Annotated in this window: 31 protein-coding genes and 2 pseudogenes; 13 read left to right on the forward strand and 20 right to left on the reverse strand. The window is 71.8% G+C overall.

All coding sequences use genetic code 11. From position 1 onward, the window contains the following. Together FHS39_RS10610 and FHS39_RS10615 are read left to right on the forward strand one after the other, a co-directional pair. Nucleotides 1–730 (forward strand): annotated as a pseudogene (locus tag FHS39_RS10610) (IS701 family transposase); the annotation flags it as partial. Between the two features lie 140 nt (nucleotides 731–870). Then, nucleotides 871–1,506, forward strand: a complete 636-nt coding sequence (locus FHS39_RS10615) for an NADH oxidase (RefSeq protein ID WP_184348883.1) — start codon at nucleotides 871–873, stop codon at nucleotides 1,504–1,506. A gap of 25 nt (nucleotides 1,507–1,531) precedes the next feature. Here FHS39_RS10615 and FHS39_RS10620 read toward each other — a convergent pair whose 3' ends face one another. From FHS39_RS10620 to FHS39_RS10645, 6 genes are all read right to left on the reverse strand, one after another. Further along, nucleotides 1,532–2,140 carry a response regulator gene (locus FHS39_RS10620; RefSeq protein ID WP_184348885.1) on the reverse strand — a complete coding sequence of 203 codons (609 nt, stop codon included), beginning with the start codon at nucleotides 2,138–2,140 and terminating at the stop codon, nucleotides 1,532–1,534. Between the two features lie 130 nt (nucleotides 2,141–2,270). Then, nucleotides 2,271–3,365 (reverse strand): sensor histidine kinase, encoded by a 1,095-nt coding sequence (locus FHS39_RS10625; protein WP_184348887.1) that lies wholly within the window; start codon nucleotides 3,363–3,365, stop codon nucleotides 2,271–2,273. Between the two features lie 279 nt (nucleotides 3,366–3,644). Further along, nucleotides 3,645–4,727, reverse strand: a complete 1,083-nt coding sequence (locus tag FHS39_RS10630; protein ID WP_246470128.1) for a sensor histidine kinase — start codon at nucleotides 4,725–4,727, stop codon at nucleotides 3,645–3,647. 228 nt (nucleotides 4,728–4,955) lie between these two features. Continuing rightward, entirely contained in the window at nucleotides 4,956–7,286 is a 2,331-nt protein-coding gene (locus tag FHS39_RS10635) for a TOMM precursor leader peptide-binding protein (protein ID WP_184348889.1), read from the reverse strand. Next, nucleotides 7,283–7,480 carry a hypothetical protein gene (locus FHS39_RS10640; RefSeq protein ID WP_184348891.1) on the reverse strand — a complete coding sequence of 66 codons (198 nt, stop codon included), beginning with the start codon at nucleotides 7,478–7,480 and terminating at the stop codon, nucleotides 7,283–7,285. Before FHS39_RS10640 ends, FHS39_RS10635 begins: the two co-directional genes overlap by 4 nt. A gap of 287 nt (nucleotides 7,481–7,767) precedes the next feature. Next, nucleotides 7,768–10,065: a heavy metal translocating P-type ATPase gene (locus FHS39_RS10645; protein WP_184348893.1), complete on the reverse strand. Its 2,298-nt coding sequence runs from the start codon at nucleotides 10,063–10,065 to the stop codon at nucleotides 7,768–7,770. Nucleotides 10,066–10,457: 392 nt separating this feature from the next. Between FHS39_RS10645 and FHS39_RS10650 the strand changes: the two genes are divergently transcribed. Then, a complete protein-coding gene (locus FHS39_RS10650; protein WP_184348895.1) occupies nucleotides 10,458–12,101 on the forward strand; it encodes an amino acid permease in 1,644 nt (547 codons plus the stop codon). A 90-nt stretch (nucleotides 12,102–12,191) separates the two neighbouring features. Further along, nucleotides 12,192–14,411, forward strand: coding sequence for an NADP-dependent isocitrate dehydrogenase (locus FHS39_RS10655; protein WP_184348897.1), 2,220 nt, complete (start codon nucleotides 12,192–12,194; stop codon nucleotides 14,409–14,411). A gap of 101 nt (nucleotides 14,412–14,512) precedes the next feature. Here the strand turns inward: FHS39_RS10655 and FHS39_RS10660 are convergent, their stop codons facing one another. From FHS39_RS10660 to FHS39_RS10680, 6 genes and pseudogenes are all read right to left on the reverse strand, one after another. Then, a complete protein-coding gene (locus FHS39_RS10660; protein ID WP_184348899.1) occupies nucleotides 14,513–16,000 on the reverse strand; it encodes a UbiD family decarboxylase in 1,488 nt (495 codons plus the stop codon). A gap of 14 nt (nucleotides 16,001–16,014) precedes the next feature. After that, nucleotides 16,015–16,665: pseudogene (locus tag FHS39_RS10665) on the reverse strand (non-oxidative hydroxyarylic acid decarboxylases subunit B); the annotation flags it as partial. After that, nucleotides 16,623–36,260 carry an SDR family NAD(P)-dependent oxidoreductase gene (locus FHS39_RS10670; RefSeq protein WP_343069493.1) on the reverse strand — a complete coding sequence of 6,546 codons (19,638 nt, stop codon included), beginning with the start codon at nucleotides 36,258–36,260 and terminating at the stop codon, nucleotides 16,623–16,625. The gene FHS39_RS10670 and the pseudogene FHS39_RS10665, both read right to left, overlap by 43 nt. Further along, the gene (gene asnB / locus FHS39_RS25375) at nucleotides 36,257–38,257 is read right to left on the reverse strand and encodes an asparagine synthase (glutamine-hydrolyzing) (protein WP_343069494.1); all 2,001 of its coding nucleotides are present in this window, start codon (nucleotides 38,255–38,257) and stop codon (nucleotides 36,257–36,259) included. The genes FHS39_RS10670 and asnB overlap by 4 nt, the downstream gene beginning before the upstream one ends. Further along, nucleotides 38,245–38,511 (reverse strand): acyl carrier protein, encoded by a 267-nt coding sequence (locus FHS39_RS10675; protein WP_184348910.1) that lies wholly within the window; start codon nucleotides 38,509–38,511, stop codon nucleotides 38,245–38,247. Before FHS39_RS10675 ends, asnB begins: the two co-directional genes overlap by 13 nt. A gap of 17 nt (nucleotides 38,512–38,528) precedes the next feature. Further along, nucleotides 38,529–39,398 (reverse strand): acyltransferase domain-containing protein, encoded by an 870-nt coding sequence (locus FHS39_RS10680; RefSeq protein WP_184348912.1) that lies wholly within the window; start codon nucleotides 39,396–39,398, stop codon nucleotides 38,529–38,531. A 277-nt stretch (nucleotides 39,399–39,675) separates the two neighbouring features. On the opposite strand from FHS39_RS10680, the gene FHS39_RS10685 reads away from it, so the two are divergent. Further along, the gene (locus FHS39_RS10685) at nucleotides 39,676–42,912 is read left to right on the forward strand and encodes an ATP-binding protein (protein ID WP_184348914.1); all 3,237 of its coding nucleotides are present in this window, start codon (nucleotides 39,676–39,678) and stop codon (nucleotides 42,910–42,912) included. Nucleotides 42,913–42,914: 2 nt separating this feature from the next. On the opposite strand, the gene FHS39_RS10690 is transcribed toward FHS39_RS10685, so the two are convergent. The 5 genes from FHS39_RS10690 to FHS39_RS10710 form a co-directional block, all read right to left on the reverse strand. Beyond that, nucleotides 42,915–43,442, reverse strand: coding sequence for a DinB family protein (locus FHS39_RS10690; protein WP_184348916.1), 528 nt, complete (start codon nucleotides 43,440–43,442; stop codon nucleotides 42,915–42,917). Between the two features lie 94 nt (nucleotides 43,443–43,536). Continuing rightward, nucleotides 43,537–43,902 (reverse strand): DUF488 domain-containing protein, encoded by a 366-nt coding sequence (locus FHS39_RS10695; protein WP_184348918.1) that lies wholly within the window; start codon nucleotides 43,900–43,902, stop codon nucleotides 43,537–43,539. A gap of 79 nt (nucleotides 43,903–43,981) precedes the next feature. Further along, nucleotides 43,982–45,148, reverse strand: a complete 1,167-nt coding sequence (locus FHS39_RS10700) for an MAB_1171c family putative transporter (protein WP_184348920.1) — start codon at nucleotides 45,146–45,148, stop codon at nucleotides 43,982–43,984. After that, the gene (locus FHS39_RS10705; RefSeq protein WP_184348922.1) at nucleotides 45,138–45,653 is read right to left on the reverse strand and encodes a zinc metalloprotease; all 516 of its coding nucleotides are present in this window, start codon (nucleotides 45,651–45,653) and stop codon (nucleotides 45,138–45,140) included. The genes FHS39_RS10700 and FHS39_RS10705 overlap by 11 nt, the downstream gene beginning before the upstream one ends. Before the next feature lie 196 nt (nucleotides 45,654–45,849). Beyond that, on the reverse strand, nucleotides 45,850–46,305 hold the full coding sequence (locus tag FHS39_RS10710) for a hypothetical protein (protein WP_184348924.1): 456 nt from the start codon (nucleotides 46,303–46,305) through the stop codon (nucleotides 45,850–45,852). Between the two features lie 305 nt (nucleotides 46,306–46,610). Between FHS39_RS10710 and FHS39_RS10715 the strand changes: the two genes are divergently transcribed. Then, on the forward strand, nucleotides 46,611–47,171 hold the full coding sequence (locus FHS39_RS10715; protein WP_184348926.1) for an NADPH-dependent FMN reductase: 561 nt from the start codon (nucleotides 46,611–46,613) through the stop codon (nucleotides 47,169–47,171). Nucleotides 47,172–47,282: 111 nt separating this feature from the next. Here FHS39_RS10715 and FHS39_RS10720 read toward each other — a convergent pair whose 3' ends face one another. Further along, nucleotides 47,283–47,888 carry a dTDP-4-dehydrorhamnose 3,5-epimerase family protein gene (locus tag FHS39_RS10720; RefSeq protein ID WP_184349657.1) on the reverse strand — a complete coding sequence of 202 codons (606 nt, stop codon included), beginning with the start codon at nucleotides 47,886–47,888 and terminating at the stop codon, nucleotides 47,283–47,285. 354 nt (nucleotides 47,889–48,242) lie between these two features. Between FHS39_RS10720 and FHS39_RS10725 the strand changes: the two genes are divergently transcribed. From FHS39_RS10725 to FHS39_RS10740, 4 genes are all read left to right on the forward strand, one after another. Further along, the gene (locus FHS39_RS10725; protein WP_184348928.1) at nucleotides 48,243–49,307 is read left to right on the forward strand and encodes a glucose-1-phosphate thymidylyltransferase; all 1,065 of its coding nucleotides are present in this window, start codon (nucleotides 48,243–48,245) and stop codon (nucleotides 49,305–49,307) included. Further along, nucleotides 49,304–50,293: a dTDP-glucose 4,6-dehydratase gene (rfbB, locus tag FHS39_RS10730; RefSeq protein ID WP_184348930.1), complete on the forward strand. Its 990-nt coding sequence runs from the start codon at nucleotides 49,304–49,306 to the stop codon at nucleotides 50,291–50,293. The genes FHS39_RS10725 and rfbB overlap by 4 nt, the downstream gene beginning before the upstream one ends. Further along, on the forward strand, nucleotides 50,281–51,465 hold the full coding sequence (locus tag FHS39_RS10735; RefSeq protein ID WP_184348932.1) for a nucleotide disphospho-sugar-binding domain-containing protein: 1,185 nt from the start codon (nucleotides 50,281–50,283) through the stop codon (nucleotides 51,463–51,465). Before rfbB ends, FHS39_RS10735 begins: the two co-directional genes overlap by 13 nt. Before the next feature lie 245 nt (nucleotides 51,466–51,710). After that, a complete protein-coding gene (locus tag FHS39_RS10740) occupies nucleotides 51,711–52,505 on the forward strand; it encodes a hypothetical protein (protein ID WP_184348934.1) in 795 nt (264 codons plus the stop codon). Between the two features lie 2 nt (nucleotides 52,506–52,507). On the opposite strand, the gene FHS39_RS10745 is transcribed toward FHS39_RS10740, so the two are convergent. Further along, complete coding sequence (locus tag FHS39_RS10745) at nucleotides 52,508–52,855, reverse strand: helix-turn-helix domain-containing protein (protein ID WP_184348936.1); 348 nt, start codon at nucleotides 52,853–52,855, stop codon at nucleotides 52,508–52,510. Between the two features lie 464 nt (nucleotides 52,856–53,319). Between FHS39_RS10745 and FHS39_RS10750 the strand changes: the two genes are divergently transcribed. The 3 genes from FHS39_RS10750 to FHS39_RS10760 all read left to right on the forward strand — a co-directional run bounded on the left by FHS39_RS10750 (nucleotide 53,320) and on the right by FHS39_RS10760 (nucleotide 57,021). Then, the gene (locus tag FHS39_RS10750) at nucleotides 53,320–53,973 is read left to right on the forward strand and encodes a DUF4360 domain-containing protein (protein ID WP_184348938.1); all 654 of its coding nucleotides are present in this window, start codon (nucleotides 53,320–53,322) and stop codon (nucleotides 53,971–53,973) included. Nucleotides 53,974–54,241: 268 nt separating this feature from the next. Beyond that, nucleotides 54,242–54,730: an ATP-binding protein gene (locus tag FHS39_RS10755; protein ID WP_184348940.1), complete on the forward strand. Its 489-nt coding sequence runs from the start codon at nucleotides 54,242–54,244 to the stop codon at nucleotides 54,728–54,730. 209 nt (nucleotides 54,731–54,939) lie between these two features. Then, nucleotides 54,940–57,021 carry a SpoIIE family protein phosphatase gene (locus FHS39_RS10760; RefSeq protein ID WP_184348942.1) on the forward strand — a complete coding sequence of 694 codons (2,082 nt, stop codon included), beginning with the start codon at nucleotides 54,940–54,942 and terminating at the stop codon, nucleotides 57,019–57,021. Here the strand turns inward: FHS39_RS10760 and FHS39_RS10765 are convergent. Continuing rightward, complete coding sequence (locus tag FHS39_RS10765; RefSeq protein ID WP_184348944.1) at nucleotides 57,013–57,633, reverse strand: TetR/AcrR family transcriptional regulator; 621 nt, start codon at nucleotides 57,631–57,633, stop codon at nucleotides 57,013–57,015. The two genes, FHS39_RS10760 and FHS39_RS10765, sit on opposite strands and share 9 nt — an antisense overlap. Nucleotides 57,634–57,671 lie beyond the last annotated feature (38 nt).

The following is a 57,671-nucleotide window of genomic DNA, read 5'->3' on the forward strand; positions in this document are numbered from 1 at the left end:
GGATGAGTTGCGGCGTGCGCAGGCGTGTATTCCGGCGTCGGTTCCGGTGGAGTCGTTGGGGGAGTGCGGGGTGCAGGCGTATGCGGGGATGATGCGGGGGTGGGGGGTGCCGGTGCGGCCGGTGGTTTTGGATGCGCAGGATGGGGATGCGCTGTCGGCGGTGTTGCGGTTGCGGGCGGCGGGTGTGCCGGTGTTGGCGCGGGTGAGCAGTTCTTTGCGGTTGTCGGTGGCGGAGTCGTCGTTGCCGGGGCGGGGTGGGGAGTCGTTGCCTGCGCATCAGATCATGGGGGCTGCGCGGGATATGCGGCGGCCGGTGTTGTGGCGTGATCATGGTCCTGCGCGGGTGGTGCGGACGTCGTTGTCGGCGGCGGTGCGGGTGGGGTTGCCGGTGCGGGGTTCGGGTGGTGGGCGTGTGGTGCGGGGGCGGGAGTTGTTGTTGTTGGGGGTGGGGGAGAACGGGCGTCGTTGGCCGCAGGAGTTGTGGTTGACGGATTTGTTGAATGTGCCGCCTGCTGCGTTGGTGCGGTTGAGTACGTTGGTGCAGCGGGTGGACCGGGATTTCCTGGAGATAGCGGATCGGGTGGGGATGCGGGATTTCGCGGGGCGTTCGTTCAGTGGCTGGCACCGGCACGTGACACTGGCCTCCGCCGCCCATGCCGTGGCGGCGCTCAGCACCCGACACGACAACACCCGACACGAAGACGACAGGCGGCTCGAATCCGTGCTGTGACTCCCGGCAGGCCCCGGCGGCGTCCGAACGAGTGGTCGGCGATATGACATTTTCATACCCGGTGCATGACTGAGTGGATGTCATCGGGACGACGAGGGTCGCATACTCGACCACGTCCCAGTGCCAGAGGAAGAGGGGCCATGTCGATAAGCACCGGACACCGAGTGCTGCACCTGTGGTCACTGTGCGAAGACGTGGTCGTCGAACACGGAGATAACGGCAACGCGATCCTGCTGAAAGGCCGTTGGGGGGCGGAGCGGATCGACCGCCCCGCCCCGGTGGTCCGCGAGGCGCTGCGCCGGATGGAGCTCGGCCCGGTCCTGCTGGCGAACGCCGAGGCGAAGCCGGACGACGCCGAGACCTGTCTGGTGCTGATGCACGTGGTGAGCCGGTTATCGCATCTGGTGGTCCGCACGCTCAGCGTCGACGACCTCAGGGGACCGCTGCTGTCGGTCTCGCCGGCTTCCCCGCAGGCATCGTTCGCGCCGGAACCCCTGCCCCCGCGGCTTCCCGTACGGCTGCCGCGGGACATCTCGCTGACGGCCCGGGAAGCCGGTTTCGCCCTGGAGTGTTCCAAGTCCCCGCACCAAGTGGTGCTGCACCGGCCGGAAGCCTTCTGGGTGGTCGGAATGCTGGCTTGGTCCGTCACTCCGGACGTGGCGTTAGCCGAACTGCCGCTGCCGCCGGAGGTGACCGAGGGGATCCTGGCCTATCTGGCCGCCGCGGGGATGGTGGCTCCGGCGGGTGCGGACGAGTGCCGTACGGTCCGGGCGTGAGGCGAGGGGGAGCACCGGGCTCGCCTCAGAGCAGCCAGCCCGACTCCCGTGCGATCCGTATCGCGTCGACCCGGTTGCGGGCGCTGAGTTTGGTGACGATCGTGGTGAGGTAATTGCGCACGGTGCCGGCCGACAGGTGGAGCCGGGAGGCGATCTCCGTGGCCTCCGCGCCCTCCGCGGCGAGCCGCAGCACCTCGGTCTCCCGGGTCGTCAGCGGGCTCTCGGTGCCGCCCCATGCGGCCAGGGCGAGCTTCGGATCGATGGACCGCTGGCCGGCGGCCACCCGGCGGATGGCGGTGGCCAGTTCGTCCGGCGGCGCGTCCTTGAGGAGATAGCCGGACACATTGGCGGCCAGGGCCCGGCGCAGGGTGCCGGGGCGACCGAGGTTGGTGAGCATCAGCGTCCGGCACTCCGGCATCCGGTCCCGCAGCTCGGCGGCGGCGCTGAGCCCGTCCAGCCCCGGCAGGTCGATATCGATGATCGCCACATCGGGCCGGTGGCTGAGCGCCGCGTCCACGATCTCGTCGCCGCGCTCCAGTTCGCACACGACCTCGATGTCCTGCTCGAGATTGAGTAGCGCCACCAACGCTCCGCGGACCATGTTCATGTCCTCGGCCAGAAGTATCCGTATCACCGAGCTGCCCTCATCTTTAGCCGTCTGCGGGTCGGGTGTGGGGGTGCGTGCGGGAGTTCTGTGGGGGGACGTGGATCTTACCAATGCTTGATCACGCGGTCGCGAGAGGGATGCGGAGAGTGGCGGAGGCCTACGCGCCGAGCCCCCCGGTCGCCAACTCCTTGGCAGCCGTTGCCGGTTCGGCGGTCTGCTCCGCGGGTGCCTCGGCCACCAACCGGAACATGCCATTGTCGGTACGGACGAAGGTCAGCCGGCCGCCGACGGCCTGCAGCCGTGCGGCCAGGTTGCCCAGCCCGCTGCCGCTGTCCGGGGACGCATCACGGTGGGTGGGGCAGGCGCCGTCGTTGAGCACCGTCAGCCGGACGCGGGCGCTGTGGTCCCGGCTCACGATGATGGAACAGCGCGAGGCCCTGCTGTGCCGCAGGAGGTTGGTGATCGCCTCGCGCAGCACCGTCGCGAGGACGGTGTCCACCTGCCGGCTGACGACCCCCAGCCGGAACTCGGTCCGTACGTCGACTTCGGCGGCGGTCAGTACCGACCGGGCCGAGGCGATTTCCTGTTCCAGGGACATGTCGCGGTAGCCGCTGGCGACGGTGCGGACGTCGGCGAGGGACTGGCGGGAAATGGTCAGGACTTCGGCGACCTCTTCGACGGCCTGTTGGGGCTGGGTGGGGATGAGGCGTCGGATGAGTTCGCTTTTGAGGGTGATGGAGGAGAGGCTGTAGCCGAGGAGGTCGTGCAGGTCGCGGGCGAAGCGCAGGCGTTCTTGGCTGACGGCGGTGCGGGCGAGTTCGTCCCGGGTGTCGTGGAGTTCACGGATCACGCGGGAGAGGTGAGAGAGGCCGTAGACGACGATGCCGCAGAGGAGAGAGGACTGGCAGTAGTAGAAGCTCTTCTGCCAGGCGTTGCCGCCGAGGAGCGGGATGACGAACATGCTGACGCCCACTGCCCCGTACAGCGCCCAGGCTGGCCGCGGCCGCAAGAGCAGGAGGAGCGAGCCGGCGAGGAAACCGGCCATGGATCCCCACCACTGTCCGTGGACAACGATCGGCAGGTACGTGAACACGGCCTGAAAGCCGAGGGTCAGGTACTTGAGTCCTCCCAGTCGGAGTCGTGCCTTCGGTGTGGAATGGACGAACTGGACTGCGGAGGTCACCGCGACACCGGCGAGAGAGAAGTACAGCACCTCCCCTCGCAGACCGTTGCGCAGGAGATTGAGCGTCATGATGTGCACGTAACTCAGCAACACCGCGATGAGAATGCCCCGGGCCAGCCTGGGCGCGAGCAGGCGGAGACTGCCTGGGCGGCTGTTCTTGTCTCCTGCGCCGGCTCCCGGACGGGTGGTGCTATCGGGCCGCTTGCGAACGTCCATCCTGCGGTGCCGCCCCCTTCTTCATGACGTGCCTCGTGGCACCGGCAGCAGCATATGCGCGGTATATGTACAGGACAGGAAAGATTCCCGGCCGCACGCCCGGTAACTGTCCGGATTCAGACGGCGAGAGCCTTACGTCGCGAACTCCTCGGTGCGCGTGGCGGCTGTGCCGGTGTGCTCCGCCGGGGCTTCGGCCTCGAGGCGGAACGTGCAGCTGTCGGTGTGGTGGAAGGTCAGCCGGCCGCCGACGGCCTGCAGCCGTGCGGCCAGGTTGCCCAGGCCGCTGCCGCTGTCCAGGGAAGCGTCCCGGTGGGCGGGATCGGCGCCGTCGTTGACCACCGACAGCCGGACCCGGCCGTGGTCAGCCCTTGCCACGGTGATGACACAGCGGTCGGCCCTGCTGTGCCGCAGCACATTGGTGACGGCTTCCCGCAGCACGGTCGCGAGCACGGTGTCGACCTCGGAACTCACCGGATGCAACGTCACTTCGGCTCGTACGTCGACTTCGGCGGCGGTCAGTACCGACCGGGCCGAGGCGATTTCCTGTTCCAGGGACATCTCGCGGTAGCCGCTGGCGACGGTGCGGACGTCGGCGAGGGACTGGCGGGAAATGGTCAGGACTTCGGCGACCTCTTCGACGGCCTGTTGGGGCTGGGTGGGGATGAGGCGTCGGATGAGTTCGCTTTTGAGGGTGATGGAGGAGAGGCTGTAGCCGAGGAGGTCGTGCAGATCGCGGGCGAAGCGCAAGCGCTCCTGAGCCACGGCCATGCGGGCGAGTTCGCTGCGGGTGTCGTGGAGTTCACGGATCACCTGGGAGAGGAGCGAGAGGCCGTAGACGACGAGGCCGCAGAGCACCGGTGTCAGGCAGAAGTAGAGGCTTTGTTCCCAGGTGTAGCCGCTGAGCAGCGAGCCGGCGAACATCTCGGCGCCTATTGCACCGTAGAGCGCCCAGGCCGGCCGCGGCGGCAGCAGCAGGAGAACGGAGCCGGCGAGGAAGCCGGTCATGCCTCCCCACATGTATCCGTAGGCCGCTGACGGCAGGTAGGTGAACACAGCCTGTGCGCCCAGGGTCAGGTACTTGCGTCGTCCCAGGCGCCGTTGGGCTTCGGGCGTGGAGTGGATGTACTGAAGAAGGGAAATGACGGCCAGCCCCATGAGGGCGACAGACAGCGCACTCGCGGGTAACTGCTCTTCCAGCAGGTTGAGCAAGGTCATGCTTGCGAAGGACAGCAGCGAGGCGATGAGGATGCCCCGGGCCAGCCGGGGGGCGAGGGGATCGGGGCCCTCTGGACAGTCGGCCCCTCCTGCTTCGCCCCCTGGCTGGATCGCTTCCTCGGACTGATCGCGAGGTTTCATCCTGCGCCGCCGCCCCCCTATGTCACACGCTCCCCACGGTGGGGGCAGCATAAGGGAAGTATGTGCAGGCTGCAGGAAGGTTGGTCGCTACACGAACAGAGGGATCGGGTTGAGATCCTCGTAGGGCGTCGGCTCCGAAAGCCGTCCGAGGGCGACGGGCACGTCGTACAGCCGCCCCGGAGCCAGCCGGGCCCAGAAGTGCCGCATCCCGGGCACGATCACCTTCACGACGGGAAGTTCCAGATCCGGCCGGGTCTGGTTCAGCACCAGCAGTTCCATGCCATGAGCGCTGACGAGCCGGGTGATGGCGGTGACGTCGTCGCGCAGATCCGCGCGGGGCGTATAGGTCCAGCTCGTCGGCGTGCGCGTGCACTGCGCCGGGTCGGCTTTCAGGTAGGGCTGGCCCGCGACGGTCGCCCGGCTCCACCAGTGCAGGGGCTCCGGATCGCTGATCGCGTAACCCGTCCCGTCCGGGCGGACGTTGCGGACCGCCGGCAGCAACTGGCCCATTTCCGTCAGCGCCCTGCGCAAGGCCAGCCGAGGGTCGAAGTGGGCGCCGAAGCCGAAGATGATGTCCTCGGCCTTCTTGTCGGTGCGCCGGGACAGCGCTGCCAAGACAGGGATGCCGAAGTCGGAGGTGAGGTCGAGCACCCAGAGTTCGCGATTCAGCCGTCGGTAGCCGTCCCGAAGCCGCTCGATGTACGGATCGGCGAACGAGTCGAGGTCGACGGCGGCTTGCCAGGTGCGGTTGTACCACCACAGAGCGACCGCGTCCCGCTCGACGAGTTCCAGGAACCCCTGCACCAGGGCGTCTTCAAGGCTGCTGCCGGCAGCGTTGCCGTTGGAGTCCGCGCGGAGGCTGTCCGGTTGGCTCTCGGCGCTCGCGTAGTAGAGCATCGACGTCGGCAGCAGCCGCTGTTTGTTGTCGGTGAGGGACCACACGGGAGTCCACTCCGCCGGCTTCGTCTCGTCGAAGGGCTCGCTGACATACTGGAAGTGGGACCCCCGGGCGTTCCACAGCTTTCGGTCGCGGAACTGCCGATCGTGGTAGAGCTGGCAGGAGTTTGGGTGCAGCGCCGCCGTGCCCAGACCGCGGTAGGTGTCCCATACCACCGGCTCGTCGCCGTGCCGGGTGCCGCTGTAGCGTTCCACCGCCTCGCACAGGGCTCCGGTCCGTGCCTCCGTTTCCGTCAGGCCCTTTCCGCCGCTCAGCGAGCGCAGTCCGGCGCGCAGTCCGGCCAGCGTGTGCGGTGCGACGGCCAGGTTGTGTCCCGAGACATAGGTCTCGACGAACTCGGGGCTGTGGGGCGAGCGCCGGATCTCCTTGACGATGCCGGTGACCGGATCGACGAGGTGGCTGTACCGCTGCAGCGTCTGCTCGGCGGTCAGCGCCCGGTGGCCGCCGAGGACTTGAGGGGACTTGGGCCGCGAACGGACCTCGAAGGGCGCGCGGACGCGACCGGCGACCAGTCCGGGGTCACCGCATGCGGTGCACTGCGGCAGCCGCGAGACCGGGTGGGCGCTGACCTGCAGCAGGAGCGTGTCCAGTGTGTGCACTGCGCTCTGTGCTGAATACCGCATGCCCGCAAGCCACTTGGCCGCCTCCAGCGCGGCGGACTGCGCGGCCATCGAGCGGCCGACCGCTAAGGCGGTGGCCGGCTTGGTGACCGGCCCGCTGAGGCCGAGGGCGCGTTCCACCAGCCGCTCCGAGCGCCGGTGGCCGCGCAACCGGACGGCCAGGCAGGACCAGCACGGGCCTTCGTCCGGCCGGAACAGCGGGCCGATCCACGGGTCGACGCCGCCGACCTTGGCGAGCAGCCATGCCTTGCCCTGTGCGCGGTGCGCGGCGTCCACGTCACGCAGTTGTGGTGACAGGTAGTCGTCGCACAGGACCAGAGTCAGGTCCGCGTCCTCGCCCTGGTCCACGACGCGTATGCCGCACTCGCGGCATGCGGCGAGCACCGGCTCGGCGTCGACCCCGCCCAGCGCCTCGATCCGGACGGCGGCCGCCGCCAGCGCGGCCGCCGCCTGCCTTCCGTCCAGGCCTGCGAGGTCCCAATAGGCCTCGGCGGCACGGTCGACGGGCACGCTTCGCCCGGCGTCCGAGGCCGACGGTGCCACAGCACGGTCGAAGCGCAGCAGGCCGGCCTCGTCCAGCGTGCGCAGGGCCTCCTCGGCCTCCTGCGCGGTGAGGGCGGGAGCGGCCGCACTGAGAACGTCCTGCACGCTCCGGGTGCCGTCCAGCAGGGGCACCAGTACACCGGCGTGCTCCCCGTGCAGTGCCGTCACCCCCCGGTGCGACACCAGATAGACCGCTTCACCCGGTACGACGGTCGGGCGCAGATGGCGCTTGAAGCCCACCAGCAGGCTTGCATCCAATCCCGGCGACCGCACGTCCTGTCCCCCGTGACCGGTCATGCCGCGAGCTGCCCATGGGCGTCGAACGCGCCGACGGGGAGAAGGGAGACAAGGGAAAGATCGCAAGACGGAACGTAACCCTGCTCCGGCGCCGCATCCAGGTGCTCGATCACCAGGCGCGGGCCGGCGGTGCGAGTGGGCGGCTGGGCATTGGTACCGGTGAGTCTGGTTCCGTTTCGAAACACGTGGTTCATGACGTTCCTCCCCCGTAATGTCATGCTCGTGAATATCGTGTGCCCGTTCGCCATTGATTCTCTGGGGGCCCGCGAACGGCGGAAAGTGCTCCGTTCATCAGCGGAGGATGAAGCTTTCACACCCGGCACCGGGAACTGCCGCGGGGGTCGGTGCGTACCCCTTTCCCGCTGTGGCGGGACTCAAGCATGGTGAAGATCATGAAGTCGGTCCCTGCGAAGACGCGCGAACGCGCGGGCCGGATCGGGGATCCGGCCCGCGCGTTGGGCGGTCTTGGGGCTAGACGGTGTCAGGACTCGGCGCGGAAGGTGCGCAGGCGCAGGCTGTTGCCGACGACGAAGACGGAGGAGAAGGCCATCGCGGCCCCGGCGATCATGGGGTTGAGGAGGCCGCTGGCGGCGAGGGGGAGGGCGGCGACGTTGTAGGCGAAGGCCCAGAAGAGGTTGGACTTGATGGTGCCGAGTGTCTTGCGGGAGAGCCGGATGGCGTCGGCTGCGGCGCGCAGGTCGCCCCGGACGAGGGTGAGGTCGCCGGCTTCGATGGCTGCGTCGGTGCCGGTGCCCATCGCGAGGCCGAGGTCGGCCTGGGCGAGGGCGGCGGCGTCGTTGACACCGTCCCCGACCATGGCCACCGAACGGCCCTCGGCCTGCAGCCGCTTGACGACGTCCACCTTGTCCTGCGGCATGACCTCCGCGATCACCTCGTCGATGCCGACCTCGCGGGCCACGGAGTGGGCGACGGCCGTGTTGTCACCGGTCAGCAGGATGGGGGTCAGGCCCAGGGCGCGCAGCCGCCGGACGGCTTCGGGGCTGGTCTCCTTGACCGCGTCGGCGACCTCCAGGATGGCGCGTGCCTTGCCGTCCCAGGCCACCGCGATGGCGGTGCGGCCCGCCGCCTCGGCCTCGGCCTTGGCCCGCTCCAGGCCGGCCGGCAGGTGGATGGCCCTCCCCCAAGGACCTCCGACAAGCTCCGGTCCCGGGGGTGCCCCCATGGCGAGGAGCTTCTCGCGGCCGACGATCACGGCGTGGCCGTCGACGACGCCCTGCACGCCGAGGCCGGGGATGTTCGCGAAGTCCTCGGGCGTGGGCAGGGCGCCCACCTTGTCGGCCGCGCCGCTCGCGACGGCCTGGGCGATCGGGTGCTCGGAGGCGTGCTCCAGGGCCCCGGCCAGCCGCAGCACCTCGGCCGGGTCCTCGCCGTCGGCGGTGTGCACGGTGCGCAGGGTCATCCGGCCGGTGGTGACGGTGCCGGTCTTGTCCAGGACGATGGTGTCGACCTTGCGGGTGGTCTCCAGGACCTCGGGGCCCTTGATGAGGATGCCCAGCTGTGCGCCGCGGCCGGTGCCGACCATGAGGGCGGTCGGCGTCGCGAGGCCGAGGGCGCAGGGGCAGGCAATGATCAGGACGGCGACGGCCGCGGTGAACGCGGAGGTCATGCCCGCGCCGGTGCCCAGCCAGAAGCCGAGGGTGCCGAGCGCGAGGGCGATGACGACGGGCACGAAGACGGCCGAGATCTTGTCGGCGAGGCGCTGGGCGGCGGCCTTGCCGTTCTGCGCGTCCTCCACCAGCTTGGCCATCCGGGCCAGTTGGGTGTCGGCGCCGACGCGGGTGGCCTCGACGACCAGCCGGCCACCGGCGTTGAGCGTGGCACCGGTGACCGCGTCGCCGACGCCGACCTCGACGGGCACGGACTCGCCGGTCAGCATGGAGGCGTCGACGGCCGAGGAGCCTTCGACGACCGTGCCGTCGGTGGCGATCTTCTCGCCGGGGCGGACCAGGAAGCGGTCGCCGACCGCCAGGTCCTCGGTGCGGATCTGGTCCTCGCGGCCACCGCGCAGGACGGTGACCTCCTTGGCGCCGAGCTCCAGCAGCGCCTTGAGCGCGGCACCGGCCGTCCGCTTGGAGCGGGCCTCGAAGTAGCGCCCGGCCAGGATGAACGCGGTGACTCCGGCGGCGGCCTCCAGGTAGATGTTCCCGGCGCCGTCGCTGCGGGCTATGGTCAGCTCGAAGGCGTGGGTCATGCCGGGCATGCCGGCGGTGCCGAAGAACAGCGCCCACAGCGACCACAGGAACGCGGCCCCCGTCCCCACCGAGACCAGGGTGTCCATGGTGGCGGCGCCGTGCCGGGCGTTGGTCCAGGCGGCCCGGTGGAAGGGCCAGGCGGCGTACGTGACGACGGGCGCGGTCAGGGTCAGGGAGAGCCACTGCCAGTACTCGAACTGCCAGGCGGGCACCATGGCCAGCAGGATCACGGGCACGGCGAGCGTCACCGCGGTGACCAACCGCTGCCGCAACGGCCGCAGTTCGTCGGATGCGGCGTCGGCGCCGCCGGACGCGTCCTCGGTGCGGGCGGGCTTGGGCGGAGCGGCCGTGTAACCGGTCGCCTCGACGGTCGCGATCAGGTCGGCCACCGTCACGTCCTCGCGGAAGGCCACCTTGGCCTTCTCCGTGGCGTAGTTGACGGTCGCCTCGACCCCGTCCATGCGGTTGAGCTTCTTTTCGATGCGCGCCGCACACGAGGCGCAGGTCATGCCGCCGATGGCGAGTTCGATCTCGGCGCCGGTCACGCTGTGGGTCGTGGTGCTCATGGCTGCTCCTTCTTACCCCTGGGGGGTATCACCTCGGCCTGATTCAGGTATACCCCCACCCCGTATCGGGAAGCAAGCTGTTCCGGAGCTTTTCTCGATACCCCTGGGGGGTATGTCCGAGAGCGCGGCGAAGATCGCGACTGGAGCCGTTTCCGCTGGTTGACGTAGTATGTCGGCCGTCGCTATTGCGTCCGCGGCCATCCCCGGTGTCCGCTCCCGGGGACCGATATCGGCGAATCGATCAGGCCGGTACGCAGTGCGGGCAGTTGCTTTTCGCCCGGTCCGTCAGCACGTGGCCGGAGCATGCCACGGCAGCGGGCCGGAAGCCGGAGGGCCGGACAGGTGCATAGGGGCTCCAGTCCTTGTCTCCAGGCAGAACGGAAGAGCGCACCGTGGATGTGAGCGCGGCCAATCGGAAGGGCCTCAGCCTTTTCGCCCTGATCATGATCGGCCTGGGGTCCATCTTCGGCTCCGGCTGGCTCTTCGGGGCGGGCCAGGCGGCCCGGGTCGCCGGCCCCGCCGCGCTGGTCGCCTGGGTGATCGGCGCCGTCTTCATCGGCATGATCGCCATGTCGTACGCGGAGGTCGGCGCCGCCTACCCGCTGCCCGGCGCCATGGCCCGCTTCGGCTCCATCTCGCACGGCCCCGTACTCGGCTTCATCACGGGCTGGGCGGTGTGGATCGCGACCGCCTCCCTGATCCCCATCGAGTCCATCGCCGGCACCCAGTACATGGCCTCCTGGAACTTCGGCTGGGCCAAGGGCCTGGTCGCCGACGGCCACCTCACCGGCACCGGCATCGCGACCGCCCTGGTCCTCACCGTCGCCCTGTGGCTGGCCTGCTACTGGTCCGTGGCGCTGCTGGCGCGCGCCAACAACGTGCTCACCCTGGTCAAGTTCGCCATCCCCGTCCTCGCCGTCGGCGCGCTCATCGCCTCCGGCTTCCACACCGGCAACTTCACCGCGCACGGCGGCTTCGCCCCCAACGGCTGGTCCGCCGTGCTCACCGCCGTCACCGCCTCGGGCGTCGTCTTCGCCTTCAACGGCTTCCAGGCCGTCGTCAACCTCGGCGGCAACGCCAAGAACCCCGGCCGCGCCATCCCGCTCGCCCTCGTCGGCGCACTCTCCCTCGGCCTGGTCATCTACCTCGCCCTGCAGATCGCCTTCCTCGGCTCCGTACCGCCGGAGCGGCTCGCCGAGGCCGGCGGCTGGAGCGGCGTCGACTTCGCCTCCCCCTTCGCCGACCTCGCCAAGCTGCTGATGCTGCACTGGGTCGTCACCATGCTCCAGTTCGGCGCCTTCATCTCCCCCTCCGGCGCCAACATCGGCAACGTCGCCTCCTCCGCGTACCTGGCCCAGAACCTCGCCGAGACCGGCTTCTTCCCCAAGAAGATCGCCGAGGTGCACCCCCGCTACGGCGTCGCCCGCCCCGCCATGTGGCTCAACCTCGGCTTCTCCGTGCTGCTGCTGGTGACCATCGGCCACAGCTGGGAGGCCCTGGCCAGCGTGGTCTCCGCCGCCATGGTTGTCTCCTACCTCATGGGCCCGATCGCCGTCGGCGTCTTCCGGCGCACCAAGCCGCACCTGCCCCGCCCCTTCCGGCTGCCCGCCGCCGGGGTGCTCTGCCCGCTCACCTTCGCCTTCGCGGCCTGCGCCCTGTACTGGTCGAAGTGGCCCAACACCGGCAAGGTCGCCCTGCTCACCCTGGTCTCGGTGCCCATCGCCGCCGTCGTGCTGCGCCGCCGCGGCGAGCGCAGCCTGCGCCGGCACTTCGCCCCGGCCTGGTGGATGGTGGCCTTCCTGCTCTGGACGGCCCTGCTGTCCGCCCTGGGCAGCAAGGAATTCGGCGGCCACGGCGTGATCCCGGGCGGCTTCGACATCGCCCTGGTCGCGATGTCGGCCCTGGGCTTCTACTTCTGGGCGGTACGCGCCGGTGTCCGGGCCCACGAGGCGGGCCTGCCCGACCCCGACCCCGTCCTGGACGCTGCCGCCCCGGCCGTGCCCGGCCCCCGCCGGCCCGAGACCGTCGACGCCTGACGCCGGTGGGGGCGGGCCCCTGTCGAGAGGTGGCCCGTCACGAGATATCTTGATGTCGAGCAATGTTGCAGACGTGGAGCGGAGCACCCGGTGACTGACTCGACCATCATCTATACGCACACTGACGAGGCCCCTGCGCTGGCGACGCATTCGTTCCTGCCGGTGGTCCAGGCGTACGCCTCGCAGGCCGGTGTCACTGTGGACACCCGTGACATCTCGCTGGCCGGGCGCATCATCGCCGTCTTCCCGGAGTACCTGGAAGAGGGCCAGCGCATCCCGGACGCGCTCGCGGAGCTCGGCGAGCTCGCCAAGACGCCCGAGGCGAACATCATCAAGCTGCCGAACGTCTCGGCCTCGATCCCGCAGCTGAAGGCCGCGGTCGCCGAGCTGCAGGGCCAGGGCTACGCGCTGCCGGACTACCCGGACGACCCGAAGACCGACGAGGAGCGCGAGATCCGCGCCCGCTACGACAAGATCAAGGGCTCCGCCGTCAACCCGGTCCTGCGCGAGGGCAACTCCGACCGCCGCGCCCCCGCGTCGGTCAAGAACTACGCCAAGACCCACCCGCACCGCATGGGCGCCTGGACCCCCGAGTCCAAGACGAACGTGGCGACCATGGGCGAGAACGACTTCCGCTCCACCGAGAAGTCCGCCGTGATCTCCGAGGCCGGTGCCCTGCGCATCGAGCTGGTCGGCGACGACGGCTCCACCACGGTCCTGCGCGAGTCCGTGCCGGTCCTCGCGGGCGAGGTCGTCGACGCCTCCGTCATGCGCGTCGCCGCGCTGCGCGAGTTCCTGACCGCCCAGGTCGCCCGTGCCAAGGCCGAGGGCGTGCTGTTCTCCGTGCACCTCAAGGCCACGATGATGAAGGTCTCCGACCCGATCGTCTTCGGCCACGTCGTGCGCGCCTTCTTCCCCAAGACGTTCGCGCAGTACGGTGAGACGCTCGCCAAGGCCGGCCTGACCCCGAACGACGGTCTCGGCGGCATCTACAAGGGCCTGGAGGCCCTGCCCGAGGGCGCCGAGATCAAGGCCTCCTTCGACGCCGAGCTCGCCGAGGGCCCGGAGCTGGCGATGGTCGACTCCGACAAGGGCATCACCAACCTGCACGTCCCCTCGGACGTCATCGTCGACGCCTCCATGCCGGCCATGATCCGCACCTCCGGCCACATGTGGGGCCCGGACGGCCAGGAGCACGACACCCTCGCGGTCCTGCCGGACAGCAGCTACTCCGGCGTCTACCAGGCCGTCCTCGACGACTGCCGCGCCAACGGCGCCTTCGACCCGTCGACGATGGGCTCGGTCCCGAACGTCGGTCTGATGGCGCAGAAGGCCGAGGAGTACGGCAGCCACGACAAGACCTTCGAGATCGCCACCACGGGCACCGTCCGCCTCGTCGACCAGGCCGGCAACGTCGTCCTGGAGCAGACCGTCTCGGCCGGTGACATCTTCCGCGCCTGCCAGACCAAGGACGCGCCGGTCAAGGACTGGGTGAAGCTGGCCGTCACCCGCGCCCGCGCCACCGGCGACCCGGCCGTGTTCTGGCTGGACGAGACCCGTGCGCACGACGCCGTGCTCATCGAGAAGGTCAAGCAGTACCTGCCGGAGCACGACACCGACGGCCTGGACATCCGCATCCTGGCCCCGGTCGAGGCGACCAAGCTCTCCGTGGAGCGCATCCGCCGCGGCGAGAACACCATCTCCGTCACCGGCAACGTGCTGCGCGACTACCTGACCGACCTCTTCCCGATCCTGGAGCTGGGCACCAGCGCCAAGATGCTGTCGGTCGTCCCGCTGATGGCGGGCGGCGGCCTCTTCGAGACCGGCGCCGGCGGCTCCGCGCCGAAGCACGTCCAGCAGCTGGTCAAGGAGAACTACCTGCGCTGGGACAGCCTGGGCGAGTTCTTCGCGCTCGCGGCCAGCTTCGAGCACCTCGCGCAGACCACGGGCAACGCCCGCGCCCAGGTCCTCGCCGACACCCTCGACCGCGCGACGGCGACCTTCCTCAACGAGGACAAGTCCCCGACCCGCCGCGTCGGCGGCATCGACAACCGCGGCAGCCACTTCTTCCTGTCCCTGTACTGGGCGCAGGAGCTGGCCCAGCAGACCGACGACGCGGACCTGGCCAAGGCCTTCGCCCCGCTCGCCGAGACGCTGACCGCGCAGGAGCAGACGATCGTCGACGAGCTGATCGCCGTCCAGGGCAAGCCGGCCGACATCGGCGGCTACTACCAGCCCGACCCGGCCAAGGCCGCGGCCGTCATGCGCCCGTCCGCGACCTTCAACCAGGCCCTGGCGACCCTGGCCTGACCCCGCGGCGGTCCGGCGACCGCCCGCGCGCCCGCACACGTCTTTGCCCCGGTCGGCACACTGCCCGGCCGGGGCGGAGACGTATGGACGGGGGCCGTCCGTCAGGCGATGCCCGCCGCCGGCGGCAGGCCGCCGGCGATGAGCGCGAGGGCGCGCTGCTGCACGTCCTGCGGATAGTTGTCGGCGAAGGCCGTGCTGCGCAGGGAGGGATCGCCGATGCAGTCGAAGACCACGGTCGGGCCGGTGCCCGCGGCGCGTTCCTCGTCGGTGTAGCAGACCATCAGATGCATGATGGCCGTGTCGCGCACGACGTGGATGCCGTCCGAGGGGTGGGAGCGGGTGGCGAACCCCCAGAGCACGTCCCGCAGGTCGGTCGGGTCCAGGTCGTGGTCGAGCACCATGATCCGGGTGATCCACCACCCGCCGTGCGGAAAGGCGTTGCAGGCCTCGCCGATGGCCCGGGACAACTCCTGTGACGAGGTGAACGACGTGGTCTCGCGCCAGTCGGCGTCGACCGTGACGGCCAGCACGTGGACGGCGGTCTCCGGGATCATCCACGCCGCGGCGACGGGAATGCCCGCCTCGCGCAGGTAGTGGGTCCAGCGGGCCGAGTGGGTCAGCCCGATGAGGGTGTGGTCCTCGTCGACGGGCTTGCCCGCGCACACCACCGGCATGATCGGGTCGTTGCGGTGGGTGATGGCGGTGACGTGGTACGCGGGCAGCAGCCAGGAGTGGGCCTCCGGTATGTACCCCGCCATTTCCCCCATCGGACCCTCGGGGATCCGGTCGTCGTGGTCGATGTAGCCCTCGATGACGATCTCGGCACTGGCAGGCACCTCAAGGTCGACGGTCTTGCACCGTACGAGCTCCAGGGGCTTGCCGAAGTAGGCGCCCAGGAAGGCCGCTTCGTCGGTCTCCTCGGGCAGCGACATGGCCGAGACGAACGACACCGCGGGCTCGGCGCCCAGGACGAGCGCGAAGGGCGTGCGCTCGCCGCGCTCCCGCCACAAGTCGTCGATGACGCCGATGTGCTGCGGCGAGCCCGTGAAGGTGGCCATCCGGTGCGCATCGTGCAGCATGGCCCGCGCGATGCCCCAGTTGGTCCACCGGCGGTCCGGGCTGCGCAGGACGAACGTGCCGATGGTGTTGGCGTAGCGGCCGCCGTCACCCTGGTGCAGGAAGGGGAACGGGAACCTGGTCAGGTCGGCGTCCTCGCCGAGGAGGACGTTCTCCTGGCATTTCCCCGAAGGGACGACGACCGGCGGCACGGGGGCCGCCGCCTGGGCGGCGACCAGCCCGTCCATCAGCGCGAGCGGCGGGGTGTCGGCGCCCCGTCCGAGCGACAGCGCGGCCCGTGCGTACGGCGACCCGGGACGGCTGCTGAGGGCCGCGGGGGCGGCCAGGACCCGGAAGCCCGGCCGGTGTCCCCGGATGCGGGACAACAGCTGTGCCGGGCCGCCGTGTTCGGTGGTGTGGCGGGCGATCGCACCGATTTCCAGCTCGGCGTCCACTTCCTCGTCGATGACGTGCAGGTCGTCGATGTCGGCCAGCGCGTCGAGATAGTCGCGCAGGCTGGGCAGGTGTTTCATGTCGGGGCGGTCCTTCATCGGTCGTGGCCGGGGCGGAGCTCTTCGCGGGCCGCTCGCATGCCGTTCCAGCGGTAGGCCTTGGGGGTATCGATGCCGAACTGGTCCAGCACCCGGGTCACGGTGTGGGCGACGATCTCGTCGACGGTGTCCGGCCGTTGGTAGAAGGCGGGCATCGGGGGCACGATGACCGAGCCCATGCGGGCCAGCGCGAGCATGTTGTCCAGATGGATCTCGCTCAGCGGCGTCTCCCTGGGCACCAGCACCAGCTTGCGGCGTTCCTTGAGGGTGACGTCCGCCGCGCGGGCGATGAGCCCGTCGGCGTACCCCGTGCGGATGCCCGCCAGGGTCTTCATGCTGCACGGCACGATCACCATGCCGTCGGTGCGGAAGGAGCCCGAGGAGATCGCCGCGCCCTGGTCCTCGGGGCTGTAGCTGACGTCGGCGAGCGCGCTGACCTCGCGCACGCTCATCGACGTCTCCCACTCGATCGTGCTGCGTGCCCAGCGGCTGATCACCAGGTGGCTCTCGATGCCGCCGTGGTCCCGCAGCCGCTGGAGCAGCCGCACTCCCAGCACGGCACCGGTGGCGCCGGTGATGCCCACGACGAGGCGCGGCGGGGCGCTCACAGGCGCACCTCCGCCGGCTCGGAGAGCCACTGGTGGACGGCGAGGGCGGTGGATGCGGCGTGTTCCTCGAGCATCGTGAAGTGGGTGCCCGCCACCTCCCTGCGCGCGTGCTCCAGCTGCCAGCCGGGCCGCCAGGCCGCCGGGTCGTCGCCCAGCAGTTCGGCCAGGCACTGCTCGCGCGCCCCGACGAACAGGGTCGGCGTCGCCACCGGCAGCGGGCGCCAGCCGTCGAACAGCTCCGCGTACCAGGCCATCGCCGTGAGCTGGTCGTCGGTGAGGGGCAACTGCGGGAAGCGCTCGGTCAGTTGCCGGGTGATCGTGGCCATCCCGTGGCACATGGCCGTACCCGTCGCGCCGGGCGAGTCGAGCAGCACCAGCGCGGTGGGCGGGACGCCGAGCGCCTCCAGCTTCCGTACGGTCTCGTGGGCGGGCCAGCCGCCCGAGGAGTACGCCACCAGCGCGAACCGCCGGCCGGCGAACCGCCGCCGCAAGGTGTCGGCCAGCTGCCCGGCCGCCGTGTCCAGAGACTGCGGCAGCGGCTCGCCGGTGCCGTAGCCGGGCAGGTCGACCGTCCAGACGTCCCGCTTGCCGTGGAGTGCCGCGGCGAACTTCACGTACTGGTACGCGCCGGTGGGCGCGATCAGGGACGGCAGGCAGACCAGTGCCGTCTCTTCGCTGCCGTCCGCCAGCCGCATGGTCTCGGGCTCGGGCCCGGCGGTGGCGTACGTCGGCCGCAGGCCCGCGGCGGCCGTCAGGAGACCGGCGACCCGGTCGAGCTTCCCGGTCTGCGCGGCCGACCGGAAGAGGGCGGCCATGGAGTGTGCCGGGGGCGTGGCCTCGGCCTCGGGCGCCGGGTCCGCGGCCGCTCCGGGCTCCAGGCGCGCCACGAGCGCGTCCACGCGGTCGGCGCCGGTTTCGAGGAAGTGTGCGCAGAGCTCGTCGACGGACTCCGCCTCGAAGAGCAGCGTGGAGGAGACCTCGCCGAGGTCCTCGCGGAGCGCGTTGGTGAGCTGCAGGACGAGGATCGAGTCCATGCCGTAGTTGGCGAGCGGCACGGCCGGGTCGATCTTCTCGGCCGGGAACTTGAGCGTGGCCGCGGCCTGTTCCCGGAGGTAGGCGGTCAGCGTCGCCGTCCGGTCCACGGCGGCGTGCGGCCGCGGCGCCGGGGCGGCGGGCGCCGGTTCCGGCTCCGGCTCCGGCTCCGGCACGGGCATGGGGGCCGTCACCGGCTCCTGCACGACCGGCCGGGCCGCCACCACGGGCTTCGCGGCGGCCACCGCCTTCGCGGTGACCCGCTGCCGGGCCACGCCGTCGCTCTGCGCGGCGATGATCTGCTGGCCCAGCTCCTGAGCCTCCGGCAGGACGAAGACGACCGACGGGAAGCCCTCGCCGCGCAGCACCTGGCGCCAGCTCTCCGGCGTCAGCGCGGGCGAGCCGGGGATGCGCAGCGGCGCGTCCTCGAAGAGCCACCAGCCTTCCAGCAGGCCGAACGTGAGGTGGCTGAAGACGTCGAACATCGCCAGTTCGTTCAGCAGCAGCCAACCCCCGTCGCGCAGCGCGGCCTTCGCGTTCTGCAGCGTGTTGCGGGTGTCGCGAGTGGCGTGCAGGACGTTGGCGGCGATGACGAGGTCGAAGCTCCCCGCCGGGATGCCCTGCCCGGCCAGCGGCGCCTCGGCGTCGAAGCGCACACAGTCCAGGTAGGGCACGTCGGGACCGAAAGTGGCCTGGGCGCGGTTGAGGAACGCCTTGGACAGGTCCGTGTACGTGTACGTCTCGATGCGGTCGCGGAAGGGGCGCAGCGCCGCGAACATCCCGACGCTCGTTCCTCCCGTCCCGGCACCGATCTCCAGGATGCGCAGGCGCGCGTCCGGCTCCTGGCGCAGCCGCTCGGCGACGATCGCGACGGCGGCGTCGGCGACGGCGCGGTTGTAGGTGTCCGCCACCCGGTTGTTGCGGTAGCAGCCCTCGACGAGCTCGACCGAACCGCGCGGGAACATCACGTCCGTCGGCCGCGTACGGCCGGTCAGGATGTCGGGCAGCGCCCTCAGCGTGGCGTCGACGAGCGCGAGTTCGGCCTTCTTGTCCGGGTCCGCGGACCAGGCCGCGCGGCGCTCGTCCCACTCCCGGGTGACCTCGTCGAGCGGCGGGGCGGTGGCGGGCATCATGCGCAGCGCGTGCTCCAGCCACGGCGTGTACCGCTCCAGGATGCCCGCCCGTTCGCGCAGCCCCGTGACGTCGGTGCGGGCGTCCGCGGCCGAGGGCACGGCGCCGAGCGCCGCCAGGTGCGCGCGGGTCAGCTCGGCGAGCATCGGGTCGCGCTCCGTCCGGCGCCAGCGGGCCGTCGCGCGCAGCGTCTCGCCGTCACCGGGCACGGTGGCGCGGGCGGCGACCGTCTCGGCCGGCACGCGGTGAAGCGCCCGCCGGTAGACGGTCGTACGGGTCGCCGGATCGATCGGTTCGAGGGCGTCCAGACCCGTCACCTTGACGAAGCCGACCTGCGCCTGCGGGCCGCCCAGGAGGGTGTCCAGGGCCTCCATGGCCTCCGGCGGCTCGATCGACACCAGCCCCCACCGGGCCATGTGCTGCTTGTGGAAGTCGGAGGCGGCGCTGCCGATGCTGCCCCACCAGCCCCAGTTCATCACCTTCACCGGGCAGTCCCAGTGCCGGTCCAGCAGCTGGGCGTACGCGTCGGCGAAGGTACAGCCCGCCGCGTAATTGCCCTGCCCGGCCGCCGTGGTGAACGACTGGAGCGAGGAGAAGAACAGCGCGAAGTCCAGCGCCTCCCCGGCGAACACCTGGGCCATCGCCACGCTCGCGTCCACCTTGGCCGACAGGGCCGCGCGGAAGTCCGCCTCGTCCATGTGGGCCAGCGTCCGGTCGCGCAGCACCAGGGCCGCCTGGACGACGCCGTGGATCCGCCCGTAGCGGGCCTTGATCTCGGCGTGGGCGCGGTGCAGCGCGGCCGGGTCCGCGGCGTCGGCAGCGATGTAGTGCACCTCTCCGCGGCCGTTGCCGCGGGCCTCGCGCAGCTGCGCCTCGACGGCCGCGTCCTGCGGCCGCCGCCCGATCCACACGACGCGCGCGCCGAAGCGCTCGACGACGTGCCGGGTCCAGGCCGCCCCCAGGCCGCCCGCCCCGCCGATCACGACGTAGACGCCGCCCTCGCGGTAGCCGGCCGCCGGTGCGGGGCCGGCGTCACAGGGAGCCAGACGGCGGCCGAGCCACTGGCCCGAGCGCTGCACCCAGCTGTCGCCGTGGGAGTGCGCCGGGAGCGCCGTGAGGTCCGCGGGCCATTCACCGCTTTCCAGGTCGACGCGGCGGACCGTCCAGCGGGTGTACTCGCGGCCGAGCGAGCCGAAGAGGCCGTGCAGACCGGCGTGGGCGGGCCGGACGTCCTCCTGCGCGTCGGTGGCGAGGCTGCGCTGCGTCACCAGCGTGATGCCCAGCGGACGGGAGTCGTAGCCGCCGCGCACCAGCGCCTTGACCATGCGGAAGGCCGCGACGACGCCTTCTTCCTGCGCGGCGGTGAACGCCGCGGCGTCGGTGGGGTGCGGCGCCGTGCCGGGTGCGATCCACACCAGGTGGTCGACGGGGCCCGCCTCCCGCAGAGCTCGGGCGACCTCGTCGGCCGGTGCGGTCGGTGCCGGGCTCCACATCCGGGCGCGCGGGTGATCGAGGGCAATGGCCGCCCGCTGTCCGGCGGTTCCGCCGACGACGAGGACGTGGTCCTCGCGGGAGGGCACGGGCGTGCCGGGCGCGTCTGCCGGGACCGGCTCCCACACGGGGGTGAAGAGCGAGGGGACCGGTTCGGGGGCGCGGCGCGAGGTGTAGCCGGTCATCCGGACGCAGACCGCGCCGTCGGCGTCGACGAGGTCGATGTCGAGGCGGCTGAGCGCCCCGGCCGGCTCCGTGCCGTCCGCGACCCGGACGACGGCCCACATCGACCCCGTGCACGGCGCGAAGAGTTCGAGCCGGTCCAGCGCGAAGGGCACGGTCGTCTCCCGGGAGGCCTCGCCCGCGGCCAGCTGCAGCGCCATCGAGGCCTGGATGGCCGAGTCGGTCATCGCCGGGTGCAGCACGTACGTCTCGCCGGAAAGGGCCGCCGGGACGGTCAGCCTGGCGAGGACGGTGCCGGGACCGGCATACGCCTCGTCGATGGCCCGGAGCGCCGGACCGTGCTCGATGCCCATGGCCATGAGCGCGTCACCGATGCGCGCGGCGGACACGGCCGTCGGGCAGCTCGCCCGCAGCGCCGCGAGGTCGAGCGGCGCGGGCCGCGGGGTGTCGCAGCGGGTGACCGTCCCCTGGCTGAACACGGTGTCGTCCGCGCCCGGCGTGGTCACCGAGAAGGCCACACCGCCGTCCGCGGCCGGCTTGACCAGCACGTCCACGGGCGTGGGCGCGCCGTCGGCGACGAGCGGCCGCACCCAGGTCACGTTGCGCATCCTCAGCGGGGCCGACACGTCGGCGCCGAGGGCCAGGGCAGCGGCCTCGCGGGCCATTTCGAGGTGGACGACGCCCGGCAGGATGCGCCGTCCGCGCACCACGTGGTCGCGGAGGAACGGCTCGTCACCGCTCAGTGTCACCGGGGCGCTCAGCGCCCCCGGTTCGCCGGGCAGCGCGGACGCCTCGCCCAGCAGCGTGCGCCCCGGGATCGCCGGCGCGGCGGGTGCGGGCGACCGGCGGGGCGGCGTCGGCTGCGCCCAGTGGCTCTCGCGGGCGAACGGGTAGGCCGGCAGCGGCACGCGCCGGTGCGCTTCCCGCGGGAACAGCGCCGCGTAGTCGAGCGCGGTGCCTTGGACGTAGAGCCCGGCGAGCGTCTCCAGGTCGGCGCGGTAGGCGGCGGGCGCCTCGGCGTGCGCGGGGGTGCCGCAGCGGCGTAGCGCCTCCTCGCCGTGGCGGGTGCCGCCGGACGCCGTGGCCTCGCCGGTGAAGGCGTGCGGTCCGTCGAGTCCTTCGCCGAGGACCTGCAGGAGTTCGTCGCGGTCGCGCACGACGCACGCGAAGCGGTGGGCGAAGTGCTCCCGGCCGACGACGAGCGTGTAGGCGATGTCACCGCAGCCCAGGGCCGGCTCGCGGCGGCAGCGGTCCGCCAGGGCGGCCACCTGCCGGGCGAGCTGCTCGCGCGAGTGCGCCGACAGCACGATCAGCCGGGCGGGGCGCGGTGCGCGGGCCCGCAGGACGGCGGGTGCTTCCTCGATGACGAGGTGCGCGTTGGTGCCGCTGGCGCCGAAGGAGCTCACGACGCCGCGCCGCGGACCGCCGTCGGGCGCCTCCCACTTGTGGGTGCGGGTGCTCGCGTAGAAGGGGCTGCCGTCGAGGGGGACGGCCTCGTTGGCCGTTTCGAAGTGGAGGGAGGCGGGGATCTGCTCGTTCTTCAGCGCGAGGAGCACCTTGACCACGCCCGCGACGCCGGCCGCGTGCTGGGTGTGCCCGAGGTTCGTCTTGACCGAACCCAGCGCGCAGTAGCCCGTGTTGCCGGTGTCCTTGCGGAACGCGCGGGCCAGGGCCCGGAATTCGATGGGGTCGCCGAGCTTGGTGCCCGTGCCGTGCGCCTCGACGAGCTGGATGCGCTCGACGTCGACGCCGAACGACTCGTACACGTCCCGCAGCAGCTGCTCCTGCGAGACGGAGCTCGGCGCCGTGATCCCGTTGGTCGCGCCGTCGTGGTTGACGCCCGAGCCGTTGATCACGCCGTGGATGTGGTCGCCGTCGGCCAGGGCGTCCTCCAGCCGCTTGAGGACGAGGACGCCGACCGCCTCGCCCGGCACGAAGCCGTCCGCGCGGTGGTCGAAGGTGTGGCAGCGCCCGGTCGGCGACAGCATTCCGGCGCGTCCGGCGAGCTCGTACAGGCGCGGGGTGCTCTGCACGTAGACGCCGCCCGCCAGGGCCATCGTCGTCTCGCCCGACCAGAGGTCCTTGCACGCCAGGTCGATGGCGACCAGCGAGCTCGAACACGAGGTGTCGACCGCGATCGCGGGACCCTTGAGGTTGAGGAAGTACGAGATGCGGCTGGGGATGAAGGACGCGGTGTTGCCCCAGAAGGCCTGGGCGGGGGCGTCCTCGCCGACGAGCTGCTGGTAGTCGCCGTCCCAGCAGCCGACGTAGACGCCGCAGCGGCGTTCGTCCATCTGACGGCCCGCGTATCCGGCGTCTTCGAGCGCCTTCCAGGACTCCTCCAGCAGCAGCCGCTGCTGGGGGTCCATGACGGCTGCCTCGACGCCGGAAATGTTGAAGAACATCGGGTCGAACTCGTCGATGCCGTCCAGGAACCCGCCGCGCGTGCAGCTACCCGCGATGTCCCAGCGGGTGGCTTCGGTGACGAGGTCGGTGCCGGCCGCGAGGTGGTCCCACAGCTCCTCGGTGGAGTCGGCACCGGCGAAGCGGCCGCTCATCCCGACGACGGCGATCGGAGTCCGCCGCGGGACGGGCGGGCCGGCCGGGGCAGCGGCCGGCACGGCCACCGGGACCGGCGCCGGCGTGGGCTCGGGCTTGGGCTCGGGTGACGGCTGGGGGAGCGCGATGGCGGCGTGATGCTCCGCGAGCAGGTGCGCGGTGAGGCGGTCGGCCGAACTGTGGTCGTAGACCAGGCTCGTCGGCAGGTCGAGCGCGAGCGCTTCGCCCAGCTCGTGCACCAGGCGGACGGCGAGGATGGAGTCGAGGCCGTAGTCGGCGAAGGCGACAGCGCCGCCGATCTCGCTCTCGGCCATCGCGAGCGCCTGCGCGAGCTTCTCCCGCACGACGCGCCGGACGTGTGCGTCGACGGCGGCCGGCTCGGGTGAGGCACCGGTCGGTGAGGACGGGTTCATGTTCTCCTCGGTCTTCGCCGTGGGCGGGACGGGTGAGTCGCCGGGGACCGGTTCGAGGTCGTCGATCCAGTACCGGTCGCGTGCGAAGGGATACGTCGGCAGGGAGATCCGCCGGGGTGAGACCGCGCCGTGGAGCGCGTGCCAGTCGAGCTCCACGCCCTCGGCCCACAGGGCGCCGAGCTTGCCGAGCTTGCCCGCCCGGGTCCACCGGGCCACCAGGAGCTCCCTGAGGTCCTCGTCGGCGGCGAGCTCCGCGACGACGCCCCGGGCCCGCCGGACGGTACCCCGGAGCACGCCGGCGGTCTGCGCGCCGTCGGCGGCGTACGTGCGCAGCACGCGCCGCAGTTCGGACGTCGAGGACACGACCACCGCGAGGCGCTCCTGCATCGCCTCGCGCCCGGTCTGCAGGGTGTGGGCGAGGTCGGCCGGATCGACGTCTTCGCGGTCGAGGAAGTCGGCCAGGCGTGCGGCCACGCGGTGCAGCTGCTCCTCGGTGCGCGCCGAGAGCACGATCAGGTGCTCGGCGCCCGAGGCGGCCGACGCGGTCGATGCGGCCGGCGGCGTGGCGTGGTCTTCGAGGATGACGTGCGCGTTCGACCCGCCCGCGCCGAAGGAGGAGACGGCCGCGATCCGCGGCCCCCGCTCCGGCTGCCAGGGGCCGGGCTCGCGCTGCAGGAAGAATGGCGTCTGCTCGAAGGCGATGTTGGGGTTGGGCTCGTCGGCGTGCAGCGTCGGCGCGAGCTGCCCGTGCTGCATCTGCAGCACCACCTTGGTGAGCCCCGCGATGCCGGCGGCGGCCTCCAGGTGCCCGATCTGCGACTTCACGGACCCGATCGCACAGAACTGCCGGTCGGGCGTGTCCTGCTCGAAGGCGTGCGTGAGGCCCTTCACCTCGATGGGATCGCCGAGCTCCGTGCCGGTGCCGTGCGCCTCGACGTAGCTCACGTCCCGCGCCGGGACGCCCGCGCGCGTCAACGCCTCGCGGACCAGCTCTGCTTGGGCGCCGGGGCTGGGCACGGTGTAGCCGTTGGACCGGCCGCCGTGGTTGATGCTCGTACCGCGGATCACCGCGAGGACGCGGTCGCCGTCGGCGAGGGCGCGCGAGAGCGGCTTGAGCAGCACACAGCCCACGCCCTCGCCGGGCACGAAGCCGTCACCGCCGCTGCCGAAGCTCCGGCACCGCGCGTCCGAGGCCAGCATGTTCGACCGGCACAGCTCGACGTAGTCCAGCGGGTGCAGGTACAGATTGACGCCGCCCGCAATGGCGAGCTCGCAGGAGCCCTGGTGCAGGTGCTCACAGGCCTCGTGGACGGCCGTGAGCGACGCCGAGCACATCGTGTCGATCGTCAGGCTCGGGCCGCGCAGGTCGAGCGCGTACGACGTCCGGGCGCTGAGCGAGGCGAAGGACACGGCGGGCACGACGGATTCGCCCGAGGGCAGCCGTCCCGCCGTGTGGCGTCCGTGCCCGGACTTGGTGACTCCGGCGAAGACGCCCACGCGCCGCTTGTGACGGTGCGCGAGCTCCTCGCGCACATAGCCCGCGTCCTCCAGCACCTCCCAGGACGCCTGCAGGAAGAGACGTTCCTGCGGGTCCATCGCGTAGGCGTCGCGCGGCGCGATCTTGAAGAAGAGCGGGTCGAAGTCCGCGAAGCCGTCGACGAAACCACCCCACTTGCTGTAGCTGCGGCCGCTCGCGATCGCCGCCTTGCGGTCCGGCTCGAAGAAGCCGTCCAGCGGCCACCGGTCGGCCGGGACCTCCCCGATGCAGTCGCGTCCCGCCTTGAGGTTCTCCCAGAATTCGGCGAGGTTCCCGGCGTGCGGGTAGCGCCCGCTCATGCCGATGATCGCGACGGGCTCGCGGCCCGCGGGCGTGGGGGGTGCGGGCGCGGGCGCGCGGGAGGCGGTCACGGCCGCGGCGGGCCGTGACGGCTCGTCCGTGATGCCCGTGGTGCCCGTCCAGACACGGGCCTTCGGCGCATGGTCGGTCGCGAGGTGTCCGGCGACGGCGCGCAGCGTCGGGAACTCGTAGAAGAGCGTCGGGGAGACGTCCCCGAACACGGCGGCGAGCTCCTTGTTCAGCTGCACGACCGTGATCGAGTCGAGTCCGGAGGCGCCGAGCGGCTCGTCGGCGTCGACGGCCGCGGGGGAGAGCTTGGTGACGCGGGCGAAGAGCCCGACGAGCAGACGCAGCGTCTCGCGCGCCAGTGGTCCGGACGCGGCGGGCTCCGCGGCGGATTCGGCGACGGGCCGCCCGGATTCCGCCGGCACCCTCGCCGGGTCGCCGTGGTGCACCCACACCCGTTCCGCGCCCAGCTGCCAGGCCCGGCACAGCGCCGCGAGCCCGTCGGCCGTCTCCATCGGCGCCAGTCCGCGGCTCTGCCACAGGTACGCGCGGGTGGCGTCGCCGACCTTCATCCCGCCGTCCTTCCACAGCGGCCAGGCGACCGACAGCGTGCGCCCCGACCGCTCCCCGGCGGCGACGCGCGCGGTGCGGAGGGTGGCGAAGGCGTCGACGAAGGCGTTCGCGGTGGCGTAGTCCGACTGGCCCGGATTGCCGGTGACCGCCGCGCCCGACGAGAAGGCGAGGAGGAAGTCGAGCGGCGCGTCCCCGAGGGCCCGGTCGAGGTTCACCAGACCGTCGGCCTTCGCGGCCAGCACCTCCTCCCACTCCTGCGCCGTCTTCTTCACGAGTGAGGCGTCACGGATCACCCCCGCGGAGTGGACGACGCCGTCGACCGCCCCCAGGTCCGCGCGCAGCCGCGCCAGGAGGTGCCGCGTCTCCTCCCAGCGGGAGACGTCCGCACGCTCGTAACGGGCGAGCGCGCCGCCGTCGCTCAACTCGCCGAGGAGCGCGTCGATCCGGGCGTCCCGCGGCGAGCGCCCGACGAGGACGAGCGTCGGACGCACCACGTCACGCACGATCCGGCGTGCCACGAGCGCACCGATGCCGCTCGCCCCACCCGTGATCAGATACGTGCCGCCGTCCCGCCACGGCGCAGCGGCCGCGCCCGGCCGCTGCGATGCGGCGCTCCACGTGCACACGGTGCGTACGCCGCCGCGGTAGAGGACGACGTCGTCGTCGTCCGCGCCCCGCGCGTTCTCCGCGACGAGCGCGGCAACGGCATCGTCCGTGCGCGAGGCGTCGAGGCCGAGCACCTGGCCGGTGATCCGGGGGTGCTCCAGCTTCGCCGTGCGCAGCAGGCCCGCGAGTGCCTCGTTGACCGCGTCGTCGCCGCTCGTCGGCGTCACCACCTGGACGAGCGTCGCGCCGTCGGCTGCCTCGGCTGCCAGGTCCCGCACGAACCCGAAAACCTGCCGGGACAGATCCGCGAAGCGGCTGTCGATGCGCTGCTTGTCCGTCGTGACGGTGAGGCAGCGCACGCCCGGGACGCGCTGCTCGACGGCGTGCTGTGCGGAGGCGAACTCTCCGCACAGGATGACCACCCGGCGGACGTCCTCGGCCCGGCCGGCGCCCTGGGGGGCCGGCTTGGGCGTCCAGTGGGGGGTGAGGAGCACCGTGGCGTGCGCGGGGCCGGAGGACACCTCCTCCTGCGCGGCCTCGCCGCCGGGGATCCAGTACCGCTCGCGTGCGAACGGGTACGCCGGCAGGTGCGTACGCTGCGGCACCTTCGGCCCGTAGAGGGTGCGCCAGTCGATGTCGGCCCCTTCGGCCCACTGCCCGAGCACTCGCGCGGGGTCCTCGCCGCCGACGGCACGCTTCGGGGCGTGGAGCTTGCCCTTGCGCGGGGGAACGCTTCCGCGCGCCCCGCCTTCGACGTGCTCGCCGTCGGCGATGAACGCGCGGAGCCTTTCGGCCAGTTCCGCACGGGTGGAGACCACCCAGCCGACGCGCTCCTCCATCGCCTCGCGCCCGGCCTGCAGGCTCCAGGCGACCGAGCGCAGCGAAGCCGTCTCCCGGGCGCTCTCGACGTGCCGGAGCAGATCGGCCGCCCGCTGCTTGAGCTGCTCGCCGGTACGGGCGGAGAGCGGTACGACGACGCCTGCCGACTCCGCGCGGACGTCCTCGCGGGCGGCATCGGCGGGCACGTACTCCTCGACGACCACATGGCAGTTGGCGCCGCCGAAGCCGAAGCTGCTCACGCCCGCGCGGCGCGGGGCGAGGGCGCCGTTGCGCTCGCGCAGGCGCTGCCACGGCTCGTTCTCGCGCACGATGCGGAACGGGCCGTCGTCGAGCCGGATGTGCGGGTTGATCTCGCGGCAGTGCAGGGTCGCCGGGAGCACGCCGTGCCGCATCGCCAGGATCGCCTTCAGCAGGCCCGCGATGCCCGCGGCGGCCTCCAGGTGCCCGATGTTCGTCTTCACCGACCCCAGGCCGCACGTCCCGCGGCCGGTGCTGCCCAGCCGCCGGAACGCGGTCTGCAGCGCGCGCACCTCGACGGGGTCGCCGAGCGCGGTGCCCGTGCCGTGGGCCTCGATGTAGCCGATCGTGTCCGGGTCGATGCCGTCCATCGCCGCCGCCACCAGCTCGGCCTGCGCGTCGGCGTTGGGCGCGGTCAGGGAGTTGGCCCGGCCGCCGTGGTTCTCGGCGGTGCCGCGGATCACCGCGAGGATCGCGTCGCCGTCCCGCTCCGCGGCGGCCAGCGGCTTGAGGACGACGGCGCCGACGCCCTCGCCGCGCACATAGCCGTCCGCGTCGCCGGAGAACGTCTTGCACCGGCCGTCCGGGCTCAGCATGCCCGCGCGGTGGGCGCTGACGAACGTGTCGACGCTCAGGAGCAGGTTCACCCCGCCCGCGATCGCCGCCTCGCACGCCCCGGACCGGAGGGCTTCGACGGCGCGGTGGACGGCGACCAGCGAGCTCGAACAGGCCGTGTCGACCGGCTCGCTCGGGCCGCGGAGGTCGAGGACGTACGAGACGCGGTTGGCGAGCATCGAGTGCGCGTTGCCGGTCGAGGTGAAAGCGTCCGGGGCGACGTCGTGGGCGGCCAGCAGCGTCGCGTAGTCGTTCCCCGAGACACCGAGGAAGAGGCCGGTGTTCCTCGGGAGGTCCGCGGGCGTGTACGCGCTGTCCTCAAGGGCGTTCCAGACGGTCTCCAGCGCGAGGCGGTGCTGCGGGTCCATGAGCTCCGCCTCCCGCGGATAGACCTGGAAGAAGGCCGCGTCGAAGGCGTCGACGTCGTCGAGGACGCCCGCGTGCCGCGGGAAGTCGGCCTCCTCGATCACCTGCGCGTACCTCGCGTCGTACCGGTGCGCGGGGAAGCCGGACACCGAGTCCTTCCCCGCGACGAGGTTCGACCAGTAGGCGTCGAGACCGGGCGCGCCCGGGAACCGTCCGGCGGCACCGATCACGGCGATCGGCATCGGCGCACCGGGCGCCGCCGCCGCGGGTTCGACGCGCTCCTCGGCCGGCTCCTGGACCGTGCTCGGGGCCGGCGCCGTCCGCTCGGCCGGGAGCGAGCGGGCGTGAGCGGCCCGGACGGGCTCCGCGAAGTCCGTGACGAGGTGCCGGCCGAGGGCGTCGAAGGTGTTGGTGTCGAAGAAGACGGCCGGGCTCAGATCGGCGCCGAGCCGTTCGCGCACGAGCTTGGCGAAGGCCACGAGCGAGATCGAGTCGAAGCCGAAGGCGTCGAACGTCGTGTGGACGTCCAGCTCCTCGGCGTCGAACTTCAACAGGCCCGCCGCCATCTCCCGCAGCTCGCCGACGGCGAAGGAGAGGGTGTCGTGCTGTGTGCGCTTCAGTTTCGCTTCCTTTCGCGGTGCGCCGCGGTCGTCGTCGGCGTGGTCGCCGTCGCCGCAGCGCACGCCGGTGAGCTCTCCGACGACCTCGCCGGTGCGGTCGGCCAGCCGGATGTGCCCGGTCAGCCCCGCGCCGTCGGCGGCCAGGTCGAAGACCACATAGGCCACGCGGCCGGCGGGCGAGGGGCCATGGAGGCGGACCTCGTCGATCCGGCGCAGGGCCGTGCGCGCCCGGTCCCGTGTGCCGGCGAGCCGGGCCGTGAGCTGAATGCCCTGGGTGACGGCCGCGAGGACGGCCGGTTCGAGGGAGGTGTTGCGGCGGGTGTGGTCCCGTTGCAGCTCCGGGGCGGCGACTTCGAGGACGAGCCGCTTCCCCGGCAGCAAGTAGGCGCCCGCGACGCCCGAGAACAGCGGCGCGTAGCCGAACCCGTCCTCGGCGAGCTCCGCGAGGAACTCCGCCGGGTCCAGGACGCGTTCGGCGTCACGGCGCAGGGCGTCGGTGCGGATGCGCGCGGCCCGCGGCCCGCGCGCGTCGTCCGGCCGCACGTCGAAGGCGACGACGGGCGTACGGGTGCCCGAGGCGTCCTCCGCGGAGATGACGCCGGAGGCCGTGTCGGCGCCGGCGACGGAGAAGGACGTCACGAGCCGTGCGGTGGCGGGCCAGTCGACCGGGCCGAGGATGCGCAGGCCATGGACGACCGGATCGGCGGCGAAGCCCGAGACCTTCGCGGCGGCGAGCGCCGTGTCGACTGCGAACGCCGCGACGACGTCCGGGGTCTTGTCCCGCAGGAACGCGTAGTCGGCCAGGTCGTCGAGGTGGACGTCCAGCACGTACCGCAGCCCGTCGACGTCGGAGTCGTTCCGCCCGAGGAAGGGGTGGAGCTTCTCGCGCAGGGCGAGCGGCGCGGTCACCGACGGCGCACCCTCCTCCTGCGCCACCCAGCACCGCACCCGCTCGAAGGGGTAGGCGGGCAGCGACACGCGCCGCGGCGGGCGCGAGCCGGTGAGCGTGCTCCAGTCGGCCTTCTTGCCGGCCACCCAGGCCGCGGCGAGCTGCCGGGCGTCCTCGGTCCGCGGGTCGCCGTCCGCGAGTGCGGCGGCGAGATCGCGGTCCCCGGAGAGATAGCGGTCGAGGGCCGCGGCGGCTTCGCGCCGGTCCTTGGCGAGGAAGGCCCAGCGCCGCGGCAGCTCGTTCTTGCCCACCCGAAGGGTGAAGGCGATCGACGGCAGAGCGGACTCCTCCGCGGCCGCGACGTAGTCGCGGAACCGGGCGAGACAGGTCTCCAGGGCGGCGTCGGTCATCGCCGAGAAGACGAAGAGCTCCGCCCGGCCGTCGCCTTCTTCCCGCGCCTCGGCCGATCCGCCCGTGTACTCCTCGACGATGATGTGCGAGTTCATCCCGCCGGCGCCGATCGAGGTGATTCCGGCGCGCCGGGGATGCACGACCTTCCGCCCGTTCTCCGTGGTGACCACCGGCTCCCACGCGGCGAGTTCGCGCTGCACGCGGAAGGGCGTTCGGGGGAAGTCGATGTCCGGGTTGAGTTCGGAGCTGTGGAGCGAGGGGGCGAGCGTCTTCTTCTGGAGCTGGAGGACCACCTTCGCGAAGCCGACCATTCCCGCGGCCGCGAGGAGGTGACCCATGTTCGACTTCACCGAGCCGAGGGCGCAGAACTCCGTGTCCCCGGTGTGCTTCTGGAAGGCCGTGGTCAGTGCCTTGACCTCGATCGGGTCGCCGAGCGACGTGCCCGAGCCGTGCCCCTCGACATAGCCGATCGTCCGCGGGTCGACGCCCGCGTCGTCGATCGCCTTCTCGATCGCCTTCGCCTGCATACGGGGGTTGGGGACGGTGAAGCCGTTGCGCACGCCCGCGTTGGTCAGGGCGGTGCCCTTGATGACGGCGTGGATGTGGTCGCCGTCCCGCTCCGCCTCGACCAGCGGCTTGAGCACCACGGCGCCGACGCCCTCGCCGAGGATCGTGCCGTCCGCGCCCCGGCCGAAGCTCCGGATCACATCCGAGGTGGCCGTCGTGAAGTGCTCCTGCGACGAGGTGATCAGGTTGTACGGGTGCAGCAGCAGGTTCACGCCTCCCGCGACGACCATCCTGCATTCGCGCGCCCGCAGCATCTGCACCGCTTGGTGGATGCACGTCGACGACGCCGAGCACATCGTGTCCAGGAAGATCGACGGCCCGGTCAGCCCGTAGAAGTAGGAGAGCATGTTGGGCAGCGTTCCGGTGTAGCTGCCGCTCGCCGGGGCACCGCGGGTCAGGTTGTTCTGGAAGCCGTAGAGGTTGTAGTGGTTGCTCATCGTGCCGACGAGCACGCCCACGTCGCCCTGGTACTGCCGCTGGATGGTCTCGCGCGAATAGCCCGCGTCCTCCAGGGCCTCGACACCGGCCTGCAGGAAGAGCCGCACCTCCGGTGACATCTGTTCCGCCTCGCGCTTGGAGATGCGGAAGTAGCGGGGGTCGAACCTGTCGGTCTCGCGCAGGAACGTGCCCGTGCGGATGACGCTCTTGCCCAGGACGCTGCGGTCGCGGCTGTAGATCGCGTCGTGGTCCCAGCGGCCGCGTGGCACCTCTTCGAAGGTGTGGCGCCCCTCTTCGAGCAGCGTCCACAGCTCGTCGAGCGTGTCGGCGCCCGGGTACCTGCCGGAGATGCCGATGACCGCGATGTCGTGGTAGTCGTCGCGCGGCGCCGCGGCCGCGGCGCCGGGTGCGTCCTCGCGCACCCGCACGGCCGGGACGAACCGGGCGCGGGCGGCGGGCGGGGCCGGGGCCTCCTCCGCGGCCTGCGGCGGCGTCTGCCCGGCACCGAGGACGGCGTCGAGCCGCTCGCGGTGCGACTCCATGAAGTACTCGGTGACGCCCTCGATGTTCACGTACTCGAAGAAGAGCGTCTTCGGCAGCGGTCCGAAGAGGTCTTCGAGGCGCGCCGTCGTCTCCAGGATGCTCAGCGAGTCGATCCCGTACTCCACGAGGTTGACCGACGCGTCGATCGTCGCGGGGTCGCGGTGCAGCACCTCGCCCAGCACACGCTTCAAGAGCTCCGTCGTGCGCTCGGTGACGTCGCCCCCGTCGACAGGCCCGCCGACCGCGGGGGAGGGGGCGGGGCTCTCCTCGCGCCGCACCTCGGCCGAGACGGTCGCCTCGGCGCCGAACGCCACGACGACGTGCTCCGGCGCGTCCTCCAGGACGCGCCCGAGGACGCGCAGGCCCTCCTCCGTCGGAAGGGGCTCCCAGCCGCGCTGCTTGCGCATCGACTCGCGCGTCACCGCGTCCACCGTCATGCCGCCGTCCGCCCACAGCGGCCAGCTCACGGCGACGGTCCGGCCCGTCCGCTCGCCCGCGTCGACGAGCGCCTGCCGATGGTGCGCGAAGGCGTCCAGGAAGGCGTTGGCGGCCGCGTAGTCGGCCTGCCCGGCATTGCCGTAGACGCCCGCGACGGACGAGAAGACGACGAAGAAGTCGAGTGCGAGGTCCCGCGAGGCCGCGTCCAGGTGCAAGGTGCCGCGCACCTTCGGCTCCAGCACGGCCGCGAGGTCACCGGTGTCCTTGGTGAGGACGTACGCATCCCGCAGGACGCCCGCCGCATGGACGATGCCGGCGATCGGGCCGTGCTCGCGCGTGATGGCGTCGACCGCCCGCCGCACGTCCTGTGCGCTGCCGACGTCGGCGGGGACGTAGTGCGCGTCGACGCCCGCCTCGCGCAAGGCGGCCAGGGCCGCCTCGCTCTCCGCGCCGGGCGCCGACCGCCCGCTCAGGACGACGGTGGTGCCCGCACACCGGGCGAAGTACCGGGCGAGGTGCCGGCCGATGCCGCCGAGACCGCCCGTCACCCAGTACACGCCGCCCTCCTTCAGCGGCGGCACCTGCGGTCCCGCGCCGAGCTCCACGCCGACGGGCTGCCAGGCGTGGCGCGCCCGGTCCGCCGTGTGCCGGACCTCGGCAGCCGTGTCACCGGCGGCCGCCTCGCCGTGCAGCAGCTCCGCGATCCGCTCGGGCGTGGCGGAGTCGAGCTTCGCGACGCGCACGACACGCCCCGAGACCAGCGGGTTCTCCAGGGCGACGGTCTTGAACAGCCCGGTCAGCGGCGCGTGGAAGTGCCGCGGCACCCGCTCGTCGACCAGGACGACGAACCGCTGCGCCTCCCTGGGCTTCGACTTCACGACCTCCTGGACCCGGTCGAAGACCAGCTCCAGCACGGCCCCGGTGCCGTCGGCCACGCGGTCGCGGGCGACGTCCGGCAGCGGCGTCAGCGAGAAGCCGGTGACGGTCTCCACGGTGCGGGCGTGCGCCGCGCACTTGCCCGCGAGGAAGCCGTGGACGACCCCGCCGTCCGCCTCCCGCGCGGTGAGGGGCGCGTCCGCCCAGCCACAGGTGGCCGTGACGACGCGGGAGGCGGCGTCGGCCGCCTTCTCCCGGGCGGCCCGCTGCATTAGCCCGCGCAGCCGGACGCGGACGACGCCCTCGGCGTCGCACAGGTCGATGTCGAACGTGTCGAGGGCACCGCCGCCTTCACCGCGCCGCACCCAGGCCCACATCTCGCCCGTGCACGGGCCGTACACGTCGAGCCGTTCGAGCGCGAACGGCAGCACCGGGCCCCGGGCGGGCTCGCGCGCCGTCTTCGCCATCAGGACCACCGAGGCCTGGAAGGCGGCGTCGAGCAGGCTCGGGGGCAGCGCCACGGCGCCGTCCGGGTCCGTCGCCGCGCCGGGCCGTCCGATGCGCGCCAGGAGCTCTCCCGACCCCAGGAGCATCTCGCCGAGTTCGCTCATGTCCGGCCCGTACTCCAGGCCCTGGGCGCGGAAGGCGGCGTACGCCTCGGCGGGTTCGCACACCGTGCGGCACCCGGCGCGCAGCGCGTCGAGGTCGAGCCTGGCCGGCGGCTCCTGCGGCGACACCTCGGCGGCGCCCCGGCTGTGCACCACGGCGGACGGATCGAGGGCCGCCGGGCCCGTGTACACCTCGAAGGCGAGGGTGCCGTCCTCGCGGGGGGCGAGGCCCACGTGGACGTCGGCGGGCGTGCCGTCCGCGACGAGCGGACGCATCCACGCGACGTCCCGCAGCCGCAGGACCGAGCCGTCTGCCCCCCCGGCGCCCGTGGCGTAGCGCACCGCCGCACGCACCATCTCCAGGTAGGCGACTGCGGGCAGCACACGTTGGCCGCGCACCTGGTGCGAGGCGAGGAAGGGCTCGTCCCCGGTGAAGGCCGAGCTGTAGCGCTGCTCGGCGAGGTCGGAGGTGTTGCGGTGGACGAGCGGGTGGAGCGCGGCGCCGTCGTGCGCCTGCCCCGCGGGCCGGGCGGGCTCGGGGACGGTGAACCAGTGGCGCTCGCGCGCGAACGGATACGTGGGCAGCCGTACGCGGCGCGGGCGCGCCTGCCCGGTGCTCCCGTGCAGCTCGGACCAGTCGACCGCCTCGCCGCGGACCCAGCCCGCGGAGGTCTCCAGCAGCTCGGTCACCTCGTCGGACGTCACATCGGCGCCCAGATGCACGGCCGACTCGGCGAGGGAGCCGTCCGCGAACGCCTCCAGCGCCGTGGCGAGTTCCTGCGTTCCGGCGACGACGAACGCGACGCGCGCGGGCATCGGCTCCCGGCCGACCTGCAGGGTGTAGGCGACGTCGGCGAGCGACTGCGGCGGCCGCAGCGAGGCCGCGACGCCGTCGTCCGGCTCCGGCGGGCGGAGGTGGGCGAGGAGCTCGCGGGCGAGGGCGCGCAGCCTGTCGGGGTTCTTGGCGGAGAGGGGGACGAGCTGGGGCCCGCTGTCCCCGTCGGCCTTGGTTTCCGCTTCCGCTTCGTGGCGGTGCTCTTCCAGGACGACGTGGGCGTTCGTGCCGCCGAAGCCGAACGAGCTCACGCCCGCCCGGCGCGGCGCGGGCCGGCCGTCCGCGCCGGCGGGCGGCTCGGCCCACGGCCGGGTGTCGCGCACGATGTGGAACGGGCTGCCGTCGAGCTTGATGAGCTTGTTCTGCTTCTCGAAGTTGACGGTGGCGGGCAGCACGCCCGTGGCGAGGGCGCCGATCACCTTGGCCATCCCGGCCACGCCCGCGGCCCCTTCGAGGTGTCCGATGTTGGTCTTGACCGACCCGATGCCGCAGCTCGACGGCTCCGGCTCGGTGCCCTGGGCCGCGTGCAGGCCGCTGAAGGCGCGCTTGAGGGCGACGACCTCGATGGGGTCACCGACGGGCGTGCCCGGGCCGTGCGCCTCGATGTACGTCACCGTCTCCGGGCGGATGCCCGCGCGGGTGTAGAGCCCTTCGACGAGGCTCGCCTGCGCGGCCGGGTTGGTGACCGTGAGCGAGCTCGTCCTGCCACCGTGGTTCGTGGCGATGCCCTTGATGACGGCGTGGACCGGATCGCCGTCCTCCAGCGCCTTGGCGAGCGGCTTGAGCAGCAACACCGCCCCGCCCTCGCCCCGCACATAGCCGTCGGCGCCCTGGTCGAACGCCCGGCACGTGCCGGTGCGCGAGAGCATGCTCGCCTGGCTGAACGCGACGAAGTGCTTGGGCGACCAGCACAGGTTGACGCCGCCCGCCAGGGCCAGGCCGCACTCGCCGTTCTGCAGTGCGGTGACGGCCTCGTACACCGACACCAGCGAGCTGGAGCACGCCGTGTCGTTGGTGATGCTCGGGCCCTGGAAGTCGAAGAAGTACGAGACCCGGTTGGCGATGATGGAGTAGGCGGTGCCGGTGGGGAAGTAGACGTCGGTCCTGACGCCCTCGCGCTCCATCAGCTCCGCGTAATCGGCATGGCAGACACCCATGAAGACGCCCGTCTTCGTGCCCGCGAGCTCGCTCGCGCGGTATCCCGCGTCCTCGACGGCCTTCCAGGCGAGTTCGAGGGCGAACCGCTGCTGCGGGTCCATGCTCTCCGCCTCGCGCGGGGAGATGGCGAAGAAGGAGGCGTCGAAGCAGTCGGCGTCCTCGATGAAGCCGCCCCAGATGCTGCTGGTCTTCTCGGCACCGCGCCGGGGGTCGCCGAAGTAGCGCTCCTTCGACCACCGCTCGGGCGGCACCTCGGAGATCAGCGACCGCCCGTCGACGAGGTGCCGGAAGAGCTCTTCGAGGGTGCCGGCGCCGGGAAGCCGCAGGGCGAGGCCGATGACGGCGATGTCGTCCGTGCTCACAGTGTTCCTCCGACGGCCAGCGGAGCCGGCCGGTTGACCCGCCTGTCCGCGATCGTCCGCACGTTCAGCCGGGCCTTCGACGGGGCGCCCATATAGCTCTCTCGATTCATGACGAACTGCTGGTTGAGGACCGCGGTCGACAGCAGATAGACGAACGCCTGGTCCTCCTTGGTGCTGATCTCGGCGTCGGGGGTGGACATGATCTTGGCGACGAGCCGCTTCGCGAAGGCCGGGTCGATGCAGTCGAGTTGTGCCAGCTCGGCATCGGAGAGCAGCAGCTCGAGGTAGTCGGGCCGCTGTTCCTTGAAGACGGCGCTGCCCGGGGCGCGGTACGGCTGCTTCGGCCGGGTGAGACTGGAGGCCGGCAGCTCGCCCCGGAAGGCCTTCTTGAGGATGGCCTTCTCGTCGAAGCCGTCGTCGAACCGCAGGTTCACGGCCGCGGCCGCCCGTACGACGGCCGGGTCGAGGAACGGACAGCGGTTCTCGACGCCGTGGGCGAGCCCCATCCGCTCTCCCTGCGTGGACAGCAGATAACCGGCGAGGAGCGTTTTGTACTCCAGCCACTGCGCTTTCTGGACCGGCGTCAGCGCGGCGTATTCCGGCGCCATACGGACGAGCGCGAGCGCGTCCGCAAAGGGCTCGGCGCGGTCCTTCAGGAGCCGGGTGGCGAACAGGCCGTTCTGATAGCGCAGCTCGTGCGAGAACAGCCCCGGCAGGCGCTCGACCGAGAATTGCTGGAACAGGCCCGTCAAATGCTTGCGGTGCGCGGGCCCGAAATGGGCGAGCTCCGGATGGAGGCCGGCGAGCTTGTCCGCCCGCTCGTCCTCGGGCAGCTCGTGCCATGAAGCCCGCAGCAGCGTCTCACGGAACAGCGAATAGCCCAGAAACGCCTCGTCGGCCCCCTCGCCGCTGAGGATCGTCTTGATCCCGGCGTCGCTCGCATGGCGCGAGAGCAGGTACATGGGGACGAACGCGGTGCGGAACGCGGGAACCTCGGCGTGGTAGACCGCCGACGGAAAGCTCTCCGCGATATCGGCAGCCGACACGGTGATCGACGAATGGCGCGTGCCCAGATACGAGGCGACCTCGTGCTGATTGCCCGACTCGTCGAACGTCTTGTCCTCGAACGCCACCGAGAAGGTGCGCACCTCGTGCGACGAGAGGTCCGTCGCCAGCTTGGTGACGATCGACGAGTCGAGACCGCCGCTCAGATAGACGCCGACCTCCACATCGCTGCGCAGGCGCAGCTCGACGCTCTCGCGCAGCGTCTCGCGGACGTACGCGGCCGCCTCCGCCTCGCTGCCGGTGAACGGCGGCGCGGCCACCTCGAGTTCCTCGTAGGTGTGCAGCGTGTGATGGCCGTCGCGGAGGGTCAGGAAACCGCCCATGGGCAGCTGGCGGATTCCCTTGAACGGCGTGCGGTCGGGCAGCGGCGTCCACACCGCGAAGATCGATTCGAGCTCACGGGGGTCGAGCTCGAATCGAAATCCGGGATAGGCGCGGAATGCCTTCATCTCCGACGCGAAGAGGAATTCGCCGCGCAGGTCCGCATAGAAGAGCGGGCGCTTCCCGTACCGGTCGCGGGCGAGGAAGAGATCGCCGGAGACCGCATCACGGATCGCCATCGCAAAGGCGCCGTTGAAGCGCGTGAGACAGGCGGGACCCCACTGGATCCACGCCTGCAGGGCGACCTCGGTGTCCGACTGGGTACGGAACGGCCGGCCGAGCCGCCGCAGCTCCTCCCGCAGCTCGACGTGGTTGTACAGCTCGCCGTTGAAGCAGATCCAGTGACGCTCGGACGGGTCCGCCATCGGCTGCGCACCCGAGGGCAGGTCGACGATGGCCAGGCGGACGGCGCCCATGGTCAGACCGTCGTCGAGGTAGTACCCCGCCTCGTCCGGCCCGCGGTGCCGGATGAGCGAGAGCATCGAGGTGATGACGCCCGGCGCGGCATCCGCCCTCAGGAACGGCGAGACGAATCCAGCTAGTCCGCACACAGGACGTCCCCCTCGGCGAGCTTTGCGGCCACGAACGCATCGATCCCGTCGAGCGAGACGAATATGTTCCCGAGGATCTCCTCGTCCGTGATGCGCAGCGAGAACTCGTCCTCGAGAAAGCTCATGAGCTGGATGTAACCGAACGAGTCGATGACCCCGGCCTTGAAGAGGTCGCTCTCGGCCGTCACCTCGCCACCGAAGTCGATCAGGAAACGCTCTTCGACGAACTGCCGGATCTTCTGTGTTCTGTCCATGTCTCACATCCTGGTTTTCAACGGAGGGGGGAAGCGGCGGCAGTGGAGACGCGGATCTTGTCCACCATGCGAAGGAGCGACTTGCCGCCCACTTCTTCGCATTCCAAAGGGGATTCGAGGTCGAGCAGCCGGCGGACGCTGTCCGCCCACCGCACCGGCGCGACGATCTGCTCGCACAGCGTCGCCGCGATCGCCCCCCGCTCGTAGGGACGGCCGGTCACATTGGCGATCACGGTGGTGTGCGGCTCCGCGAACGTGAATCCCCTCAGGAATTCCTCGAACTCGGCCCGCGCCGACGCCATGTAGCGGGAGTGGAAGGGCGCACTGACGCGCAGCGGGGCGAAGCGGATGCCACGGCGGCCCAGCGCCGCGTGGGCGTCCCGCAGCACCTCGTCCGGCGCCGCGATGACGATCTGGGAATCGGTGTTGAAACCCGCGAGGTCGACGCCCTCGATGCCGTCCTCCTCGAAGATTTCGAGGAGGAGCACCTCGGGGGCGTCCATGACCGCGGTCATTCCGCCGCCGGACGCCGCGGCCATGAGCTCGCCGCGCCGCTTGACGAGCCGAAGGCCCGTCTCGAAGTCGAACGCCCCGGCTGCCAACAGGGCGTTGTACTCACCGAGGCTGTGCCCCAGATAGCAGTCGGCGCGCCGCTCCTCGCGCCGCTCCCGCTCGAAGGTGTGCAGCGCATTGACGGTGTAGAGCGCCGGCTGGGTGCGGTCGGTCCGTGAGAGCAGGTCGCCCGGGTTGTCGCGGCACAGCGCCACGAGGTCGTAGCCCAACAGGTCGCAGGCGAACTCCGTGAGGCCGGGATAGCGGCCGAAGACGTCCGCGCCCATTCCCTGGAACTGCGCCCCCTGCCCGGGGAAGAGAATCGCGAAAGGCATGGTCCCTCTCTGATCGATACCGGCTGGTGACGGGCCGTGTCCGACGCCGGTCATCGTGTGCCAACGCCCTTGCGAGGGCCTGGTCGAGCCGCTGACGTCCCCTTGCCGTCCGCGCCCGGATCCTTGCCGGTCGCTTGCCGGACGGTTGCCGACGGCTCGTCCCGGCTTCTTGGAATGGCCTGTTCTATATGCCAAGATCACGTTTTGGAGGGCCTCGGTCACACACTGGTCGGGCCCACCGGCACTCCCCGCGCGCGTGAGAACGATTGGGACCGACATGTCCGCACCCCAGACACCGAGCCCGTCTCCGCACCCGGAGCGGGGCGGCCCGGCCGGACCGCTGCTGCGCGTCCTGGGCCCCATGACCGCGCAGTACGACGGGCGCGACCTCCCCCTCGGCCCGCCGCGCCGCCGGGCCCTGCTCGCCCTGCTGCTCATACGCCTGGGCCGGGTCGTCCCCACCGAGCTGCTCATCGAGGAGCTCTGGCGGGACAAACCACCGCGCCGGCCCGTCGCCACGCTCCAGAGCCACGTCTCGCACCTGCGCCGCACCCTCGACCCGACCGCGGCCCAGGGCGAAGCCTCCGTACTGCGCTATCGGGCACCCGGATACGTCCTGCGGCTCGACCCCGCACAGGTCGACGCCTGCCGCTTCCAGGACCTGGTCTCCTCCGGCCGGCAACTCCTCGACCGGCAGGACACCGCCGCCGCACGCGACCGCCTCACCGAGGCGCTGGAGCTGTGGCACGGCTCGCCCTACACGGAGTTCGGCGCCCACCTGGCGCTCAGCGACGAGAGCGCACGGCTCGAACAGCTGCGGCTCACCGCCCTGGAATCCTGCGCCGAAGCCCGTCTCGCCCTCGGGGCCGCCGACGAAGTCGCGGCCGAACTCGACCGGGAAGTGCGCCGCCATCCGATGCGCGAACGCCTCGTCGGCCACTTAATGACAGCGTTGTCCCGCCTGGGCCGCCAAGCCGAGGCACTGGAGGTGTACGAGCGGACCCGCAGCCATCTCGTCGAGGAGTTCGGCGTCGACACCGCCGTCGAACTCCAACGGGTTCACACCGCCATCCTCCGCCAGGAGCTCGGCGACGGCACACCGCAGGACCAACCGCTCCCCGAACCCGCCGCCCCCACCCCGGCCCCCGCGCCCGCTCCCACCGAAGAACCCCCGCACCTTCCGGCGGAACCCGCCACCCCCTCGCCCCTCATCGGCCGCGACCCGGAACTGCAGCGCCTGGTGGCCGCGGCGGCCGGCGCCCTCACCGGCCACGGGCACGTGGCCGCCGTGCTCGGCCCCGCCGGAGTCGGCAAGACCCGCCTGCTCATGGAGCTCGCCCACCGCCTGGAGACCGCGCACCCGGACCTCGAAGCGGCCTGGAGCCACTGCTTCCCCGGCGAGGGCGTGCCGCCCTACTGGCTGTGGACCCAGGTCCTGCGCCGCCTGTCGGCCACCCGGCCGGACGACTTCCGCACCGCGACCGCCCCCTTCGGCCCGCTGCTCGCCCCCGTGATGCCCGAGCGGGCCGCCGGCCCGGACACCGCGCCGGCCGCCGGCCTCGACTGGGCCCAGGCCAGGTTCCTCACCCACGACGCGGTCTGCGAGGTCCTGCTCGCCATGGCGGCCCGGCGCCCCCTGGTGCTGCTCCTGGAAGACCTGCACTGGGCCGACCCCGCCTCCCTGGACCTGCTCAGACTGCTCGCCACCCGCCGCCAGGGCCATCCGCTCAGCATCGTCCTGTCCGCCCGCGACTTCGCGGTCGAGTCCGACGCCACGATGTCCCGGCTGCTTTCCGAGGTCCTCCGAGGCCCCCGCACGGAGACGCTCCGGCTCGACGGCCTGTCCCGGCGCGCCATCGCCGCCCTCGTCGAGGCACAGGCCGGCCCCGGCGTGGCCGACGAGATCGTCGCCGCGCTGCACCGGCGGAGCAAGGGCAACCCCTACTTCGTCATGCAGCTCCTCTCCCTCATCGGCGACGCCCGGGACCTGCACGACCCCGGCACCACCGACCTGTTCCTCACCCGGATACCCAGCGGGGTGCGCGAGGCGCTGCGCCAGCGGTTCGCCGCGCTGCCCGAGCCCGTCCTGCGGGTGCTGCGGCTGTGCGCCGTCATCGGCACGGAAGTCGACACCGACCTGCTGCACCGCACCGCCGCCGACGACGAACCGGTCACCGCCGCGCTGGAGTCCGCCATCCGGGCCGACCTGCTCGGCGAGGACCCCCACCACCCCGGCCGCCTGCACTTCGCGCACGCCCTGGTCCAGGAGACGCTCATCGACGAGCTCGCCCGCGAGGAGCGCCACCGGCTGCACGCCCGGGTCGCCGAGGCGCTGTGCGTGCGCGGCCGCGGGCAGTTCAGGGACGAGGAGGTCGAGCGGGTCGCCCACCACACCTGGCACGCCCAGGAGGCGCTGCCCGCCCGGCTGGCACTGCCCCGCCTGCTGCGCGCCGCCGAACAGGCCGAGCACCACCTCGCCTACGAACAGGTGGAGACCTGGCTGCGCCGCGCCGTCCACCTCGTCGCCCTCCTGCCCGCCGACGACGCGTCGGCCCCCGACCTGGAGCAGCGGCTGCACATCCAGCTCGGGCAGGTGCTGGCCACCACCCGCGGCTACGGCGACGCCGAAGCCGAGGCGGCGCTGGGCCGGGGCCGCTCACTCGGCGAGGTCACCCGGGCCCCCGAGGACCCCTCGGTGCTGTGGGCGCTGTGCGCCGCCCAGCTGGTCACCGGCCGCTACGACGAGTCCCGGCAGTTCTCCGGCCTGCTGCGGCGCAACGCCGACCGCACCGGGCACCCCGTGGCCCTGCTCGGCGCGGCCTACGGCGAGGGCATCGTGCTGCACATCCGCGGGCTGCTGCCCGAGGCGCTCGCCGAGCTGGAGCACGGCGTCGAGCAGGCGGACCGCTTCGCCCGCGAGGGCCATTCCCTGGCCCGCACCTTCCAGCACGACCCCCGGGTCTCCTGCCGTTCCTACAACGCCTTCACCCACTGGCTGCTCGGCAACCGGGACACGGCCGACGCGCGCCGACGCGAACTGCTGCGCCTGACCGAGTACGAGAGCAGGCCCTCCGACCGCTCCTTCGCCCTGTACGTGGACGCGGTCGTCGCGGCGTGGGAGGGCGACGCCGGCACGGCGCTGTCCTCCGCCGCCGAGGGGGTACGGCTGGCGGGCGACCACGGGCTGCTCTACTGGAAGGCGATGCTGAGCCTGCCCGAAGGCTGGGCCCTGACCCACTCCGGCCGCGAGGAGGAGGGCATCGCGCTGATGCACGCGGCCCTGGCCGAACTGCGCCTGTCCAGGACGAACCTGCGCCTCCCGCTCCACTTGGGCCTGCTCGGACAGGCACAGCACCACGCGGGGCTGCGGCAGGAGGCGCGGAACACCCTGCACCGGATGCTCGCGGTCATCGAGCACCGCCACGAACACGCCTACCTCGATGCGGCCCTGCCCGCCACCGGCCTGCTCCACGAGCTGCTCGGCCGCGACACGGAGACGGAAGGGGCGGAGTGAGCTCAGGCGGGCGTCCCGCCGTCCCGCTGCCGGAGGAAGGCCATGGTCGCCGGGGCGTAGCCGAGGTCCGCGGGGACGCTCACGCCCAGCGTGCGGACCACCGGCATCATCAGCGCCAAGTGGTGGACCGCGTGGTGGGCGACGAACAGCAGTTCCCGCCCGACCGTGGAGCGGCTGCGGGCGACGGTGCCGCGGGCGTCCACGATGCCGGACACCTCCACCGGGCGGTCGAGGACGCCCGGTGCGAGGGCGCGCACCCGGGACCGGACGACGTCCAGGCGGGCCAGCGCGAGGGTGCGGTCGGTCTCCAGCGCGCCGCCCCGCTCCCGCCGGTCGTAGTCGACCGTGCCGCGCTCGGCACCGGCGAGCAGCGCGGCGTAGTGGTCCACACAGTGCCGTACGTGCCCGGCGACGCTGCTCGCACCGGGCGGCCGCCGCACGTACTGGGCGTCGTCGAGCAGGGCGACCAGGTCCCGTACCTGTTGCAGCTGCGCGGCGGCGGAGTCGGTCACCGTGGTGAGCTCGTGCAAGGGGCTGCTCGCTCTCTGGACGGCAGAAAGGCGCGTGCGGTGCTGTTCACCTCGTAGACGTTAACGGCCGTCGGCGGCGTAGGTGACGGGCCGCTCAGGCCCCCGACAGCTCCGTCCGGAGCACGGCCGCGGCGCTGATGTCGCTGTCCTTGGTGGCGGTCAGGAGCGTCAGGGGCCGCTGCCCGGCCAGCTCCCGCAGGTGCCGCAGCGCTTCGGTGTGCTCCGCGTCGCGCAGCTCCGCGCGGTAGCGGCGGCCGAACTCCTCGAACTTCGCGGGGTCGTGCCCGTACCACTTGCGCAACTCGGTCGACGGCGCCACGTCCTTGCACCACTCGTCCAGGGCGGCCGCGTCCTTGCCCAGCCCCCGCGGCCAGATCCGGTCGACGAGCACCCGGCTCCCGTCGTCCCGCTGCGCCGCGTCGTACACCCGTCGTACCCGCACGTCCGGTGCCTTGCCCATCACCGCCTCCTTCGCCGGCTCCATCGTGCGCCGGGCCGGGCGGGGCCGCACCCGGAAGCGGCAATCGGCCCGCGGCCGGTCAGGCCGGGTCGGGCTCCGCGCGCTGCTCGGCGAAGGCCCGGACCAGGGGCGAGCCGTAGGCCTTGGCGACCTGGACGAGGAAGGCGGTCTCGGCCCACAGGTCCTCCCCGCCGAGGGCGGAGATCTCGGTGGGCGCTCCGCTGGGCGCCGAACCGGCGGGGCGGGTGACGCGCAGCGCGCAGGCCATGACGGTGGCGTCGGTGCCCGCCGGGGCGACCGGGCCCGACTCGACGTACTCCTGGGCCTCTTCCAGCAGGGCCGGCGGGGTGTGGTCGCGCATGACGAGGATGGCGTCCCGTATCTCGATCACCTTGCGGTAGGCGAGCAGGTCCCAGGGGCCCTTGGGCCGGACGATCTCCACCATGCGGGGCCGGGGCTTGTCCAGGGCGACGTGCGGGACGGCGGCGATCAGGTCGCACCACATGGGCCACAGCCGCCAGATCGTCACGATGTCCTCGACCTTCTGCCGCAGCGAGAACAGGGTGGGCAGGGCGAGCGCGGACGCCCTGAGCAGGCCGTGCAGGGCCATGGTCCAGGGCAGCAGGGAGCGGATCCAGGGCTCGTCGACCACCAGGAGGGTCAGATATCCGGCCCAGAACAGGGCCGAGAAGGCGGTGCCCCAGGAGAAGAGCCGCAGGCACGCCTTGAAGGCGCGGTTGCTGCCGATGCGGCTGTAGCGCGAGCACACCATGACGCAGGTGAGGTCGGCGGCCAGGTGTGCGGCGATCAGCACCAGCCAGTACGCGGTGGAGGGCTCGACGACCCCCGAGGGGGTGATGACGTGCCTTTCGTGCGCCGGGGCGGTGAAGTCGAGCAGGAGCAGGACGGCCATCACGGCGGCCGCCGCCACGGCCAGCTGGCGGTGCCAGCGCCGCTCACCGGTGGAGGCGGTGACGAAGTCCAGCACCGCGGCGGCGGACAGCACCCCGATCAGATTCCGCGCCAGGTCGGCGACGTGCGAGGGGCCGAAGACCCCGTGCAGGGCGTCGAGCACCGGTGGCAGGTTGAGGGCCATCGCGGCCGCGGCGGTGGCGACCGCGAGCCACAGGCTGCGCTGCCAGTGGTGGCGCATGGCCGCCGGGGCCCTGAGCAGCACGGCCACCCACAGGCAGACGGTGCTGGCGTTGCCGAACCACGTTCCGGCGGCTGCCGCTTCAGCGTGCATGGCGGGCACCGAACCCCAACGCCGCCTCGAGCTTGTCCATGACCTCGCGCGGCTGCTCGGCCGGGTACCGTTCGGCGGCGGTGCGGATGAGGCTGGCGACCATCTCCGCCTCCTGCTCCTGCCGCGTGCTGTAGTTGGCGCGGGCCAGGAACCGGCGGAGCAGGTTCGGCCCGAGGTCGGTGAAGAGGTGGCTCAGGTCCTGCTCGTCGTCCAGCACCAGGTTGTGGTGGTCGAAGAGCATGTGGCCTATCTCGTGCAGCACGATGTGTTCCTGGTGCGCGGGCGAGGTGCACTGCTCCACGAAGATCCAGTCGCTGGTGCCGGTCGCCAGCCACAGCCCGCAGGCCCCGGCGGCCGACGCCGCCGCGGGCAGCGGCAGGACGTGCAGCGGGCGGCCCCGCTCCTCGGACAGCTGGCGGCAGAGGGCCTCCGCGGAGAACGGGCGCGGGAGACTCAGTCCGTCCACCACCGCCTGGCAGTGGCGGCGCAAGTTCGAGTGCAGCATGTCCAGTCCTCCATGATCTGCCATGGGGCAGCGCCAGTATGCATGTGTGTCGTGGGGTGGCAAACGGGACACCTCTTTCGTGGCACCCCTGCCCAGCGGCAGCGGTGCCGACGGTGCGTCATGGAGATTCTCCTGCAGCGCGTCCGTGGGGAGACGGCCAGGGGAGCGTCAGCGGTCGGGAAGGTGCGGCGGGCGGCTATGTGTCCTCGACGGGCGAGAGCCGCTGGAACTTACGGGCTTCGTTGACCATGGCCAAGAGCGCGTCCAGCACCTCGGGGGAGAGCCCGTCGGCGCGCAGGGCGAGGTTGCGCACCCTGGTGTCCCGCAGCGAGATGGCCAGCCTGAGCTGTGCGTCGATGCGCCCGGCGACCTCGTCACTGAGGAAGTACTCCGGCGGCACGCCGAAATACTGGGCCAGGACGTCCAGTTGCTCCAGGGTCACATTGCGCTTCTTACCGGTGGCCAGCTCCCACAGGTACGTACCGGAGATCGAGCCGCCGGTCGCCTCGCGCATCTCCTTGGCCAGCCGGGCGTAGCCGGGGCGGGTGCGCTCGTCGGGGTGCATCGCGGAGATCAGTCCTTGCAGCCGCCGGTCGAACCTCCGCAGCAGCGGCCGGCCGGCCGGGCCGGAACGAGGGTCGGTGCTCGTCATGGGTTTCGTCCTTGCCATGGCGCGAGGTCGGGATCACATCGGGCTGCCGTCCGCCGGGGTGGACGCTCTGTGCATCCATATCTCTACGCCCATCCGTCACAGTTGACAAGATCGCTCGAATTAAGCACAACTTCAAGCCAAATCGAGCCGAAACTGGCCGAATCCACGAGGGTGATCTGACGGACTGGGCCCCGGCTTCAGTCCCGCGCATGGTGGTTGCCTCATGCTGAGACCTCTAGTGCCACAGCGGGGGAGCCTTTCGGACCGGAGGGCGTCCGCCACGTCTTCCACAGGAGTGTCATCGCATGAACGCCGCCGCAGTCCGCGTCCTGGCCGTCTCCGGCAGCCTGCGCGCCGGTTCGTACAACTCGGCCGTCCTCCGCGCCGCCGCCTCGCTGGCGGGCCCCGAGGTGAAGATCGAGCTGTGGGACGGCCTCGCCGCGGTTCCGCCGTTCAGCGAGGACGACGAGGCCACCCCCATCGCCGCCGTGGAGGCGCTGCGCGCCGCCATCGGCGCCTCGGACGCCCTGCTCATCGCGACGCCGGAGTACAACTCCTCCGTGCCCGGCCAGCTCAAGAACGCCCTGGACTGGGCCTCCCGTCCCTACGGCGCCTCCGTCCTCAGCGGAAAGGCCGCCGCCGTCATCGGCACCAGCCCGGGCCGCTTCGGCGGCAAGCTGGCCCAGGCCGAGCTGCGCAAGGTGCTCACCACGTGCGGCGCCGAGGTCGTGGGCGACGAGCTGACGGTGCCGAAGGCCAACGAGGCCCTCGGCGAGGACGGCCTGCCCGTCTCCGAGGAGCTGCGGACCGCCCTCCTCACCCTCCTCGGCGCGCTCGCCGACGCGGCCCGCGCGAAGACCGCCTGACGCCGCGTCCGACCAGCCGGAACGCCGAGCGGGGCCGTGCTCTCACCCGAGCACGGCCCCGCTTCCTTGCGGCCACGTTTCCCGCGGCCGCCCTCCATGGCCTCGCGCCGGTCAGCCCTTCATCCGGAGCTCTTCGTAGTGCGCCAGGCATTCCTCGTACGTGGGCAGCAGCCCCGCGGCCGCCGCCTCCTCGACGTCCGGCGCCGCCCTGTCCTTGTCGGACATCACCGGCTCGCAGCCGAGGTCCCAGGGGATGCCGAGCTGCGGGTCGAGCGCATTGACGTCGATCATCGTGCCGTGCACGTACTCCTCCGAGCAGAGATAGCTCATGCAGACGTCGTCGGTGAGCGCGAGAAAGGCATGCCCGAGCCCGTCGGCCATGTAGACCGAGACCCCCGACTCCTCGTCCTGCAAGGTGACTTCGTACGCACCGAAAGTGGGCGAGCCCACCCGCAGGTCCACGCACACGTCCAGGGCCGCGCCCCGCACGCAGGTCACCAGCTTGGCCTGCCCCGGCGGCAGGGAGGTCGCGTGGATGCCCCGCAAGGTCCCCCGTCGTGACACGGAGTAATTGACCTGCGCCACCCGGAACGGGTATCCAATGATTTCGGACAACGCCCCTGCCCGCAGCGACTCGTGGAAGCGGCCGCGCCGGTCCGGAATCGGGTCGGGGGTCAGACGGAAGGCATTCGGGATTTTCAGCTCGGTGACTTCCATCTGCTTGATCAAGGTCAAGAGATTCTCCTGTCAGATGTCCGGACGGCGCACCGCCGGTAACCCTGGATGCGCGCCCCCGTCCAACCGCCCGCCTGTAGTCGGCACAAAGTTCGGTATCCCATACACGCATTGGCGTCTTCGCCGGGCAAGTTTCCACGGTGAGGTCTAAGGACTTCATTGGATATTGCCGGACGCGGTTGACCCCTGCGCACGATCGGTGATCTTCTGCGCCCCGTCCGGGGCGCGCCCGCCGGCTGCCGTACGGCCGGGCTCCCGATGCCTGCCGCGGCGGCCGTGGTGATCGAAAACCGGTCGAGGCCGGAAGCCCTTCATCAACGCGAGAGAGGATCTTCCATGAAGGCTCTGGTGTTGTCGGGCGGGTCGGGGACCCGCCTGCGACCGTTCACCCACTCGATGCCGAAACAGCTCATACCGATCGCCAACAAGCCTGTGCTGGAGCATGTCCTTGCGTCCGTCGGCTCCTTGGGCGTCACCGAGGTGGGCGTGGTGGTGGGCGACCGGGGCCGGCAGATCGCCGATGTGCTCGGCGACGGCTCGCGGTTCGGGCTGCGCCTGACCTTCATCGAGCAGGACGAGCCGCGCGGCCTGGCCCACGCCGTCGCCGTGGCCCGCGACTTTCTGGGTGACGATGATTTCGTCATGTATCTCGGCGACAATATGCTCCCGGACGGCATAGCCGAGATGGCCGAACAGTTCACCGCCCACCGCCCCGCCACCCAGGTCGTCGTGCATAAGGTGGAGGATCCCCGCTGCTTCGGAGTGGCCGAAATCGATCCCGATGGCCGGGTATTGCAACTGGTGGAAAAGCCCCTGGAACCACGCAGCGACCTGGCCGTCATCGGGGTGTATTTCTTCACCCCGGCCATTCACGAGGCAGTGGCCGCCATCGAGCCCAGCGCACGTGGCGAGCTGGAAATCACCGACGCCATCCAATGGCTGGTCGAGGCCGGTGCGGACGTAAGGGCGGCCGAATATGGCGGTTACTGGAAAGATACCGGCCACGCCGAGCACGTTTTGGACTGCAACCGCAGGCTGCTGGACGGCATCACACACTCCGTGACCGGCGACGTCGACGCGGCGAGCGAGCTGATCGGCCCCGTCGTCGTCGAGCAGGGCGCCCGGGTGACCGCATCGCGGATCGAGGGGCCGGTCATCGTGGGGGCGGGCAGCGTCATCGAGAACAGCCACCTCGGCCCGTACACCTCCATCGGCCGCGACAACGTGCTGCGCGGCGCGGGCATCGCCCACTCCATCACCCTCGACGGCGCCCGGGTCAGCCACGTCCGCGGCCTGCACGGCTCGCTCATCGGCCGCTTCGCGACCATCGGCGCCTGCGACGGCGGCTCCACCCACCGCCTCGTCGTCGGCGACGACACCTTCGTCGAGGTGGCGGTATGAGACTGCTCGTCACCGGCGGGGCGGGGTTCATCGGTTCGCACTACGTGCGCACCCTGCTCTCCGGCGGATACCCGGGCGGCGAGGACGCCCGCGTCACCGTCCTGGACAAGCTCACCTACGCGGGCAACCGCGCCAACCTGCCGGCCGCGCACCCACGGCTGGACTTCGTCCGGGGCGACGTCTGCGACCTGCCGCTCCTGCTCGACCTGCTGCCCGGCCACGACGCGGTCGTGCACTTCGCGGCCGAGTCGCACGTCGACCGCTCGATCACCGCGGCGGCCGACTTCGTGCGCACCAACGTCGGCGGCACCCAGACCCTCCTCGAAGCCTGCCTGCGCACCGGCACCGGCCGGGTGGTGCATGTGTCCACCGACGAGGTCTACGGCTCGATCGAGCAGGGCTCGTGGACGGAGGAGTGGCCGCTGGAGCCCAACACCCCCTACGCCGCCTCCAAGGCGGCCTCCGACCTGGTGGCAAGGGCGTACGGGAAGACCCACGGCCTGGACGTGTCGATTACGCGCTGCTCCAACAACTACGGGCCCCACCAGCACCCCGAGAAGCTGATCCCCCTCTTCGTCACCAACCTCCTCGAAGGCAGGCAGGTCCCGCTCTACGGCGACGGGCGCAACATCCGCGAGTGGCTGCACGTCGACGACCACTGCCGGGCGATCCACCTGGTCCTCACCGGGGGCCGCGCGGGGGAGGTCTACAACATCGGTGGCGGAAACGAGCGCACCAACCTCGCCATCACCCACGCCCTGCTGGGCCTGTTGGGCGCGGATCCGGCCATGATCCGGCACGTCCCCGACCGCAAGGGGCACGACCTGCGCTACTCCATCGACGAGACCAAGATCCGCGAAGAGCTGGGCTACGTCCCCCACACCCCCTTCGAGCAGGGCCTGGCCGACACCGTCGCCTGGTACCGCGACAACCCCGGATGGTGGAAAGCCGTCCGGACGTCCAAGGAGACCCCGTGCGCGTCCTGATCATCCCGAGCCCGGTCACCACCCACTTCATGCCCATGATTCCGCTGGCCTGGGCGCTGCGCGCCGCGGGGCACGAACTGCTGGTCGCCGGGCAGCCGGACGTGATGGGGGTGGCCGGCCAGGCCGGGCTGCACGCCGTCCGCACCGGGGAGGCCTTCCGGGCGGGCGAACTGCTGCTGAGCCTGCTGCCGCCGGGGAAGCGGCCCGTCGAGGCCTTCGGGCGGTGGACGACCGAGCAGATGAGCGTCTTCCCTCCGAACTGGGCCGCCCACAGCGAGAGCGTCCTGCCCCGCTATCTGGAGATCGCCCGCGCGTACCGCCCGGACCTGGTCCTCGCGGACCCGATGGAGGTCAACTCCCTGGTCGTGGCCGGGGTGCTGGGGGTCCCGGTCGTCCACCACCGCTACGGTGTCGACGAGGTGGCCGCTCCCTTCCGCGTGGGCGCCGCCAAGGCCCTCCAGGAGCGCTGCGAGCGCCTCGGCCTGGACGGACTGCCCGAGCCCACGGTGACGCTCGACCCGTGCCCGCCCGGTCTGCAACTGCCCTACCTGGACCCGGGGGTTCCGATCCGCTACGTGCCCTACAACGGCAGCGGCGAGGTGCCGGGGTGGCTGCAGGAAGAGCGGCCGCCCGGCACCGGCAGGCGGCGGGTCGCCGTCTCGATGGGCTCCATGGCGCTGGACCTCAACGGGGTGCCCCTGCTGCGGCGCGTCCTGGACGCCTTCGAGGGGCTGCCGGACACGGAGGCCATCGCGACCGTGGGCGAGGCACACCGCGCGGAGCTCGGGCCGGTGCCCGGAAACGTGCGGTTGGTCGATCCGCTGCCGCTGCACCTGCTGGTCGGCAGCTGCGACGCGATGATCCACCACGGCGGCACGGGGACGAGCATGACCGCCCTGGCCGTGGGCCTGCCCCAGCTCTCGCTGCCGCAGGTCGCCGACCAGTTCGCGAACGCGGACCGGCTGGCGGCGACCGGCATCGGTCCCAACGTCGCGGACGCGGCGGCCCAGAACGATCCCGTACGGGTCCGGGAAGCGGTGGAGGCGCTGCTCTCGACCCCGGGCCACGGCAAGACGGCCCGGGAGATGCAGCAGGCCATGGCCGCGATGCCGTCGCCGGCCCAGGTCGCCGCCGAGCTGGAGCGGCTCGTCCGAACCGGCGGGCCGAGGTGATCCCGTAGGGCTCGGGCCGACGGCGGTGCGAGGGCGTTGGTCCGCACCGCCGTTGGCCCGATTCTTTCGGTCGCCCAAGAGCTTGGCCCGATCGTAGCCCGCCGTAACCGGTGTGGTGGGAACATCATTTGGTCGTCGCGGTGGGCGCCGTATGCCAGCTGTCGGACCGAGGGGGACATGCGACGGAGTGCGGCGCGTGTGACCGGCGGTGCCTCACCGACTCCGTGTCCAGACTGGGAGCCGATGTGGCAGGGGACCAGGCGTCCATCATCTCCGAGTGGGTTCTGCCCGCCGCCATCTGCGCGCCCGTGACCTGGGTGTGCCTCGTCTTCCGCTTCCGTGAGGACGGCCGCCTGCTCGGTACGTACCGGTCGGCGGCGCTCGCGTTCTGCGTGGTGCTGTGGACCTCCGGGATGGCGGCGCTGGCCAGCGGTCTGCTGCTGCCGCACGCGTCCAGCGTGCCGCCCGCGGCCGTGGGGGCGGCGACCGGCTGGGGCGTGATACCGCGGGGGAGGGGCGAGCAGAGCGGCGGCCGGGCCGTCATGGCCGTGGTGACCCTCGGCAATTCACTGCTGCTGCACGAGCTGGCCCTGCGACTGCGGACCGACCGGGCCGACTGGTGCGACCGGCTGGCCGAGGGGTTCGGGGACTGCTGGGACCTCGACGCCTTCGCCGGTGACGTCCGACGGCATCTGCTGATGAGGGTCGACGTCTCGGGGCGTACGAACCGGATGCGCGCCGCCGTCAAGCGGGAGATCGGCGAGCGGCACCGGGAAGTGCGGGCCGCCGCACAGAAGTGGATCACCGTCGAGACGAGGATCGACAAGACGTGCCAGCAGCAGGGGCGCCGGCCCACCCGGGACGAAATCCGGCTGGTGCGACGGGCGTTCGGCGAGGCGGAGCAGTACCTCAAGCATCTGCTGGAGCTGGAGCATACGTACGGCAAGCGCCGTGACGCCGAGAAGCTCCGGGAGCTCAAGCGGCGGCATCTGTCCGCCGAGCACGGTGATGCCGGTGCGGCGGGCGAGCTGGTGCCGTGACGTCAGAAGTGGCGTGAACGCGCGAAGGGGCGCGCCTTGGCGGCTGTGGCCCGGGTCGGTTCCGCGGCGCAGAAATCGCGGTCGTCGTCCGGCCGGTCGCGGAATACGATCTCCACGGTGGCGCCCAGGGATTCGGCCACGGCGGCCAGCGACCGGAGGGTGAGGTTCTCTCCGCCGGAGAGGATCTGGCTGACCCTGCCGGGCGAGACACCCATGCACTCGGCTAAGTCCTTGCGGGTCATGCCCCGTTCGGCGAGGAGTCCGGCCAGCGACGCGGTGGCCTCGCGGGCGAGCCGGGATCCGGCCTGCTGCGCCGCCGGACCTTCTTCTGCGGTCTGTCGCCAGGCCATGTTTCCCCCCACGCACTGCGTGTCGTCGGCTCTCCGGCTCTCCGTGCACGGATACGTGCACGTCCGCTCGGAGCGTCTCCACGGAACGTCTCTCCGAAGAGCATGCCACCTTTAGTCGTAGCTAAAAGCCGTGTCGAAGGTAAAGAAAGCTCTTCCGCTGCCTTTCCAGGGCGTTCGCTCCCTGATGACCAGCGAAGACGCGGCCTGTGACGGTTTTCGGACAGATCTCGCGATGGGCCCGGATGGCGCCGTCACCGGCTCTGGCCAACCCCCGGTTCTCCCCCTACGATTCGAGCGCTCCCCGTCCTCCGGGCACGGGAAGGTCCAGGAGATTGGCATGGGCATGACCCTTACTCTCTCTCCTGTCCCTACCCCGTTCCGCTCACGGGAACCCGTGCTCCCCAGGATTCTCATGTCTTCCCCTCGGGCCCGTGCGGCCCGAAGGCAACCGATTGGAGAGCACCATGCCCGCCGGTCTGTTCACCGCAGGGGCGATCGCGGCGATGGTCGCCACGACCCTCTCCACGCACAACGCGTCGTCGGTCATCACCAACCCGCCGCCGGACAAGATCGTCATCGAGATCGCCACCGTCAACGGCTCGGGCTGTCCCGCGGGGACGGCGGCCGTCGCGGTCTCGCCGGACAACACCGCGTTCACCGTCACCTACAGCGACTACCTCGCCCAGGTCGGCGTCGGCGCCAAGCCCACCGACTTCCGCAAGAACTGCCAGCTCAACCTGATCGTGCACGTGCCGCAGGGCTTCACCTACGCGATAGCCAGCGCCGACTACCGCGGCTACGCGCACCTGGAGTCCGGGGCGAAGGGCACCCAGAAGGCCTCGTACTACTTCCAGGGCTCCTCGGTGACCACACCCAGCAGCCACTCCTTCAACGGCTCCTACTCGGACAACTGGCAGGCCACCGACAGAGTCGACCTGGCCTCGCTGGTCTGGGCGCCCTGCGGCGAGCTGCGGAACTTCAACATCAACACCGAACTGCGCGTCAACGCCGGCAGCTCCGACCCGGCGAAGACGACCAGCTTCATGACGATGGACTCGACCGACGGCGACATCAACACCATCTACCACCTGGCCTGGAAGGAGTGCCCGAAGAAGTAGCCCCCCGCAGGCCGCGGGCCCGCCGCACCCCGGCGGGCCCGCTCACAAGGTCTTTAACCCGGATGCTCCCCTCGCCACCTGCGGGAATAGCGTTCCGCAGGGAAGTGGTGACGGATCGGGTATAGACCTCTGGCGGAAAACGGGCGAATGTTGGGGGAATCCATCGCGAAGACGCGGCGTCATCGACGAGCAGCCGCTTCCGCCGCTTAAGGCCTTCGCGCTCCCTCGATCGCATCCGAGCCACATGCCTGCATTCAGTCGTGACACCTTGAGTCCACCGCATACGGCCGACGCCATCACCAGCGCCCCCGCCCGGATCGACGGATGGACCCCCCTCCTCCAGCGGCTCCCCGCCCCGCAGCCCTCGCACGGCATCTCCCTGCCCTCGAAGGCCGCCTCGGTGGCGGACGCCCGCCGCTTCGCCGCCCGTCTGCTGGCCGAATGGGGCCTGGACGAACTGGCGGCCGACGCCGCCCTGCTCCTGTCCGAGCTGGTCACCAACGCCATCGTGCACGTGCCCCGGGGCGCCGGGGACGTCCGGCTGGTCCTCGGCCGCACCCCCGACCACCTGGTTGCCCAGGTCATCGACGCCGGCGGCTGTCTGCCGCTGTGCGGCGAGGCCGGGCCGGACAGCGAGGGCGGGCGCGGCATGTGGCTGGTGGAGCAGATCGCCGCCCAGTGGGGCCATCACGCCACCGCCACCGGCAAGACCGTCTGGTTCACCCTCCCCCTGCCCCGGCCGGCCTCCGCCGGCTGAGACCTCCTCTCCCCAGGGGGCGCGCGCCGCCCCCCCGGCGCCCCTCCCATGCCTCCAGGACGCCGCCGCAGGCTGCGCACCGGCCCGGTTCGGAGAGAACATGGAAGACGTTGCGGCGCAGGCGCACGAGGAAGGGACCGACGGGCCGGACCGGATCCTGCCGGCACGAGGCCGCCGCACCACCCCGAGCGGGCGGAAGGAGGACCTCGATGGGCGCCACCGACGACGCAACCCGGCCGGAGCCGGGCCGCGCCGCGGGTGCTCCGTACGCCCCCGGCAGCCTGCTCGACGTGCTCGGCGTGGCCGCGGTGGTGCTCGACAAGGAGGGTCGGATCGTCCTGTGGTCCCCGCCCGCCCAGCGGCTCTTCGGCTGGAGCGCCGGTGAGGCGCTGGGGCAGTACGCCGCCCGGCTGCTCGTCGCCGAGGAGGACTGGGACGCGGTCCTCGAGCTCTTCGGCAAGGTGATGGCGGGCACGGAGTGGGCCGGTGTCTTCCCCGCCCGGCACAAGGACGGCAGCACCCGGTTGGTGGAATTCCGCAACATGCGGCTGGAGGACCGGCACGGCGACTTCTACGCCCTCGGCATCGCCACCGACCAGCAGGTCCTGCGCGTCGCCGAACGGGACCTCGCCCTCTCGCTCCGCCTGGTGGCCCAGTCCCCGATCGGCCTCGCCGTCATGGACCCCGAGCTGCGGTACGTCATGGTCAACCCGGCCCTGGAGCGCATCCACGGCCTGCCCGCCGAGGCCTACACCGGCCGGCACGTGCGCGACGTGCTGCCGTTCCCGGAGATCGACCGGATCGAGGCGGCCATGCTCCAGGTGCTCCGGACCGGTACCCCCTTGGTGGACCAGTTCATCGTGGGCCGCACGAAGGCCCCCGGCGGCGAGCGGGCCCGGCTGGTCTCGTACTACCGGCTGGAGGACCCCGGCGGGCACGTGCTGGGCCTGGCCACCTCGGTCGTCGACGTCACCGACCGGCACCGCGCGGCCACCGAGGCCGAGCGCAGGCTGGCCCTGATCGCCGACGCGTCCGTACTGATCGGCACCACCCTCGACCTCGACCAGACCGCCCGGGAGCTGGCCCGGGTCGTGGTCCCCGCGCTGGCCGACGTGGCGGCCGTCGACGTCCTGGACACCGCCCTGGACGGCAGCCGCACCGCCCGGCCGGAGGACGGCCAGCCCGCGATGTTCCGTGCCCTGGCGGTCGCCTCCTCCCACGCGCCGGGCGCCGCGGAGGCGGCCCGGGCCGCCGATCCGCCCGGGGAGATCGCCAAATACGACGCCGACCGGCTCGTCGCCCGCTGCGTCACCTCCGGCAAGCCCGTCCACCTCCCGCACGTGACCCCCGCGGACATCCCGTGCATCGCCCGCGACGCGGAGGCGGCCGAGCGGCTGGCCCGGGCGGGGCTGCACTCCTACGTCGCTGTGCCGCTGATCGCCAGGGGCGAGGTGCTCGGCGCCCTGGACCTCAAGCGCACCGGCAACCCCGAGCCCTTCGGCGACGACGACGTCGTCCTCGCCGGGGAGCTCGCCGCGCGGGCCGCGGTCTGCATCGACAACGCCCGCTGGTTCCAGCGCGAGCGCGCCACCGCCCTCACCCTCCAGCGCAATCTGCTGCCCCAGCGGCCGCAGAACCCGGTGGGCCTGGAGGTCGCCTACCGCTACCAGCCGGCCGGGGCCGGCGGCCAGGTCGGCGGCGACTGGTTCGACGTCATCCCCCAGGACGGCGCCAAGTGCGCCCTGGTCGTCGGGGACGTCATGGGCAGCGGCATCAACGCCGCCGCCGCGATGGGCCAGCTGCGCACCGCCGCCCGCACCCTCGCCGGGCTCGGCCTCGACCCCGACCAGGTCCTGCAGCACCTGGACCGCACTGCCAATGGTCTCGACCAGTCGATCGCCACCTGCGTGTACGTCGTCTACGACGCCGACTCCGCGCGCTGCTGCGTGGCCAACGCCGGCCACCTCCCGCCCGTCCTGATGTGCCCCGGCGAGCGCCCCCTCCTGCTCGACCTGCCCACCGGCGCCCCGCTGGGCGTGGGCGGCGTCCCCTTCGAGAGCGTCGCCTTCGACCTGGCGCCGGGGGACCAGCTGGTGATGTACACCGACGGCCTGGTCGAGACCCGCGACGAGGCCATCGACGCCCGCCTGCGCGTGCTGGCCGACCTCCTCGACCGCCCCCCGCTGGGCCTGGAGGAGACCTGCGACCTGCTGCTGACCGCCCTGCGCGAGGACAACGACCAGGACGACGTGGCCCTGCTCATCGCCCGCGTCACGCCTCCGTCAGGCTGAGGCCGGGTGATCGCCGCCGGACGAGGTCGGGGAAGCCAGGGACGCCAGGTAGTCGTCAAGGAGCTCGACCTGGTGCCGGGGCGGGAACGCCGTGGGGTTGAACAGGGCCTGGACGACCAGACCGAGCACGAAGGACTGGGCGCCGGCCGCGATGCGCGCCGGGTCCCCGGCCGGCAGTTCGCCGAGCCGTTGGGCCGCGGAGACCAACTCGCCCAGCCTGACCCGGCTTTGCTCGTACTTGCGGGCGTGGTCGTCGCTCAGAGCGGGGTCGGCGAGCGCGGTGTCCCAGGAGGACACCCAGATCCGGTTGCTGTCGGTGGCCTCGGCCGTCAGCGGCAGGATGTCGAGCAGGGCGGCCCTCAGGGCGGCGAGGCCGTCCCCGGCGGCGCGCCGGGGGCGGGAGGCGGTTCGCTCCGTGAGCAGGTCGAGGGCGTACGCGACCAGGTCGCGTTTGGCGGGGAAGTAGTGGGTGAGCAGGCCGGTGGTCGCGCCGAGCTCGGCGGCGACGGCGCGCAGCGTCAGCCCGCCGAACCCGTGTGCCGCCAGCACCCGCCAGACCGCCTCGGATACATCGCGGCGACGGGCCTCGTGATCGCCCTTGGTACGTGGCATGCTGCTACGGTACATAACCGTAACGCTTGTTGTGTGAA

Source organism: Streptomyces olivoverticillatus, from assembly GCF_014203555.1.
Taxonomy (GTDB): domain Bacteria; phylum Actinomycetota; class Actinomycetes; order Streptomycetales; family Streptomycetaceae; genus Streptomyces; species Streptomyces olivoverticillatus.

Coding starts and splice junctions, on each gene's coding strand:
- FHS39_RS10615 (WP_184348883.1), top strand. CDS start 871: ATGTCGATAAGCACCGGACACCGAGTGCTGCACCTGTGGTCACTGTGC.
- FHS39_RS10625 (WP_184348887.1), bottom strand. CDS start 3,365: ATGACGCTCAATCTCCTGCGCAACGGTCTGCGAGGGGAGGTGCTGTAC.
- FHS39_RS10630 (WP_246470128.1), bottom strand. CDS start 4,727: ATGACCTTGCTCAACCTGCTGGAAGAGCAGTTACCCGCGAGTGCGCTG.
- FHS39_RS10635 (WP_184348889.1), bottom strand. CDS start 7,286: ATGACCGGTCACGGGGGACAGGACGTGCGGTCGCCGGGATTGGATGCA.
- FHS39_RS10640 (WP_184348891.1), bottom strand. CDS start 7,480: ATGAACCACGTGTTTCGAAACGGAACCAGACTCACCGGTACCAATGCC.
- FHS39_RS10645 (WP_184348893.1), bottom strand. CDS start 10,065: ATGAGCACCACGACCCACAGCGTGACCGGCGCCGAGATCGAACTCGCC.
- FHS39_RS10660 (WP_184348899.1), bottom strand. CDS start 16,000: ATGAAACACCTGCCCAGCCTGCGCGACTATCTCGACGCGCTGGCCGAC.
- FHS39_RS10675 (WP_184348910.1), bottom strand. CDS start 38,511: ATGGACAGAACACAGAAGATCCGGCAGTTCGTCGAAGAGCGTTTCCTG.
- FHS39_RS10680 (WP_184348912.1), bottom strand. CDS start 39,398: ATGCCTTTCGCGATTCTCTTCCCCGGGCAGGGGGCGCAGTTCCAGGGA.
- FHS39_RS10685 (WP_184348914.1), top strand. CDS start 39,676: ATGTCCGCACCCCAGACACCGAGCCCGTCTCCGCACCCGGAGCGGGGC.
- FHS39_RS10695 (WP_184348918.1), bottom strand. CDS start 43,902: ATGGGCAAGGCACCGGACGTGCGGGTACGACGGGTGTACGACGCGGCG.
- FHS39_RS10700 (WP_184348920.1), bottom strand. CDS start 45,148: ATGCACGCTGAAGCGGCAGCCGCCGGAACGTGGTTCGGCAACGCCAGC.
- FHS39_RS10705 (WP_184348922.1), bottom strand. CDS start 45,653: ATGCTGCACTCGAACTTGCGCCGCCACTGCCAGGCGGTGGTGGACGGA.
- FHS39_RS10710 (WP_184348924.1), bottom strand. CDS start 46,305: ATGACGAGCACCGACCCTCGTTCCGGCCCGGCCGGCCGGCCGCTGCTG.
- FHS39_RS10715 (WP_184348926.1), top strand. CDS start 46,611: ATGAACGCCGCCGCAGTCCGCGTCCTGGCCGTCTCCGGCAGCCTGCGC.
- FHS39_RS10720 (WP_184349657.1), bottom strand. CDS start 47,888: ATGGAAGTCACCGAGCTGAAAATCCCGAATGCCTTCCGTCTGACCCCC.
- FHS39_RS10725 (WP_184348928.1), top strand. CDS start 48,243: ATGAAGGCTCTGGTGTTGTCGGGCGGGTCGGGGACCCGCCTGCGACCG.
- rfbB (WP_184348930.1), top strand. CDS start 49,304: ATGAGACTGCTCGTCACCGGCGGGGCGGGGTTCATCGGTTCGCACTAC.
- FHS39_RS10745 (WP_184348936.1), bottom strand. CDS start 52,855: ATGGCCTGGCGACAGACCGCAGAAGAAGGTCCGGCGGCGCAGCAGGCC.
- FHS39_RS10750 (WP_184348938.1), top strand. CDS start 53,320: ATGCCCGCCGGTCTGTTCACCGCAGGGGCGATCGCGGCGATGGTCGCC.
- FHS39_RS10760 (WP_184348942.1), top strand. CDS start 54,940: ATGGGCGCCACCGACGACGCAACCCGGCCGGAGCCGGGCCGCGCCGCG.
- FHS39_RS10765 (WP_184348944.1), bottom strand. CDS start 57,633: ATGCCACGTACCAAGGGCGATCACGAGGCCCGTCGCCGCGATGTATCC.